Origin of the sequence: Methylobacterium sp. Leaf106 (genome assembly GCF_001422895.1) — a bacterium.
Classification (GTDB): domain Bacteria; phylum Pseudomonadota; class Alphaproteobacteria; order Rhizobiales; family Beijerinckiaceae; genus Methylobacterium; species Methylobacterium bullatum.
In genome coordinates, this window is sequence record NZ_LMNB01000012.1 from 627,691 (window position 1) to 684,748 (window position 57,058).

Annotated in this window: 53 protein-coding genes (2 of these 53 running past the window's edge); 33 read left to right on the forward strand and 20 right to left on the reverse strand. The window is 66.7% G+C overall.

Translation table 11 applies throughout. The annotated features are described in order from the left end of the window. The 5 genes from pstC to phoB form a co-directional block, all read left to right on the forward strand. A protein-coding gene (gene pstC / locus ASF34_RS10675; protein ID WP_018041938.1) for a phosphate ABC transporter permease subunit PstC crosses the window boundary here: on the forward strand, positions 1–347 show its 3' portion. The gene continues 628 nt to the left of window position 1, outside the view; the window shows 347 of its 975 coding nt (coding positions 629–975); its start codon lies off the left edge, out of view; the stop codon is at positions 345–347. A gap of 19 nt (positions 348–366) precedes the next feature. Next, positions 367–1,263, forward strand: coding sequence for a phosphate ABC transporter permease PstA (pstA, locus tag ASF34_RS10680; RefSeq protein ID WP_056161003.1), 897 nt, complete (start codon positions 367–369; stop codon positions 1,261–1,263). A 46-nt stretch (positions 1,264–1,309) separates the two neighbouring features. After that, positions 1,310–2,128, forward strand: a complete 819-nt coding sequence (pstB, locus tag ASF34_RS10685; RefSeq protein WP_018041940.1) for a phosphate ABC transporter ATP-binding protein PstB — start codon at positions 1,310–1,312, stop codon at positions 2,126–2,128. Between the two features lie 92 nt (positions 2,129–2,220). Beyond that, entirely contained in the window at positions 2,221–2,946 is a 726-nt protein-coding gene (phoU, locus tag ASF34_RS10690; RefSeq protein WP_018041941.1) for a phosphate signaling complex protein PhoU, read from the forward strand. 90 nt (positions 2,947–3,036) lie between these two features. Further along, positions 3,037–3,738, forward strand: coding sequence for a phosphate regulon transcriptional regulator PhoB (gene phoB / locus ASF34_RS10695; RefSeq protein ID WP_018041942.1), 702 nt, complete (start codon positions 3,037–3,039; stop codon positions 3,736–3,738). Between the two features lie 222 nt (positions 3,739–3,960). Here the strand turns inward: phoB and ASF34_RS10700 are convergent, their stop codons facing one another. Both ASF34_RS10700 and ASF34_RS10705 read right to left on the reverse strand, forming a co-directional pair. Further along, positions 3,961–6,885, reverse strand: a complete 2,925-nt coding sequence (locus ASF34_RS10700; RefSeq protein ID WP_082494132.1) for a calcium-binding protein — start codon at positions 6,883–6,885, stop codon at positions 3,961–3,963. Positions 6,886–7,244: 359 nt separating this feature from the next. After that, positions 7,245–7,490: a hypothetical protein gene (locus tag ASF34_RS10705; RefSeq protein ID WP_244478958.1), complete on the reverse strand. Its 246-nt coding sequence runs from the start codon at positions 7,488–7,490 to the stop codon at positions 7,245–7,247. Positions 7,491–7,695: 205 nt separating this feature from the next. Between ASF34_RS10705 and ASF34_RS23090 the strand changes: the two genes are divergently transcribed. After that, on the forward strand, positions 7,696–7,866 hold the full coding sequence (locus tag ASF34_RS23090) for a hypothetical protein (protein WP_198290806.1): 171 nt from the start codon (positions 7,696–7,698) through the stop codon (positions 7,864–7,866). A 135-nt stretch (positions 7,867–8,001) separates the two neighbouring features. Here ASF34_RS23090 and ASF34_RS10715 read toward each other — a convergent pair whose 3' ends face one another. Beyond that, positions 8,002–13,776 (reverse strand): DUF3320 domain-containing protein, encoded by a 5,775-nt coding sequence (locus tag ASF34_RS10715; RefSeq protein ID WP_056161008.1) that lies wholly within the window; start codon positions 13,774–13,776, stop codon positions 8,002–8,004. A 307-nt stretch (positions 13,777–14,083) separates the two neighbouring features. On the opposite strand from ASF34_RS10715, the gene ASF34_RS10720 reads away from it, so the two are divergent. The 4 genes from ASF34_RS10720 to ASF34_RS10735 all read left to right on the forward strand — a co-directional run bounded on the left by ASF34_RS10720 (position 14,084) and on the right by ASF34_RS10735 (position 17,624). Beyond that, positions 14,084–14,407 (forward strand): hypothetical protein, encoded by a 324-nt coding sequence (locus tag ASF34_RS10720; protein WP_018041949.1) that lies wholly within the window; start codon positions 14,084–14,086, stop codon positions 14,405–14,407. Beyond that, the gene (locus ASF34_RS10725) at positions 14,404–15,924 is read left to right on the forward strand and encodes a PepSY-associated TM helix domain-containing protein (RefSeq protein WP_056161010.1); all 1,521 of its coding nucleotides are present in this window, start codon (positions 14,404–14,406) and stop codon (positions 15,922–15,924) included. The genes ASF34_RS10720 and ASF34_RS10725 overlap by 4 nt, the downstream gene beginning before the upstream one ends. Then, positions 15,921–16,259: a DUF3325 domain-containing protein gene (locus ASF34_RS10730; RefSeq protein WP_056161012.1), complete on the forward strand. Its 339-nt coding sequence runs from the start codon at positions 15,921–15,923 to the stop codon at positions 16,257–16,259. Before ASF34_RS10725 ends, ASF34_RS10730 begins: the two co-directional genes overlap by 4 nt. Before the next feature lie 75 nt (positions 16,260–16,334). After that, positions 16,335–17,624, forward strand: a complete 1,290-nt coding sequence (locus tag ASF34_RS10735; RefSeq protein ID WP_056161014.1) for an ArgE/DapE family deacylase — start codon at positions 16,335–16,337, stop codon at positions 17,622–17,624. 73 nt (positions 17,625–17,697) lie between these two features. Here the strand turns inward: ASF34_RS10735 and ASF34_RS10740 are convergent, their stop codons facing one another. Continuing rightward, complete coding sequence (locus ASF34_RS10740) at positions 17,698–18,444, reverse strand: glucose 1-dehydrogenase (protein WP_056161016.1); 747 nt, start codon at positions 18,442–18,444, stop codon at positions 17,698–17,700. Between the two features lie 107 nt (positions 18,445–18,551). Between ASF34_RS10740 and ASF34_RS10745 the strand changes: the two genes are divergently transcribed. Then, on the forward strand, positions 18,552–18,905 hold the full coding sequence (locus tag ASF34_RS10745) for an ArsR/SmtB family transcription factor (protein ID WP_018041954.1): 354 nt from the start codon (positions 18,552–18,554) through the stop codon (positions 18,903–18,905). A gap of 407 nt (positions 18,906–19,312) precedes the next feature. Next, complete coding sequence (typA, locus tag ASF34_RS10750) at positions 19,313–21,133, forward strand: translational GTPase TypA (protein ID WP_018041955.1); 1,821 nt, start codon at positions 19,313–19,315, stop codon at positions 21,131–21,133. Between the two features lie 77 nt (positions 21,134–21,210). On the opposite strand, the gene ASF34_RS10755 is transcribed toward typA, so the two are convergent. The 8 genes from ASF34_RS10755 to ASF34_RS10780 all read right to left on the reverse strand — a co-directional run bounded on the left by ASF34_RS10755 (position 21,211) and on the right by ASF34_RS10780 (position 27,435). Further along, on the reverse strand, positions 21,211–22,866 hold the full coding sequence (locus tag ASF34_RS10755) for an acyl-CoA synthetase (protein WP_056161019.1): 1,656 nt from the start codon (positions 22,864–22,866) through the stop codon (positions 21,211–21,213). 119 nt (positions 22,867–22,985) lie between these two features. Continuing rightward, a complete protein-coding gene (locus tag ASF34_RS23095) occupies positions 22,986–23,150 on the reverse strand; it encodes a hypothetical protein (RefSeq protein WP_200913251.1) in 165 nt (54 codons plus the stop codon). Positions 23,151–23,201: 51 nt separating this feature from the next. Next, the gene (locus ASF34_RS10760) at positions 23,202–23,450 is read right to left on the reverse strand and encodes a hypothetical protein (RefSeq protein ID WP_056161021.1); all 249 of its coding nucleotides are present in this window, start codon (positions 23,448–23,450) and stop codon (positions 23,202–23,204) included. Further along, positions 23,451–23,789, reverse strand: coding sequence for a hypothetical protein (locus ASF34_RS10765; protein ID WP_056161172.1), 339 nt, complete (start codon positions 23,787–23,789; stop codon positions 23,451–23,453). A 51-nt stretch (positions 23,790–23,840) separates the two neighbouring features. Next, complete coding sequence (locus ASF34_RS10770) at positions 23,841–25,094, reverse strand: DUF2254 domain-containing protein (RefSeq protein WP_056161023.1); 1,254 nt, start codon at positions 25,092–25,094, stop codon at positions 23,841–23,843. A gap of 92 nt (positions 25,095–25,186) precedes the next feature. Beyond that, the gene (gene cysK, locus ASF34_RS10775; RefSeq protein WP_018041961.1) at positions 25,187–26,161 is read right to left on the reverse strand and encodes a cysteine synthase A; all 975 of its coding nucleotides are present in this window, start codon (positions 26,159–26,161) and stop codon (positions 25,187–25,189) included. 280 nt (positions 26,162–26,441) lie between these two features. Continuing rightward, on the reverse strand, positions 26,442–26,612 hold the full coding sequence (locus ASF34_RS23100) for a hypothetical protein (RefSeq protein WP_018041962.1): 171 nt from the start codon (positions 26,610–26,612) through the stop codon (positions 26,442–26,444). 328 nt (positions 26,613–26,940) lie between these two features. Next, on the reverse strand, positions 26,941–27,435 hold the full coding sequence (locus ASF34_RS10780) for an META domain-containing protein (protein WP_026175611.1): 495 nt from the start codon (positions 27,433–27,435) through the stop codon (positions 26,941–26,943). 313 nt (positions 27,436–27,748) lie between these two features. Here ASF34_RS10780 and ASF34_RS10785 point away from each other — a divergent pair, with 313 nt between their 5' ends. Then, entirely contained in the window at positions 27,749–28,069 is a 321-nt protein-coding gene (locus ASF34_RS10785; protein ID WP_238253774.1) for a helix-turn-helix domain-containing protein, read from the forward strand. A gap of 26 nt (positions 28,070–28,095) precedes the next feature. On the opposite strand, the gene ASF34_RS10790 is transcribed toward ASF34_RS10785, so the two are convergent. Beyond that, positions 28,096–29,331: an NAD(P)/FAD-dependent oxidoreductase gene (locus tag ASF34_RS10790; RefSeq protein WP_056161025.1), complete on the reverse strand. Its 1,236-nt coding sequence runs from the start codon at positions 29,329–29,331 to the stop codon at positions 28,096–28,098. Further along, positions 29,328–30,284 (reverse strand): LysR family transcriptional regulator, encoded by a 957-nt coding sequence (locus ASF34_RS10795; protein ID WP_018041966.1) that lies wholly within the window; start codon positions 30,282–30,284, stop codon positions 29,328–29,330. The genes ASF34_RS10790 and ASF34_RS10795 overlap by 4 nt, the downstream gene beginning before the upstream one ends. Before the next feature lie 203 nt (positions 30,285–30,487). Between ASF34_RS10795 and ASF34_RS10800 the strand changes: the two genes are divergently transcribed. The 8 genes from ASF34_RS10800 to ruvC all read left to right on the forward strand — a co-directional run bounded on the left by ASF34_RS10800 (position 30,488) and on the right by ruvC (position 39,561). Then, a complete protein-coding gene (locus tag ASF34_RS10800) occupies positions 30,488–31,549 on the forward strand; it encodes a class 1 fructose-bisphosphatase (RefSeq protein ID WP_056161027.1) in 1,062 nt (353 codons plus the stop codon). Between the two features lie 34 nt (positions 31,550–31,583). Further along, positions 31,584–32,444, forward strand: a complete 861-nt coding sequence (locus ASF34_RS10805; RefSeq protein ID WP_018041968.1) for a phosphoribulokinase — start codon at positions 31,584–31,586, stop codon at positions 32,442–32,444. A 61-nt stretch (positions 32,445–32,505) separates the two neighbouring features. Continuing rightward, positions 32,506–33,192 carry a ribulose-phosphate 3-epimerase gene (gene rpe / locus ASF34_RS10810; protein ID WP_056161028.1) on the forward strand — a complete coding sequence of 229 codons (687 nt, stop codon included), beginning with the start codon at positions 32,506–32,508 and terminating at the stop codon, positions 33,190–33,192. Next, entirely contained in the window at positions 33,186–33,932 is a 747-nt protein-coding gene (locus ASF34_RS10815) for an HAD-IA family hydrolase (protein ID WP_056161030.1), read from the forward strand. The genes rpe and ASF34_RS10815 overlap by 7 nt, the downstream gene beginning before the upstream one ends. A gap of 276 nt (positions 33,933–34,208) precedes the next feature. Then, positions 34,209–34,955 (forward strand): YebC/PmpR family DNA-binding transcriptional regulator, encoded by a 747-nt coding sequence (locus ASF34_RS10820; protein WP_018041971.1) that lies wholly within the window; start codon positions 34,209–34,211, stop codon positions 34,953–34,955. A gap of 571 nt (positions 34,956–35,526) precedes the next feature. After that, positions 35,527–38,403: a PAS domain-containing protein gene (locus tag ASF34_RS10825; RefSeq protein WP_162240035.1), complete on the forward strand. Its 2,877-nt coding sequence runs from the start codon at positions 35,527–35,529 to the stop codon at positions 38,401–38,403. Beyond that, positions 38,396–38,767, forward strand: coding sequence for a response regulator (locus ASF34_RS10830; protein ID WP_056161034.1), 372 nt, complete (start codon positions 38,396–38,398; stop codon positions 38,765–38,767). The genes ASF34_RS10825 and ASF34_RS10830 overlap by 8 nt, the downstream gene beginning before the upstream one ends. 230 nt (positions 38,768–38,997) lie before the next feature. Beyond that, entirely contained in the window at positions 38,998–39,561 is a 564-nt protein-coding gene (ruvC, locus tag ASF34_RS10835; RefSeq protein ID WP_018041974.1) for a crossover junction endodeoxyribonuclease RuvC, read from the forward strand. Positions 39,562–39,643: 82 nt separating this feature from the next. On the opposite strand, the gene ASF34_RS10840 is transcribed toward ruvC, so the two are convergent. Continuing rightward, a complete protein-coding gene (locus ASF34_RS10840) occupies positions 39,644–40,285 on the reverse strand; it encodes a YceI family protein (protein ID WP_056161037.1) in 642 nt (213 codons plus the stop codon). An 83-nt stretch (positions 40,286–40,368) separates the two neighbouring features. On the opposite strand from ASF34_RS10840, the gene ruvA reads away from it, so the two are divergent. From ruvA to bfr, 4 genes are all read left to right on the forward strand, one after another. Continuing rightward, a complete protein-coding gene (gene ruvA, locus ASF34_RS10845; protein WP_018041976.1) occupies positions 40,369–40,986 on the forward strand; it encodes a Holliday junction branch migration protein RuvA in 618 nt (205 codons plus the stop codon). 115 nt (positions 40,987–41,101) lie between these two features. Continuing rightward, on the forward strand, positions 41,102–42,091 hold the full coding sequence (locus ASF34_RS10850; protein WP_244478959.1) for a hypothetical protein: 990 nt from the start codon (positions 41,102–41,104) through the stop codon (positions 42,089–42,091). Positions 42,092–42,299: 208 nt separating this feature from the next. After that, complete coding sequence (locus ASF34_RS23440) at positions 42,300–42,581, forward strand: (2Fe-2S)-binding protein (RefSeq protein ID WP_082473248.1); 282 nt, start codon at positions 42,300–42,302, stop codon at positions 42,579–42,581. A gap of 62 nt (positions 42,582–42,643) precedes the next feature. Further along, positions 42,644–43,141, forward strand: coding sequence for a bacterioferritin (gene bfr, locus ASF34_RS10855; RefSeq protein WP_018041978.1), 498 nt, complete (start codon positions 42,644–42,646; stop codon positions 43,139–43,141). Between the two features lie 98 nt (positions 43,142–43,239). On the opposite strand, the gene ASF34_RS10860 is transcribed toward bfr, so the two are convergent. Then, positions 43,240–44,097 carry a manganese catalase family protein gene (locus ASF34_RS10860; protein ID WP_018041979.1) on the reverse strand — a complete coding sequence of 286 codons (858 nt, stop codon included), beginning with the start codon at positions 44,095–44,097 and terminating at the stop codon, positions 43,240–43,242. 745 nt (positions 44,098–44,842) lie between these two features. Between ASF34_RS10860 and ruvB the strand changes: the two genes are divergently transcribed. From ruvB to tolB, 7 genes are all read left to right on the forward strand, one after another. Further along, positions 44,843–45,886 carry a Holliday junction branch migration DNA helicase RuvB gene (gene ruvB, locus ASF34_RS10865; protein ID WP_056161041.1) on the forward strand — a complete coding sequence of 348 codons (1,044 nt, stop codon included), beginning with the start codon at positions 44,843–44,845 and terminating at the stop codon, positions 45,884–45,886. Positions 45,887–46,057: 171 nt separating this feature from the next. After that, complete coding sequence (locus tag ASF34_RS10870; RefSeq protein WP_056161043.1) at positions 46,058–46,996, forward strand: metallophosphoesterase; 939 nt, start codon at positions 46,058–46,060, stop codon at positions 46,994–46,996. After that, positions 46,993–47,406 carry a tol-pal system-associated acyl-CoA thioesterase gene (gene ybgC, locus ASF34_RS10875; protein ID WP_056161045.1) on the forward strand — a complete coding sequence of 138 codons (414 nt, stop codon included), beginning with the start codon at positions 46,993–46,995 and terminating at the stop codon, positions 47,404–47,406. The genes ASF34_RS10870 and ybgC overlap by 4 nt, the downstream gene beginning before the upstream one ends. A 249-nt stretch (positions 47,407–47,655) precedes the next feature. Beyond that, on the forward strand, positions 47,656–48,372 hold the full coding sequence (gene tolQ / locus ASF34_RS10880) for a protein TolQ (protein WP_018041984.1): 717 nt from the start codon (positions 47,656–47,658) through the stop codon (positions 48,370–48,372). A 32-nt stretch (positions 48,373–48,404) separates the two neighbouring features. Then, positions 48,405–48,848, forward strand: a complete 444-nt coding sequence (locus ASF34_RS10885; RefSeq protein ID WP_056161046.1) for an ExbD/TolR family protein — start codon at positions 48,405–48,407, stop codon at positions 48,846–48,848. A gap of 15 nt (positions 48,849–48,863) precedes the next feature. Next, a complete protein-coding gene (gene tolA, locus ASF34_RS10890; RefSeq protein WP_018041986.1) occupies positions 48,864–50,273 on the forward strand; it encodes a cell envelope integrity protein TolA in 1,410 nt (469 codons plus the stop codon). 217 nt (positions 50,274–50,490) lie between these two features. Beyond that, positions 50,491–51,822 carry a Tol-Pal system beta propeller repeat protein TolB gene (gene tolB, locus ASF34_RS10895; protein ID WP_056161049.1) on the forward strand — a complete coding sequence of 444 codons (1,332 nt, stop codon included), beginning with the start codon at positions 50,491–50,493 and terminating at the stop codon, positions 51,820–51,822. Between the two features lie 3 nt (positions 51,823–51,825). On the opposite strand, the gene ASF34_RS10900 is transcribed toward tolB, so the two are convergent. Next, positions 51,826–52,809, reverse strand: coding sequence for a GSU2403 family nucleotidyltransferase fold protein (locus ASF34_RS10900; protein WP_244478960.1), 984 nt, complete (start codon positions 52,807–52,809; stop codon positions 51,826–51,828). 230 nt (positions 52,810–53,039) lie between these two features. Further along, entirely contained in the window at positions 53,040–54,272 is a 1,233-nt protein-coding gene (locus ASF34_RS10905; RefSeq protein ID WP_056161053.1) for an MFS transporter, read from the reverse strand. Positions 54,273–54,514: 242 nt separating this feature from the next. On the opposite strand from ASF34_RS10905, the gene ASF34_RS10910 reads away from it, so the two are divergent. Next, entirely contained in the window at positions 54,515–55,615 is a 1,101-nt protein-coding gene (locus ASF34_RS10910) for a hypothetical protein (protein WP_056161055.1), read from the forward strand. A gap of 13 nt (positions 55,616–55,628) precedes the next feature. On the opposite strand, the gene ASF34_RS10915 is transcribed toward ASF34_RS10910, so the two are convergent. Both ASF34_RS10915 and ASF34_RS10920 read right to left on the reverse strand, forming a co-directional pair. Beyond that, positions 55,629–56,261 (reverse strand): redoxin domain-containing protein, encoded by a 633-nt coding sequence (locus tag ASF34_RS10915; protein WP_056161056.1) that lies wholly within the window; start codon positions 56,259–56,261, stop codon positions 55,629–55,631. Between the two features lie 5 nt (positions 56,262–56,266). Next, positions 56,267–57,058 carry the end of a protein-disulfide reductase DsbD family protein gene (locus tag ASF34_RS10920; RefSeq protein WP_056161173.1) on the reverse strand. It continues 1,386 nt past the right edge of the window, so 792 of the gene's 2,178 nt are visible here — the last part of the coding sequence; its start codon lies beyond the right edge, outside the window — the gene reads right to left on this strand; it ends in the stop codon at positions 56,267–56,269.

A 57,058-nucleotide genomic window follows, 5' to 3' on the forward strand; every position in this document is an offset into this window, starting at 1 on the left:
TGCTGCGCGAGAGCGCCTACGGCATCGGCTGCACCACCTGGGAGGTGGTCCGCCACGTGCTCGTGCCGCAGGCGTCCGTGTCGATCATCGGCGCGGTGATGCTCGGCCTCGGCCGCGCGCTCGGCGAGACCATGGCGGTGACCTTCGTCATCGGCAACGCCAACCGCCTGTCCGGCTCGATCTTCGATCCCGGCTCCACCATCGCCTCGCGCATCGCCAACGAGTTCAACGAGGCCGACGGCCTGCAGCTCAACTCGCTGATGGCGCTGGGCTGCATCCTCTTCGTCATCACCTTCGTCGTCCTGATCGTCGCACGCCTGCTCGTCCGGCGCGTGAAGGTCGCCTGAGCCCTCTGGAGCCCGAACCATGGACGCCGTGAACACCCTCACCACCAACGCAGCGCCGCCGCTCAAGGCCAGCCGCGTCCGGTCGAGCCGCCGCGTGGCGGACAAGCTGCTCATCGTCGGAAGCACCGTGGCGACGCTTATCGGCATCGTCGTGCTGGGCTCGATCCTCCTCATGCTCATCGTCGAGGGCGTGAAGGGCTTCTCGCCGCTGCTCTTCAGCGAACCGACCCCCGGCCCCGGATCGGAAGGCGGCGGCATCGCCAACGCCATCCTCGGCAGCGTGGTCCTGACCTTCATCGGCATCGTCATCGCGACGCCGGTGGGCGTCATGGCCGGCACCTATCTTGCCGAGTACGGCCGCAACTCGAAGCTCGCCGACGTGATCCGCTTCCTCAACGACATCCTGCTCTCGGCGCCCTCGATCCTGATCGGCCTGTTCGTCTACACCCTGATGGTGCGGCCGATGGGGACCTATTCGGGATGGGCCGGCGGCGTGGCGCTGGCCATCATCGCCACCCCGGTGATCGTGCGCACCACCGAGGACATGCTGCGCCTCGTGCCCTCGACGCTCCGCGAGGCCGGCGCGGCTTTGGGCGCACCGCCCTCCATCGTCATCAAGAGCATCACCTGGCGCGGTGCCAGCGCCGGCATCGTCACCGGCATCATCCTGGCGCTCGCCCGCATCGCCGGCGAGACCGCGCCGCTGCTCTTCACCGCGCTCAACAACAACAGCTGGTTCTCGCCCAACCTCATGGGCGGCATCCCGAACCTTCCGGTGATGATCTACCAGTTCGCCCTCTCGCCCTACTCGAACTGGCAGCAGCTCGCCTGGGCCGGCGCCCTCCTCATCACCGCCACGATCCTCGCCCTCTCGATCGTGGCCCGCTTCGTCATCAAGAGCGAGCGGGCGCGCTGACCCCGCGCCCCCGTCCCATCCAGCCCTCGACAAGGACACGCACCCGATGAACGCCGCTCCCGCGATCACGCAAGCTCAGCTGACCGGCCGTCACAAGGCCGACGAGCAGGCCCCCGTGCGCATCGCCGTGAAGGACCTGAACTTCTATTACGGCTCGTTCCACGGCCTGAAGTCGGTCAACCTCAACTTCCACGACCGCCAGGTCACCGCGCTGATCGGCCCGTCCGGCTGCGGGAAGTCGACCCTCCTGCGCACCTTCAACCGGATCTACAGCCTCTACCCCGAGCAGCGCGCCGAGGGGCAGATCCTCCTCGACGGCCAGAACGTCCTCGACGCCAAGGTCGATCTCAACGAGCTGCGCTCGCGCATCGGCATGGTGTTCCAGAAGCCGACGCCGTTCCCCATGTCGATCTACGACAACGTCGCCTTCGGCCTGCGCCTCTACGAGAAGCTGCCCAAGGCCGATCTCGACGTCCGCGTCGAGGAATCCCTGCGCAAGGCCGCCCTCTGGGACGAGGTTAAGGACAAGCTCAAGCAGTCCGGCATGGGCCTTTCCGGCGGCCAGCAGCAGCGCCTCTGCATCGCCCGCACCGTGGCCCAGCGTCCCGAGGTGATCCTGTTCGACGAGCCGACCTCGGCCCTCGACCCGATCTCCACGGGCCGCATCGAGGAACTGATCGAGCAGCTGCGCTCCGAGTTCACGATCGTCATCGTCACGCACAACATGCAGCAGGCGGCACGCATCTCGCAGTTCACGGCGTTCATGTATCTCGGCGAGCTTGTGGAGTTCGGCCCCACCACGCGGATCTTCATGAACCCCGAGAAGCGCCAGACCCAGGACTACATCACCGGCCGCTTCGGCTGAGCCCGCCGGGGCCGCGTTCCGCGGCACCGGACCCGATCCCGATCCTACGCGATGCAGGCCGCCCGAGGCGGCCTCGGTCGAGGAGTGCGAGCATGCCCAACCACATCGTCAGTTCCTACGATACGGAACTGGAAAACCTGCGCCGCTCGATTTCCGAGATGGGCGGGATCGCCGAGAAGATGATGACCGATTCCGGCAACGCCCTGGTGCGCCGGGACGTGCCCCTGGCCCAGGCGGTGATCGGCGCCGACAAGCGCCTCGACGCCCTCCAGCACGAGATCGAGGAGCGGGCGATCCTGCTCATCGCCAAGCGTCAGCCCCTCGCCATCGACCTGCGCGAGACGGTCTCGGCCATCCGCGTCTCGAACGATCTCGAGCGGATCGGCGACCTCTCCAAGAACGTCGCCAAGCGCGTGGTGGCCATCGCCGAGCAGATCCAGCCGCAGAAGATCGTCATCGCCGTCCAGCACATGGGCGACCTGGTGCAGGAGCAGCTGAAGGACGTCCTCGACGCCTATGCGAGCCAGGACGTGAAGGCCGCCCTCGACGTCTGGGAGCGTGACGACGCCATCGACGCACTCTACAACTCGCTCTTCCGCGAATTGCTGACCTACATGATGGAAGACCCGCGCAACATCTCGTTCTGCACGCACCTGCTGTTCTGCGCCAAGAACATCGAGCGGATCGGCGACCACACCACCAACATCGCCGAGACGATCCACTACCTCGTCACCGGCACGAACGAACTGGCCGAACAGGATCGCCCGAAGAACGACGCATCGAACTACGCCACCGTGTCGTTGCCCGCCAGCGCCTGACCGTCCCTCCGGTCGGGCCATTCCGGCACGATCGTCGCGCGGCCGTCCCGTGCGTGACGGGACGGCCGCCCTCACCCTGAAAACACCCGCATGAGTACGCGCATCCTGATCGTCGAGGACGAGGAGGCCCTCACCCTTCTCCTCCGCTACAACCTCGAGGCGGAGGGCTTCGTCGTCGACACCGCCGCCCGCGGCGACGAAGCCGATCTGCGCCTTCAGGAGCAGGTTCCCGACCTCGTCCTCCTCGACTGGATGATGCCCGGTCTCTCCGGCATCGAGTTGTGCCGCCGCATCCGCGCCCGGCGCGAGACCGAGCGGCTGCCGGTCATCATGCTGACGGCGCGCGGCGAGGAGGGCGACCGCATCCGCGGCCTCGGCACCGGCGCCGACGATTACATCGTCAAGCCGTTCTCGGTGCCGGAACTGCTCGCCCGGGTCCGCGCGCTCCTGCGCCGGGCCAAGCCGAGCCACGTGGCGGACCTGCTCATCGCCGGCAATATCGAACTCGACCGCGTCAGCCACCGCATCCGCCGCCAGGGCCGCGAGATCCATCTCGGCCCCACCGAGTTCAAGCTCCTCGAGTTCCTGATGCAGAGCCCCGGCCGGGTGTTCTCGCGCGAGCAGCTCCTCGACGGGGTCTGGGGCCACGACGTCTATATCGACGAACGCACGGTGGACGTGCATGTGGGCCGCCTGCGCAAGGCCATCAACCGCCCGCGCCAGAGCGACCCGATCCGTACCGTGCGCGGCTCCGGCTATTCCTTCGACGAGATGTTCTCGACGGACGAGTGAGAGCGGGTCCGGCTTCGCGCCGCTCCGCCTGGAACGAGCGCCCGGATCTCGACGACGGGAGGTCGCCGCGGCTGCGGGCTGCCACCGGGCAACGAGGCCGGGAGTTCGACCCCGGAACTCTTTACGGGCCGCTTCGGCATGATCTCGGGGGCACCATGGGGCCTGAACGTCCGAGCAGCCCTGGCCGAATGAGTCTCATTCGGCCAGGGCGTGTCGGGACGCTTACGCCAGCAGGAAATCGAGGTGCGTCAGCGTCGCCTTATCGTGGTTGTCGATGATGGCGAACTGGACCACCTTGGCCGTGGTGCCGCTGCCATCGGCGTCGTAGGACAGGGCACCGGTGTCGCGATTGTAGAGAATGCGGTCGTCCGCATCGATCTTCGCGCCGGTCACACCCAGGTCCTTGAACGCCGCCGCGAGGTCATCGGCCGAGAGCGCCGCGAAGATGCTCTTCGAGAGCTGGATCGTGTCGATCCCGGCCGAGAAATCGGTGATGTGGTCGATATTGGTCGCGCCGAGCTTCGTGCTGAACACGAAGGTATCCTCGCCCGCCAGACCCGTCAGCGTATCCGCCCCGAGGCCACCGTCGAGATGGTTGGCGCCGGCATTGCCCTTGAGCACGTTGAGGAGCGTGTTGCCGGTGGCGTTGAGGTTGCCGGTGCCAGTCAGCGTCAGGTTCTCCACGTGGGAACCCCCTAGCGAGAAGGACACCGACGCCTTGACGAGGTCGATGCCGGTGCCGTCGCTCCCCTCCACGGCTTTGTCGCGAATGTTGTCGACGATGTAGGTGTCGGAGCCGGCACCGCCGATCATCGTGTCCGCGCCCGTCTTACCGTCGAGGACGTTGACGCCGGCATTGCCCCTGAGGACGTTGTCGAGCGAGTTGCCGGTGGCGCTGAGATTCTCGGTGCCGGTCAGCGTCAGGTGTTCCACGTAGGAACCCCCGAGCGAGAAGGACACGGATGCCTTGACGAGGTCGGTGTCACCGCCGCCGCTCACTTCGACGGCTTTGTCGCCGATATTGTCGACGATGTAGGTGTCCGATCCCGCGCCGCCGGCCATGATGTCGGCGCCGGCCTTGCCGTCGAGGAGGTTGGCGGCGGCATTGCCGGTGAGAGTGTTGGCGAGAGCGTTGCCGGTGCCGTTGAGTGCAGCCGTGCCGACTAGCGTGAGGTTTTCGACGTTGGCCGCCAAGGTCAAGCTGATGGACGAGCGGACGGCGTCGATGCCGCGATCGGCCGCCTCGACGACAACGTCGCCGGCATTGTCGACGACATAGGTATCATTCCCCGCATACCCGGTCATCGTGTCGGCGCCGCCCTTGCCATCGAGGAGGTTGGCGCCGTTGTTGCCGACAAGCGCCTGAGCGAACTCGTTGCCGGTGAGGTTCATCGCGCCCGTGCCCGTCGCTTTCGCCGTGGCCAGGGTCTCGATCGCCTGTCCGGCGGCGAGGACGTAGCTGACGCTCGTCTTGACGGTGTCCTGCCCGGCATCCTTCGCTTCGAAGACGCGATCGCCGGATTGATCGACGACGTAGGTGTCGTTGCCGGCCTCGCCGTACATCCGGTCCGCACCGAGATGACCGTCGATGTCGTCGTTGCCGGCGCCGCCGTGGATCGTGTTGCTCATGACGTTGCCCGTGAGACGGTCGTTGAACCTGCTGCCTTCGAGGTTCTCGATGCTCAGGAGGCGATCCTTTTCCGCCCGGATCGTCGTTATGACGGGAGGGGGGGTGACGATGCCTCCGGGGCCCTCGCCGGGGTAAGGGTCCGGTTGGAACACGGTCACCTTTTCGGGGACGATCTCCTGCCAGCCCTGCAAATCGAGGGAGACGGTCACGCCAACGGTCGCCGACTTGTAGCTCGCCGTGTCGCTGCCGGCGCCGCCATCGAGACGGTCGTTGCCCGCACCACCGTCGAGCACATCGTTGCCGGTGCCGCCGAGCATGATGTCGTCGCCACCCTTGCCGTAGAGGGTATCGTGGCCGTCACCATTGGCGCCGAAGACCGTATAATCGATGTTGCCACCGCCGCCCTTGAGCGTGTCGTTGCCATCACCCCCGATAAGCGTATCGTTGCCGGCGTAACCTTCCAGCGTGTTGGGCGCCTTGTCATATGTCGGGTGATCGATCTCGATCGTCCTCCCGATCGAGTCGGCGACATCGAACTTGTGCTGGCCGCTCGTCAGCTGTCGCAGGGTATCGACGGCCTTTTCAAGGTTTGTGACCCCTTTTTGTGGGTAAAAATACTCATTCAGCCAGCTGTTTTCCTTATCGTTGAATTGTTGTTCCAATCCGCGGCTCGTAAAAAGACTTTTTATAACGTCGTAATTTGTTATATCGCGGTCATAATAGTGTCCGGGGGCGCCTGGGATTGGTACCGCGGGCGTCAAGGCAGTGTCCATGAGTTTATGGTCCGCCGATCCTTGCGCACCAATCACAATTTCCTGCTGGTATGTTCGAAGGCCGCCCGCCTCACCGTTATCGTACCAAACATCGAGGAGAACATTGCCATTGATTAAATAGACTTTGGCACCGATTTTGTCCTGATCGGAATGTTTTGCAAATTCTAAAACTTCATTCTTATACGAGGCGACTGTTTCATGCAGTGCATTGATTCCCGCATTCAGTGTCTCCTTGAAGTCACCCGATGTCGCGCCGTCTTCGATCTCGCGAATGACGTTGATCCGAGCGGCGAGCGCAGACAGGAGGGCTGGCATGACGAGCCCGGCGTCGGCACCCGGCTTCCCGGCGAACTCGATCGCCATGGAGAGCGCATCGGTCGATTTATCGATCGCCAGGGATCGATAATCAGCGTGCTTTGGATCGGAGGGGCTCGTATTCATGTATTGGTCGAGATGTGATTTCGACGCCTGAGCAAGCGACGAAATCTCCATCTTATTATCGTAATTGATACCTTCACCGAGCTGATTGATTTCCGCGAGGATTTCATCGCCTTGCCGAGAAAGCAAATCGAGCTTCTGATCCATTCCTTCAAGAAATGCCTGCGTCGGATCCTCTTCTTCGCCAAAGACCGCCTTTAACTCGCTTGGAATTTCGAGGCCGGGAATCATGCCAATCAGATTGACGGCTGTATTAGCGATTGTCAGAACATCGCCGAAATAGCCAAGCGTCTTTCCGTTGCCCATTGTAAGTTTCCCCTCGGTAAAAAATTCTAAGGGCAATTGACCATTTTTCGACCTTCCGCATAGGGGCGGACGCTATCCAGGTGACCGAAACCCTTGGCGCAGCGTCTCATCGCGTCGCGTGTCGCTACGATGTTGCTGTTTAGTCTGTCCCCGCGCCGGCGAGATGCACGAGCGTCGGCTTTGAAAACTTCCGCAATCGGATGTCTCAGGATTCTCGCGTCGGAGGCGAAACGTCGGCTTCGGGCCGAAACGTCAGGGTCCCCTCGCCACCCGGCTCTGACCCTCAGGTCGGGACCATCCGTCGGCTTCCCACGGCTGGAGGGTGCGGGGGAGGGCGGAGACTTCCCGTCGACGCCGGCTCAGCGGTCGAAGCGTCGCATCGAACGGCTGTCCCGCTCGGCGTTGCGCCGGGTCCTGTCATCCGCTCTGGCCCGGTCGCGCTGGACCGTCTCCATACGCCGGAGCGTCTCCGTCTGCTCGCGGTGCGCCCGCGACAGGTCGCTCACCGCGTTCATCGCACGCACCCGGTTCGCATCCTGTGCTCGTGCGTCGAAGGACCATGCCGCGAGCAGAAGGGCGAGGACGGCTGAGGTGGGGCGGGGCATCGGGCCGGGACCTTCGGGCAGGAGAAGGGTGGATCGGGCGTGCTGCCCGACATGCATCATAGTGCGTTAAATGCAGGGCTTCGCAGGATAGTGTGCATTCCATGCGCGGGCTGCATGAGTGGTATTTGGCGTTTGGTATACCAGCAAGGCGGGGAGGCTGTCATACATGCTGCAACGCAAACGCATCGCCCCGAGGAACACCGATATGACCGCTCTCATTCTCACCGCCGTCGCCGTCGCCGCTGCCGCCAACATCTCCCTGGTGGCCTTCGTCGCCGATCGCCTGACCCCCACGACCAGCACCTCCACCGTCACGGCCGGTGAGCTCGTCCTCGTGAACGACAACGCTCCCGAAGCCCTGAAGCTCGCAGCCTGATCCACGTCGCACGGCTTCACAATCACCGCCATCGGCCCCGCCTTACCAGGCGGGGCTTTTGTCTGTCGCGTACCGCCATAAACCCCGGCGCATGGCGGTCGAAACGGGGGTCGCGTGGCGGTCGATCCGCCTGTCTCATCCGACGGGTTTCGGGGCCGATGCTTCGCTCTCCCGCGCCAGCGAGGCGGCCTCGGCGAACCGGGCGCGGACCGCCTCGCTCATCCGGCCGAGGCCCAGCTGCGCGGCCATCCGCCCCTCGACGCCGGGTGCCGGATCGAGGTCGCGGGCGAGGCCTGCGAGCTCCTGGAGCGGGATGTCGGCGGGGGCTCGCCCCTCTCCTTCAGCCGGCCGGAACCTCACCGGCCCGGCAGGGGCGGCCTCCGGCCAGAGCACGATGCGGTCGCCCTCGCCGGTATGGGGGCAGCGGGGATCGACGGCCCCCAGGGCGCGCTGGCGCAGGCGGGCCGTGATCCGGGCAAAGCCATGGGCGCGCAGGAGGCGCTCGGCGAGAACGTCAGCGAAAACAGGACCTTCGCGCGCGACCACCACGGCCGCCATCGCCGCCAGCGTGGCCTCGTAACCCACCTCGTGGAACCGCGCGGCATCGGGAGAGAAGCCCGACAGGTCGGCGGGTTCATAGAGGCCGGGGGGCTCCACCTGCGGGATATCGGGGGCGGCCGGCGCGATCACGACCGGCTCCGGCTTCGCCCTGTCGGCGTCGAGATCGGCCCGCAACGCCGTGTCGAGCCGGTCGAGGGCGCCTTGCGGATCGTTCCACCAATCGGTGCTCCAGACCCGGTGGATGCGCCATACGAGGTCGGTGAGCACCCATTCGCGCAGACGGTCACGGTCGCGCGCGGTCGCCGCCCGGTGATAGGTCGCCCCGTCGCATTCGACGCCCGCGAGGTAGCGCCCCGGAGCGTCGGGATGGACGATGCCGAGGTCGATCCGAAAGGCGGAAACGCCCACTTGCGGCACGATTCTCCACCCCCGCGCGGCCAAGGCCGCCATCACCGCGCCCTCGAACGGCGATTCGATGTCGCCCCCCGTCGGCGCGGCCGCCGTTTCGAGGGCGCGGGCGCCGTGTTCGGCGAAGGCGAGGAAGTGCTTGAAATCACGCACGCCACGGGCGCTGCCACGGCCGAGATCCACCTGGTCGGCCCGCATCGACGCGAAGACAACGAGCTCCCGCCGGGCCCGGGTGATCGCCACGTTGAGGCGTCGGTGACCGCCCTCGCGGTTGAGCGAACTGATCTGTCCGGTGATCCGGCCCGTGGCATCCGGCCCTGCCGCCACCGAGAACAGGATCACGTCGCGCTCGTCGCCCTGCACGGTCTCGAGGTTCTTCACGAAGACCGGTTCTTTCCAGATCCGCCCGTCGAAGAACCGCTCCAGCTCCGGCCTTCCCCGCCTCTCGGCATCGAGCAGGTTCTCGATCAGGCGCTGCTGCTCGCCATTGAAGGTGACGATGCCCAGCGAGCGCTCCTCCGCCGCGAAGGCGGGGTCCGAGATGCGGGCGACCACCTCCGCCACCAGGGCGCGCGCTTCCGGCCGGTTCACCCGCGCCCCGCCGCGCTCGTAGAGCCCATCGGCCACGTGCTGGAGCCGCACCGCCCGGTCCTCGGTGACGGGGGAGGGGAAGGTGACGAGCCCGCCGCGATAATAGTGGCGGTTGGAGAAGGCGATGAGGCTCTCGTGCCGGCTTCTGTAGTGCCAGGCGAGGCGCCTTTGCGGCAGGTGCGCGGCCAGACACTCGTCGAGGATGCTCTCCTGGTCGGCGACGTCGAGACCGTCCGAGATCTCGTCGACGCCGCGATCGCCCACATTGGTGGGCGGCAATTGTTCGGGATCGCCGACGATGACCACCTGCCGGCCCCGCGCGATGGCACCGATGGCATCCCACGGCGCGATCTGCGAGGCCTCGTCGAAGATGACGATGTCGAACGGCTTCGCCTCGGCCGGCCAATATTGGGCGATGGAGAGTGGGCTCATCATCAGGCAAGGCGTCAGGCGGGTCAGCGCGTTCGGCATCCGCGCGAAGAGCTGGCGCAGGGGTATGTGCCTGGCGCGCTTGGTGATTTCCCGCGCCAGGGTGCCCCATTCGGGATCGGTGCCGGAGGCGCCGGCGAGCGGTACGCCGCCACCGATGCGGGCACGCACCGCCGCCCCGGCGAGGCCGGAGAGCCGGGAATCGGCCTCGCCGAAGCCCCGGATCGCCTCCTCGTGGCGCTGGCCCATGAAATCGCGCAGGCGGACGTCGTCGGTGACGGCATGGTCGATCCACCAGCGCGCATAGGCGCCCTCGAAGGCCGGAAGGATGGCGTCGTCCTGCAGCGTTCCCGCCTCGATCTCGGCGACCAGAGGGCCGAGGCCCGCCTTCGTCGCCTCGCTCACCGCCCTCTGCCAGCTGGCCCAGGCCTGCGCCTTGGGCAGCGCCCTGCGCCAGCGTTCCGCCACCGCGAGGGCGCCGGCCACCCAATCGCCCTCCGTCTCCACCGGGCGGTCGGGCTTGGCCCTGCCGGCCAGACGCCCGAGCGTCTCGATCGCCTTCACGGTGGCGCTTCTCCGCGTCGTGAAATCCTCCTTTGCCAAGGCCAGGCTGCCGCCAGGTTCGAGCCTGCCATCCTCGGTGTCGAGGAACGCGGCGAGCCTCGCGCGGACGATGTCCGGGCCTCCGACGAGCGGCGCCATGGTGGTGATGACCGGTGCGAGCCGCGTCGCCCAGGCCATCGGAGCGGTGAACAGGTCGGCGGGGGCCGCCGGATCCGACCACGGATGTCCGAGTTCCGCGGTGGCGCTCTCCAGAATCTCCGCCAGAGTGGGTCTTGTCGCCTGCAGGGACTTGATCTCGGCGAGGGTGACGAGGTCCGGCCCGATATCCTCCGGTACGCGCCCTTGCGCGAAGGGGGCGAGGAGGTCGCGAACTCGGCTCAGACGCCGCCCCCGCAGGAAGAAGTTCGAGGCTTTCGCCTCGCGCCACTCGGCCAGCAGGCGGTCGAAATCGCTGCCGAACACCGAGGGGGCATAGGCGACGAAGAGCCGGGTGGTTAGCCGGGCGAGCGCGTCCTGTCGGGTGCGGCGGGCCTCGATGGCCTGGCGCAAGGGCGCGCCTCCGGGGCCGAGGAAGCGCAGGCCCATCCGCGCCTCCAGCCGGAACAGGGCGGCGGCGAGGGAGGAGAGCGCGCGCAGGCCGTCATAGGTCCGGCCGAGGGGCGTCAGGCCCATCGCCTCGGCGAGACGCTGGCCGGATGTCGCGAAGTCCGGCAGGGTGCGGGCGAGTTCGGGAACAGCCTGCTCCATCTCGGCCCGCCACAGGGGCGACCATGCGATGGCACCGATGCCCCGGAGGGGATGGTTCGCGATGTCCCCGACGATGGGGCGAAGGGCGGCAAGCTCACCGCACTGGGCCCGCAGGCCATCCCGGTGGCCGGGCGCGGAGGCTGCGTCCTTCGGCCAGACGAGGCTGAGCCCGTCCCGGCCGGTTTGCCTGTCGGCGATGACCCGCGCCATGGCCGAGTGGGCGCTGAGGCCGTTCGGCCGGGTGGCGTGCAGGCTCTCCACCACACCGTTCAGGCCCTCCCGGCGGCGCTGGAGATCGGTGGCTGCGTCCTCCCAGGGGACGGGCTCGCCGCTCCTCGCGGCCCAGGCCTCGCGGAGTTGCGCGATGACGTGCGTCTTCTGGGCCTTGGCCGCATGGACTTCGAGGCAGCAGGCGCCCAGCCCCACCGCGTCGAGGCGCCGGCGCACCACCTCCAGGGCGGCGCTCTTCTGCGAGACGAACAGGACCGTGCGCCCGAGCGCCAGGCACTGCGCGATCATGTTGGCGATGGTCTGGCTCTTGCCGGTGCCGGGCGGGCCGAACAGCACGAAATCCTTGCCCGAGGCCGCCGCGAGGACTGCCGAGACCTGGGAGGAATCGGCGAGGAGCGGCGTGAAGATGCCGGAGGGCGGATGCTGCGCGTCGAGGCGCTCCGGCACGGGAAAGCCAGTGCCGTCGCCGTAGGCTTGTTTCGGCGTGTCGAGGAGGTGGCGCACCACCGGGCTGCGCTTCAGGAGGTCCGTGCGCTCGCTCAGATCCTTCCACATCAGGAACTTGGTGAAGGAGAAAGCCGAGAGCACCACCTCGGTCGTGACCTCGAACCCCTTCAGGTCGCGGATATGGGTGCGCACGATTCGCCAGACGGCCTCGACGTCGATGCCGGATTCGTCGCCCGGCAAGCCCTCGGCGAAATCCGGCATGTCGAGGTCGAAATCCTGACGCAGCATCTCGAGAAGCGTCGGGTTGAGGCGCGCCTCCTCGTCGTGGCGGACGAGGCGGAAGCCGGCGCGGACGCTGGCACGGGTCAGGGCCGCCGGCACCAGCAGCAGGGGGGCGCGGGCGGGCGGCATGCCGTTGCCCCGTGTCCAGGTGAGGAAGCCGAAGGCGAGGAACAGGACGTTAGCGCCGCCCTCCTCGAAACTGCCGCGGGCGAGCCGGAACAGGTCGGTGAGGCGGGCCTCCAGTTCTTCCGTCCCGACATCGGCGGCGATCTCGCCGCGTTCGTCGTCCAACGCGCCGAGCGGTGCCTCGGAAGGCGGACGGGCGACGAGCCTGAAGGAGCGGCCCGCCGCGAGAGCGTCCTCGAACGCGCCCGGCTCAGGACAATCGAGGGTGAGCGATCCCTTGCCCGGTTTGAAGTTGAGGAGCTTGTTCCGCAGGGTCAGGTCGAGGAGCCGCAGCTTCCAGGCTTCCAGCCGGTCGCGGGGCTCGCGACGGGGCAGATCGAGGCGGGGAGCCGGGAGATCCTCGACGAAGGACGGGGGCGCGCCGAGCGCCTGGACGAGCGCCACCGCGATCTCCGGAGCCGGCGCCTGTGCGCCGGGCTCGCCCGTATCGAGGGGGGAGATGCCGGATAGCCGGGCGCGCCGCAGATCGAGGACCATCTCCAGGGGGGATTCGGCATCCGCATCGATCAGGCGCGCGCCGGCCGCCACCGCATCCGCGAAACTCCCCGGCGGATCGGCGGTGAGAATTGTGGTCTCGATCAGGATCAGTTCCTGCAGGTCGCGGCGCTTCCGCAAGGCCTGGGCGTCGTCACCGACCCTTTCCGGCAGGGTCTCGTCCACGAGCCACAGCCCGAGGAGCGCGTGATCGCGGGTGAGGATCAGGAGCGGATTGAGCCCGGCCTGTTCACAGCAGGCGGCCCAGAGCAGGGTGAGGTCGAGGCAGGTGGCGAGCCGCCGCTCCACGATCGCGGTGGGCTCGCGGACCTTCTGTCCCAACCGTTCGAAACTCGCGGGCGGTAGGATGTAGGTGATCCGCAGGGCCGCCATCGCCGCGTGGATCGCTTCCGCCATCTCCCAGGCCCTGGCCCTCCTTCCGCTGCGATAGCCGTCGAAGGCGGTGCTCCGCCTTGCCCGTTCCAGAATCGCAGCGGCGGAGCGCAGGATGCCGTCCACGGCCGGGTCGTTGGGCCTGACGAAGGCCGCGAGCAGTTCGGGCGCCGCATCCGCGCCTCCCCAATGGGAGGGCGGCAGGAGCCGCAGGTCGAACTCCTCCCGGGCGAGCTCGCCCGCCCGATCGCTCCCCTCGGCTGGAGCCGTCAACGTCAGCGTGACGGTACAGAGCCGGCTCTCCCGCAATCCGGCGAGGACCGCTCCGTCGATCCGCAGATCCGGCGCATCGATGCGTTGGAGGCCCCCAGCCCCGATTTGCTGGATCGGCAGGGTAAGGGGGCGGAACAGCGGCGGAATCGCTGAGATGCGGAGCGTCACATCGGACAGTTCGGCCTCGCCGCCATGGGTCACGGTGATGTCCCGGATGAGGGGAATCCCGTTCTGCCAGGATGCGACGCTGGCATGATCGGCGATCGTGCAGGCGAGACCGCAACGCGTGCGAGCCCCCTCCGACGCTTCGAGCGTATCGTCCATCGCGCCCGGTTCCCCGCCATTCGGCAAGGGTTCTACAGGCGTGGCGTTCGCACCCGCAAGACTCGCCCGCCGACCGCACCGAAGCTCGTCGGGCTCACGGTTTGCCTGAACTCCCGTGGTTCGGCGTACTTGGAATCGTTCCACAACATAGTGATTGCCCGGGCAAGACGAGGCTTTGTATAGCGTTGTGTGATCGGCAACTCGGCCAAGATACTGGTCGTCGCGGCGTCGAGGCCATCCGTTTCGCTGGCGTTGCCTTGCCGAGCCCGCCTGCCGTTCGTTCCTCGCAAACCGGTGCTGCCTGCCGATGACGGATACGACCAAGCCGAATGCACGGCCATCGCAGGGCCGCTACCGTCTGATGGTGGCGGGCCGGACCCTCCTGGCGATCTTCGGAGGCTATGCCCTTGCGGCCATTGCCACGGCCTTCCTGTCTTTGACCCTGCCCCTTGATCGTTCGGAGGCCGTCGCCGCCGCCACTCTGGCGAGCTTCGCGATCATGGCGGGTGCGGTGATCTGGGTCTTTTCCGCCCGTACCCTCGCCCGCGCGGCGATAGGACTGGCGCTTCCGGCTTTGTGCCTGGGCGCCGGTCTCTGGCTCGCCCTCGGCAGCGCGGTGCAACCCGCATGAAGCAGGGGTTTCGCCAATCGATGGCGTGGCTGCACACCTGGGCGGGGCTCGTCACCGGCTGGGTGATGTTCGCCGTCTTCGTCACCGGCACCGCCACCTACTACAAGTCCGACATTTCCCTCTGGATGCGGCCCGAATTACGCGCGCAGGCGGAATACGACGTGGTCCGGGCGACCGAACTCGGGGTCGCGTATCTTAAGGTCCATGCCCCAAAGGCGATGGCTTGGTATGTGGGCGTGCCGCAGCCCGACAAGCCGTATATCGGCGCCTATTGGATGGTCACGCCGGACGGCGAGTTCGGCAAGGCGCTCCTCGATCCGGATACCGGTGCGCCGACAGAGGCCCGGGCGACACAGGGCGGTGACTTCTTCTACCGCTTCCATTTCGAATTGCAGATGCTCCCGGCCCTCGGCCGCTGGATCGTCGGCATCTGCGCGATGGTCCTGCTCGTCGCCCTCATCAGCGGCATCGTCACCCATCGCCGGATCTTCGCCGATTTCTTCACCTTCCGGCGTTCGAAATCCGCCCAGCGCGGCTGGCTCGACGCGCACAACGTCACCGGTGTTCTGGCGCTGCCGTTCCACCTGATGATCACCTATACGGGCATCGTCTCGCTCGCGCTCATGTACATGCCGTGGGGAATGGTGAGCGCCTACAAGGGCGACGAGCTGCGCTTCTACGTCGAGTCCGGCCAGATGCCGGCCTGGCGCGCCGCCGAGGGCAAGCCGGCCGAGCCGGCGCCGCTCGGTCCTCTGATCCGCCGCGCCCAGGCCGAGGTGAGCGAACCGCTCGAGATGGTCTCGATCAACAATCCCGGCGACGCCAATGCCACCGTGGTGGCGGTGTTCGAGGAGCCCCATGGGCTCGCCCATCGCCATCCGCAGATCGCCTTCCATGCGGTGACCGGGGAGGTTGTCGAACGAACCGGACCGCTGAAACCGGCGGCGCATGCCTATACGAGCTTCGTCGGCCTGCACGAGGCGCATTTCGCCGGGCCGGCCCTGCGCATCCTGTTCTTCCTGTCCGGCCTGATGGGCTGTGCTGCCATCGCCACCGGACTCGTCCTGTGGACCGTGGCGCGGGCGCCGAAAGGCGTCGTCCGTCCCGCCGCCGGCTGGCGCCTCGTTCATGCGCTCAACATCGGCACCATCCTCGGCCTACCCATCGGCATGGCGGCGCTCTTCCTCGCCAACCGCCTCGTTCCGGTAGAATGGGCCGCGAGGGAATCCTGGGAAAGCGGCGTGTTCTTCGGGATCTGGCTCCTCGCCGCACTGATCCCCCTTGCTCGCCCGCATCGCCGGGCATGGGGCGAAATGAGCTATGCCGCCGCGCTTCTCTTCCTCGCCGTTCCTCTGGTCGATTGGGTGCAGACGGGATGGCGTGCCGACTTCCTGGGCTTCGACGCCGCCATGGTGGCGCTCGCGCTGGTCTTCCTCTTCGGCGCGCGCAAGCTCGGGCGCCACGAGGGGACGCGGAGAGAAGCCGCCCGTACCACCGGAGATTTCGTCCGAGCATGACGCCCGTTGCCGTATCCCTCACCTCACTCCTGAGCTTCTCCGGTCTTGCCTGCCTCTGCCTGAGCATGGACCGGCATGGCCGGACCCTGTTCCACGGGCGCCCTTCCCGGCGGCGGGACAGAGCGTTCCGCGTGGCGGGTTGGCTTTTCATCGCCCTGGCCTTCGCCGCGGCCGTCATCACGGCGGACTGGAATTTCGGTCCGGTGCAATGGCTCGGCTCGCTCACCGGGGCCGCGCTCATCGTCGTGGCGCTGATGTCCTATCGTCCGGCCTGGATCCGCCCGGCGGCTATCGCCGCACTTCCCCTCGCCATGGCCACCGCCTTCTTCGTCTGAGCTGGCGGCGGGTTCCAGCCCGATCGGATGGGCCTATGTGAAGGGCTGTTCGACAGGCTTTCACAAGGACGATCGATGGCGCTCGACCCTGCTCTCGCGGACCGTATTGCCACCTCGGTGGAGTTGGGCTTCGCCGAGCAGGTGGCCCATATCCAGGCCCTCGTCCGGTTCGGCTCGGTCCGGGGCGCCGAGCACGCGATTCAGGACCACGTGTTCCGCTGCCTGAGGGAGCGCGGCTACGCCATGGAGCAGGTCCGTATGGACCATGCGGCCATCAGCGCGCATCCCGGCGGGGGGCGGATCACGCCGGAGCATTCCGATGCGCCCCTCGTCGTCGGCATCCACCGGCCCCGGCATGAGACCGGTCGCTCATTGATCCTGCAAGCGCATGTGGACGTCGTACCCCCCGGTCCCCTCGACCTGTGGAGCCACCCACCCTTCGATCCCGTGATACGGGGCGACTGGATGTACGGAAGGGGTGCGGCCGACATGAAGGCCGGCCACGCCGCCAACCTTTTCGCTCTCGATGCGCTGGCCCGGATCGGGCTTCAGCCGGCTGCCACCGTGACGGTCCAGTCCGTGGTCGAGGAGGAATCCACCGGCAACGGTGCTCTGATGGCCCATCTGCATGGCTACCGAGCCGATGCCGTGCTGATCCCCGAGCCCGAGGACGAGAAGCTCGTGCGCGCCAATACCGGCGTGCTGTGGTTCACGGTCGAGGTGCGGGGCACGCCTGTCCATGTCCGCGAGATGGGGGCGGGAGCCAACGCTATCGACGCGGCCTACCGGGTGATCGGGGCCCTGCGCGAACTCGAGGAATCGTGGAACGCCCGCAAGACGGGACGCCGCCATTTCGAGGGTGAAGCGCATCCGATCAACCTCAATGTCGGCCGGATCGAGGGGGGCGATTGGGCCTCGTCGGTGCCCGCCTGGTGTCGGATCGCGTGCCGGATCGCGATCTATCCAGGCGTCGGCGCGGCGGATGCGGCACGCGAGATCGAGGCGGCGGTGGCGGACTTCGCCCGGACGGACGCGTTCCTGGCGAAGACGCCGCCGGTGGTGGCCTTCAACGGCTTCTTCTCCGAAGGCTACGAGCTGGACGAAGGCTCGGAGGCCGAGGCCGTGCTCGCCACCGCGCACAGGCGGGCCACGGGGACCGACCTTCGGAGCTTCATGTCGCCGAGCTATCTCGATACCCGCGTCCATGCCCTCTACGACCGGGTTCCGGCCCTCTGCTACGGGCCGATCAGCGAGAACATCCACGGTTTCGACGAGCGCGTCAGCCTCGCTTCGGTCAAGCGGATCACCACCGCGATGGCGCTGTTCGTGGCCGAATGGTGCGGGACCGAGGCGCTCGGGCGATAGGCGCGGGCGTCGCGGCCCGTGTTCCCGGGCGTGCTCCTGGCGAGGGGGCACGCGCGGGCCGTGTTGCCTCGCGTCAGCGAATGCCGCCGCTGGCGGTGATGTTCTCGCCGGTCAACCAACGGGCATCGTCTGAAGCGAGGAAGGCGACGACCTCGGCGATATCGTCCGGCTGGCCGGCCCGGCCGAGCGGTGTCTGCGCGACGAACCCGGCTTCCATATCGGAGCCGACGATGCCGGCTGTGTGGGTGCCCTCGGTCACCACGAAGCCGGGGCTGACCACGTTCACACGGATCTTGCGTGGGGCAAGCTCGTTGGCGAGGACGTCCGAGATCGCGTTCAAGGCGCCCTTGGTGCCGGCATAGACCGCCGCGCTCGGCGTATGCACATGGGTGATCGCCGAGGAGATATTGACGACGCTGCCGCCTTCCCCAAGATGCTTGGCCGCCGCCTGAGTCGCCAGCAGGACGCCGAGCACGTTGACGTCGAAGAGACGGCGATAATGCTCTTCGGTGATTTCCTCGATCGACGCGAATTCATAGACGCCGGAATTGTTGACCAGCACGTCGAGCCGGCCGAACCGCTTCACTGCTGCCTCGACCAATTCCTGTGCCTGAGCAGCCTTGGAGACGTCCGCCTGGACTGCGATGGCTTTGCCCCCGGCCGAGGTAATGTCCGCGACCACGGTTTCGGCTCCGGCCTTGCTCGATGCGTAGTTGACCACAACGGCCGCACCCTCCTTCGCCAGGGCTTTGGCGATCGCCGCACCGATGCCCTTCGATCCGCCGGTCACGACAGCGACCTTTCCGTCAAGCTTCGACATGTGTGCTATCCTTCGTCGGGAACCGGCTGCCGACTGGCTGTCTTTATCCCATAGTTCGGAACTTCGGAACTAAACGAACGAAGATCAAGTCCCCATATGGACAAATTATGAGGCCCCTGTTTCACCCCGCGATCGAGGACGTCCAGCCGCAAGCGATCCTCCACGCCCTGTCCGATCCTCGCCGCGCGGTGATCTTCGCGCGGATCAGGAGCGCGGGCTGCGTCGAGGCTTGCTCGGCCTTGTCCGCAATGGGAGACCAGATCATCCCGAAATCCTCGCTCTCGAGCCATTTCAAGGTGCTGCGCGAGGCCGGATTGATCCACTGCGAACGTCACGGCGTGGAGATGCGGAACCGCTCGCGTTGCGCCGAGGTGGAGTCTCGCTTTCCGGGTCTGCTGGCAGCGATCATGGCCGCCTACGCATCGAGCATCGACGCGAGCGCGTGCGGGACAGGCGAGTAACCGCCAGGGCCTCGCCTCACCTCGCGTCGCGAATGCCGATTTTCTCTGACGGACGCAGGACGTTGTCCTTCGGCCTACCGGCGTTCCTCGTGTCGTCGACGCCTTTGCTTATGCCGAGCCGGAGGCGAACAGTTGCCTTAGGTCGTCTTGCTCTTGCGCGGCAGACTGAATGTGGACCGTAGGACAGTGTCACCGGCCCTCGCCGTTTTTGCGCATCAAAGCGACGGCCCCGCTGCTGCGGCACGCGGGTGCGCGTGAGATGAGTGGCAGACACGCGGTCCATGCCCCTTGCCGGAACGCCCGACACCTTATATTGCGACGCGATAGCTCGATCCCGTGACCCGGCGCTGCCGGCCGCATCCCTGCGGCCCGTCGCGTGACGGGCTCTTCTCGCTGCCGGATACCTTATGAAGCTTCGCAACATCGCCATCATCGCCCACGTCGACCACGGCAAGACGACGCTCGTCGACAAGCTCCTGTCCCAGTCTGGGTCGTTCCGAGACAACCAGCGCGTCGAAGAGCGCGCGATGGATTCGAACGACCTCGAGAAGGAGCGCGGCATCACCATCCTGGCCAAGGCGACCTCGGTCGTCTGGAAGGATACCCGCGTCAACGTCGTCGACACCCCCGGCCACGCCGATTTCGGCGGCGAGGTGGAGCGTATCCTTTCGATGGTGGACGGCGTGATCGTCCTCGTCGATGCCGCCGAGGGTCCGATGCCCCAGACCAAGTTCGTGGTCGGCAAGGCCCTCAAGATCGGTCTGAAGCCGATCGTGGCGATCAATAAGGTCGATCGTCCGGACGCCCGCATCACCGAGGTGGTGAACGAGGTGTTCGACCTCTTCGCGGCCCTCGACGCCACCGACGACCAGCTCGATTTCCCGATCCTCTACGGTTCGGGCCGTGCCGGCTGGATGGCGACGTCGCCCGACGGTTCCCAGGAAGATGGCCTCGCGCCGCTCTTCGACCTCGTGCTCTCCCACGTGCCCCAGGCCAAGGTCGAAGAGGGTCCGTTCCGGATGCTCGGCACCCTGCTCGAAGCCAACCCCTTCCTCGGCCGCATCATCACCGGCCGCATCGCGTCCGGTACCGTGAAGCCGAACCAGGCCATCAAGGTCATGGATCGCACCGGCAAGCTCGTGGAGACTGGCCGCGTCTCGAAGATCCTGGCTTTCCGCGGCCTGGAGCGCGCGCCCATCGACATCGGCGAGGCGGGCGACATCGTCTCCATCGCCGGCCTCGTGAAGGGCACCGTGGCCGACACCTTCTGCGACCCGCAGGTCGAGACCCCGATCCAGGCCCAGCCGATCGATCCGCCTACCGTCACCATGTCCTTCATCGTCAACGATTCGCCTCTGGCGGGCACCGAGGGCGACAAGGTGACGAGCCGCATGATCCGCGACCGCCTGTTCAAGGAGGCCGAGGGCAACGTCACGCTCAAGATCGAGGAAGCGGCCGACAAGGATTCGTTCTTCGTCTCCGGTCGCGGCGAGTTGCAGCTGGCCATCCTGATCGAGACCATGCGCCGTGAAGGCTTCGAGATCGCCGTGTCACGTCCTCGCGTGGTGCTCTCCAAGGACGAGAACGACAACGTCCTCGAGCCGGTCGAGGAGGTCGTGGTCGACGTGGACGAGGAATATTCGGGCGTCGTCGTGCAGAAGATGTCCGAGCGCAAGGCCGAGATGATCGAGATGCGGCCTTCAGGCGGTAGCCGCCTGCGCCTCGTCTTCCATGCGCCGACCCGTGGCCTCATCGGCTACCAGGGCGAGCTCATGACCGACACGCGCGGCACCGCGATCATGAACCGCCTGTTCAAGGCCTACGAGCCCTACAAGGGCGAGATGCCCGGCCGCCGCAACGGCGTGCTGATCTCGAACGACAAGGGCGAAGCCGTGGCCTACGCCATGTGGAACCTGGAAGATCGCGGCCCGATGATGATCGAGCCCGGCGCCAAGGTCTATCAGGGCATGATTATCGGCGAGCACAACCGCGAGAACGACCTCGAGGTGAACGTGCTCAAGGGCAAGAAGCTCACCAACATCCGCACCACCTCGAAGGACGAGGCCGTGCGCCTCACCCCTCCGATCCGCATGACCCTGGAGCGCTCGCTGGCCTGGATTCAGGACGACGAGTTGATGGAAGTCACGCCCAAGTCGATCCGCCTGCGCAAGACCTATCTCGACCCGAACGAGCGCAAGCGCTTCGAGCGCTCGGGCGGCGTCGCCTGAGGGGCGCCCACGATTTGAACCATACGAAGGCCGGGCTCATCGCCCGGCCTTTTCTTTTTTGAGCGGAGCCGGCGCCCTCACTCGGTCTTCGCCCGCTCCCGCAGCAGGTACTTCTGCACCTTGCCCGTCGAAGTCTTGGGCAACTCTCCGAACACGATGTGGCGGGGCAGCTTGTAGCCAGCCAGCCGCTCGCGGCACCAGGCGATGAGGGCGTCGGCCTCCACGCTCGCATCGGGCTTCAGCTCTACGAAGGCGACGGGAGTTTCACCCCATTTCGCGTCGGGCTTGGCCACCACGGCGGCGGCCGAGACGGCGGGATGGCGGAACAGGGCGTCCTCCACCTCGATGGACGAAATATTCTCGCCACCTGAGATGATGATGTCCTTCGAGCGGTCCTTTAACTGGACGTAGCCGTCCGGGTGCTTGACCCCGAGGTCGCCGGAGCGGAACCAGCCGCCTTTGAAGGCGGCCTGCGTGGCGGTGGGGTTCTTCAGGTAGCCACGCATCACCACGTTGCCGCGGAACATCGCCTCGCCCATGGTCTGCCCATCGGCGGGCACCGTTTCGCAGGTCTCGGGGTCGCGGATGTCGAAGCCTTCGAGAACGGGGTAGCGCACGCCCTGGCGCGCCATTTTCTCCGCACGCGCGTCCGCATCAAGGGCGTCCCAGTCCCGGTGCCAGGCATTCACGACGGCCGGGCCGTAGGTCTCGGTGAGGCCGTAGAGATGGGTGACGTCGAAGCCGGCGGCCCCCATGGCGCCGAGCACCGCCTGGGGCGGGGGCGCCGCCGCCGTCAGGAAGGCGACGCGCCGGGGCAGGGGGCGGCGCTCGGAATCGGTGGCGTTGAGCAGCAACTGCATCACGATCGGCGCGCCGCAGAGATGGGTGACGCTGTGCTCGGCAAGCGCTTGGTAGAGCGCGCCGGCCCGGACTTGGCGCAGGCAGACATGGGTGCCGGCCACCACCGACAGGGTCCAGGGGAAGCACCAGCCGTTGCAGTGGAACATCGGCAGGGTCCAGAGATAAACCGGGTGCTGCCCAAGATTTCCGGTGATGGCGTTGCCGAGAGACAGGAGCGCCGCGCCGCGGTGATGATAGACCACTCCCTTCGGGTCGCCGGTCGTGCCCGAGGTGTAGTTCAGCGAGATCGCGTCCCATTCGTCCGCTGGCATCGCCCAATCGGACGTCGGGTCGCCCCCGGCCAGCAGGGCCTCGTAGTCAACGGTGCCGATGGCGGTGCCTTCGCCGGTGAACACCGGATCGTCCACATCGATGACGAGGGGCTTTGCTTCGACCTGCTCCAGTGCGGGGCCGACGACCCGGCTGAACTCCCGATCGGTGATCAGTACCTTGGCCTCACCGTGGTCGAGGCAGAAGGCCAAGCCGGCCGCGTCGAGACGGGTGTTCAAGGTGTTGAGCACGGCGCCTGTCATCGGCACCCCGTAATGGCACTCGATCATTTCGGGGGTGTTGGCGAGCATGACAGCCACCGTGTCGCCCCGGCCAATGCCGCGCGCTTTGAGCGCCGCCGCGAGACGCCGGCTGCGCTCGTAGAGGTCGGCATAGGTTCGGCGCAGGTTCCCGTGGATCACCGCCACATGGTCGGGAAACACCCGCGCGGCCCGGTCGAGGTAACTCAGCGGTGTCAGCGGCTGGTGATTGGCCGGGTTTCGGTCGAGGTCCCGGTCGTAGATCGACGTCGCGTCTCCGGTGACCGAATCGGGGGCATTCATGGCGTCTGTCTCCCTTTGGAACACAGTACCCGCCTCACCGGTGCGCTCAATGGTCTTCGCGATTTGTGGACGAAGGGCATGTTTCGATCGAAGACCACGCCCTTCATCGTGATGACGCTTCAGCCGCCGCCGGGATCGGTCTCGTCATTAGGCGACTTGTCGCCCTGCGGCCCTTGTCCCGGTTTGCCTTCGGTCTTCTCATTGGGATCCATCACGGCATCGGGTGCCGAGTTGGCCGGCTTTCCCTGCGGTGGCTTATCGTTCTTGTCCACATCGTCCACCATGGGTGTTGCTCTCCTTATTCGAAGCGTCACGTCGTCCCCTGACGATGCGTCTCACCGCTTGCGGTCCGATTGGCCATTCGACGAACCGCCCACGGGAGTCGGGTTGCGCCCGGCCTTGTCGGCGTCCTTGTTCCAGTTCGCCTTCCGGTCGGCATCGCTGAGGCCGCTCGGATCGATGCCGGTGATGGCCGCCTGTTGCGCGGTCTGGTTTCCACCCTCCAACGCAGGCTCGCCCCGGGATCCGACATCGTTGGGCTTGCGCGTCGCGGCATCGGTGGGCTGCTTGTCAAAATCCGACATCTAGCTCTCCTCGTCCTTGCCGACGCTCGCGGTGGCGCGATCGATGGAATCCTTCGCCGCCGCGCTCTGAGGCTCGGCTTTCTGCGAAGCATCACCGATGGCCCGGATGTTCTCGGCCGGAACTTCCATCTCCGTCTGGTCGGTGGCGTCCTCACTCGGCGTCCCGGTCGCGATACGGGCAGTCTCCGCCTCTCCCGAGGGATCGCCTTTGAGATCGGCTTGTGTGCGCGACGGGATGCCGACATCACGGGCATTGTCCTGGCCGGGATTTTGGCCGTTTCGATCGGTATAGGTGTCGAAATTCTTCAGCGAAGGGCGCTGGCGCGGCTCAACCGTCATGGTGTCCTCCAATGTTGGAGGTTCAACCACTCCATGGGCCGCGAGGTTGCGTCAGCCTCGATGGCCGACGAGGGCGTGAGCGGCTCGCAGGACTTCGAGATCGTCGGGCAAGTCGAGGAGTTTCTCCGCCCGCGCGAGTGCATTGTCCGCCTCCCGGCGTGCGGCCGCCTGAAAGTCGGGGCCGCCAATGGCGTGAAGGGCGGCGAGCGCCTTTTGCAGGCGCACCCCAACCTCGGCGCAAGCGGCACCGTCGCGGCCGATGGGACGGAACGCGTCGGCGAACAGGTCCGCCACCTCGATGCCCGGCACCCGCAGGCGTGGGTAGATTTCGCCCCGTGTCGGGGCGGCCCGGCATTCGGCCCAGAGCGTCAGAACCCGTACTTGCGTCCCGATGACGTCGATCGGCGTGCCGGGATCGTTGATAGCCGCAGACAGCCCGCGCGAGGCGACTTCAGTAAGGACGATGATACCGAAGCGCGGATCATCGTCGAAGCTGCGCCTGTCGCCGATGACGAAGGCCTTGGTGATGCCGGCCAAAGTCGCGGCATCGGGATTGCCGTCGATCTCTACCAGGAGTCGGCCCCGATGGACGAAGCTGCCTGGTAGGACCGCAAGGTGCAGGACGAGGTCCGACGCCTCGCCGAGCGCCTCCAGCGCCCCGGAATCCACGTGCTGGATGTATCCCGTGCTCTGCGCTTGCACGGCGATCGCGTCCTCCGGCGCGGGGCACCAGGGCAGCCCACCGAGATAGGGTGCCTCGGCCCGCCGCCTGATCGCGGCGCAGGCCGCCTCCTCGATGGCGTCGACGGTCTCGCCGACCCGGCCGAGATGGGCCAGGGTATCGATCCAGCGTACCAGGGTGACGACCACCGAGGCGAGGACGACGAGGGTGAGGCCAAACAGGATGACCCGGCCCTGATCGCCGTAGAAATGGGTCTTGAGCGCGATCAGTCCGACCACGCTGTAGACGAAGGCGCCGATGAAGCTCGCCACCGCATTCTGCGCGCGGGTATCCTCCATCAGCAGGGTCACGGCCCGGGGCGTCACGTTGCTGGTGGCGCCGCCATAGGCCTGCACCATGATCGAGAGCGAGAATGTCGCCACCGGCAACATGCTCGTCGCGAGCACGGACAGGATCTGGTCGACGGCGTCGGCGCCGATCGATTGGGCTATCTCGATGGGGATCAGCGGCGCGCCGAAGGCCGAGGCTAGCGCGGCCGCGACGCCGGCTCCGCAGAATGCAGCCACCCGCAGCCAGGGGCGGCGGGTGGCGCGGCGGATCCGATACAGGGCAGTCGAGGACAAGGGCGGCCTTCAGAAAGGGGCTCGAAAGCCACAGGGAGAAAGCGCCGTCGTCCTGGAAAAGTCGGCCCCGTGGCAGGGCCGGCCGTCGGAGGTCAGATCCCCTCGAAGAGCGCCGAGGAAATGTAGCGCTCGGCAAACGAGCAGGCCACCGTGACGATGCGCTTGCCCTGGAACTCCGGCCGCGCCGCCAGTTTCAGAGCTGCGGCGACGTTGCCGCCGGTGGAGATGCCGCCGGGGATACCTTCGAGTTTGGCGAGAAGCCGGGCGGTGTCGAAGGCTTCCTGGTTCGAGACCGTGATCACCTCGTCGATGACCTCGCGGTCGAGGTTGCCGGGGATGAACCCGGCGCCGATGCCCTGGATCTTGTGCGGGCCGGGCTGGCCGCCGGAGATGACGGGCGAATCGGTTGGCTCCACGGCGACGACCTTGAGGTTGGGCAGGCGGGGCTTCAGCACGCTGCCGACGCCCGTGATGGTGCCGCCGGTGCCGACGCCGGCCACGAACGCGTCGAGCTGGCCCTGAGTGTCGTTCCAGATTTCCTCGGCCGTGGTCTTGCGGTGGATCTCGGGGTTGGCCGGGTTCGAGAATTGCTGCGGCATGATCGCGCCGGGAATCTCGTTGAGAAGCTCTTCGGCCTTGCTGATCGCGCCCTTCATGCCCTGCGGGCCGGGGGTGAGGGCCAGTTCTGCGCCGAGGAAAGCGAGCATCTTGCGGCGCTCCAGGGACATGGTCTCGGGCATGACGAGGATCAGGCGGTAGCCGCGCGCGGCCGCCACGAAGGCCAGGGCGATGCCGGTATTGCCGGAGGTGGGCTCCACCAGCGTGCCGCCGGGCTTCAGTTGGCCGGAGGCTTCGAGGGCGTCGATCATGTTGACGCCGATACGATCCTTCACGCTCGCGATCGGGTTGAAGAATTCGAGCTTCAGCAGGATCTCGGCATCGACGCCGCGCTCCTTGGTGATCCGGTTGAGCCGGACCAGGGGCGTGTTGCCGATCGTCTCGGTGATCGAGCCGTAGATGTGGCCGTGGCCGGGTTTGCGGGACTGCGAGGGGCTGGTGTCGGCCATGACGAGATCTCCTGATCGGCTCTTACGCATTGCGAAGGCCTCGACAGGCCCTGCGCTCGGTGTGCGCCGGGATATCGCGTCGCTCTAGGCGAGGCAATCGGCAATGGCCGCAGGTCAAAGACAAATCTTCTCTGTCTTCAACAGTCTGAATCACCAGTAGAAATATTGATTTGCTTGGTGAGGCATCGGGAGAATGTTGTTCTCGCGATGCCGCGAGCGGCCTGTCATCCCAGATCTTCCGCGCAGTCGAGTGCCGATCAATGACGGGATCGGGCGGCGTTCACGAGAACAGGACCATCGCGGACAGCACGAGCAGAGTCGCGCAAAGCGGCGTCGACAGCGCGATCCGGAAGGCTCCCGGATGCAGGCTCGGCGGGCAGGTATAGACGGCCTGTTCGCGGACGCCGCTGCGGACGACGCTCCCCGTCGCCCATTCCAGTCGCTTCACCATTTCGCTTCCCCTCGCCTCAACCGCGATTGGCAGAAGGCGACGGGGGCATTGAACGAGGGGTAAAGCCGGGCCGGAGACCTCGGATCGTCGTCAACGCGGTCTTAAAGCGAGGTCGACTTTCTCCAAGCAGTCGGCGTCAGTGCGCCCGACGAATCTACACCGAGGGGGTGGGCAGGGCGTCGGGCCGCCCCGCCTGCGCCGTCATCGCTGTCCTTCCGACCTCGGTTTCCTCGCGACCGGTCGAGTCGTCCGTCTAACGCGAACGGTCATCGTAGCGCGTCTTCGCCCCAGGGAGTGCGTCCGGTAGCCGGCCGCGTTGCAGCGAAATCTAGAGCGCGCGATCGAACTTCAGCTCGCCCTTCTGGCTCTTGATCACCAGCTGCGACCCGACGAGGTCCCACTGGGCAGCGGTGCGCAGGGCGATGAAGAAGTCCTGCTCGCTGGCGCCGGTACCCTTGTCGCAGGGCTTCTTCGTGAGAGCGAGGGGGCCGACGGCGAGGTGCTGCTCGCGCAGGGGGAAGGCCGTGGCGGCGAAGGTGTTGCAACCGCCGTAGCCGCGGGCGCGGTACTGCTTGTCGATGATGAAGCTCGGGCGGTCGGTGCCGTTGAAGGGCTTGCCGTTCAGGCTCACGGCGGTCCAGGTCGCATCGAGGGGAAACATCTTCTCCTGGGGCTTGGCGGCCGGAACGTACTGCTTCTTCTCGGGCTTCTCGCGGTTGTCCTTGCCGAAGCCGGTGACGTTGGATCCCTGCGCCATTGCGCCCGTCGCCAGCATCCCCGCCGTCGCGGCACAAGCCATCGCGGCGAACAGCATCGCTCTCATCGTCAGGCCCTCCTTCGTCATCATCATTCGAACTCGCATGGTCGCGCACCGCGTCCCGGTTGCAAGAGTTCGGGCTGCGCGTTCCATGCGAAGCTCCGTGTCGGACGAAGCTCGCGCGGACGGCGTACGGACGCCCTTCGGATAAGATTCCAGCACAAATATGGTCAAGACTGTCTATCCCAGGTTTTCCTTGTCATCCCCTTCCAAACGTCGCTCCACGCTTACTCTACGTGAACAATCCCCCTGCGAGCCTCGTTAAAGCAGCTTAGAAGCGGGCGTGCGTTGAGCGCCATTGCATGACGGAGAGCTTCCTGTGTCGGGATTGGACGAGAACGGACGCGGCGGGGCAGGGCCGAACACGATGAGCCCGGCGCAATCGCGGGCCGCTCGCGGCATGCTGGGCTGGTCGGAGGCGGATCTCGCCGCCAAGGTCGGTCTGGCCGAGCAGGACGTGAAGGCCTTCGAGAATGGCACCGGCGATCCGGCCTCGGGCCGGATCGAGGCTTTGAGAAGCGTCCTTATGACCGCCGGCATCGTCTTTCACGAAGGCAGCGAGAGCGGGGTCGGCCTGCGCGCGACGGGCGGAGACGAGGGTACGCGCCTCGGCTCGCTGACCACGGAAAACGATCACTGAGGTTACGAGGCCGTTTCTGAACCTCTTCAGGCACCGCCGCGTCCCATCGCGAGGGCCTTCAGGTCGAAGGTCGGATCGGCGACCTCGTCTTGGGTCGGCGATAGACCTCGCGCGATGATCCGGCGAGCAGCCATATGCTCGGCCGCCGAATCCACCGTCTCGATGCCAGTGAGGTGCGGACCGCGATAGCGGAACACCGCAAAGCCCCCGGCGGTGGCGCGTCGCACCGAGACGTCGCTCGGAACCGGCAATCCCACCATCTGCAGCTTGTGGCCGCCTTGATCGCTCCAGAACCAGGGGACGGCATCGTAGGGGGCGGGGCGCCCGGTGATGCGGGCGGCGAGGCAGCGGCCGTGGTCGATAGCGTTCTGGACGGATTCGACGCGCGCCGTACCATGGGCGGCGAAGCGTGTGGGAAACCGGGCGCAATCGCCGATGGCCGAGATCGACGGATCGTCGGTGAGAAGGACGGAATCGACGACGATGCCGTCCTCCACGTGAAGGCCGGCCTCGGCCGCGAGGTCCTGGTTCGGTAGGACACCGATCCCGATCAGGACCAGATCCGCCGGGCAGGTGGCGCCGTCCGACAGGACAATCGACGCGGCCCGACCGGCCCAGCCCTCTATGGCTTGCACGCCGCCGCCGAACAGGAAACGGATGCCGGCGCTCTCGTGGACCTCTCGGAAGAAGGTGGCGATCGGCTCGGACACCGCCCTCGCCATCGGGCGGTCGGCGGCCTCGATGACGGTGACGGACAGACCGCGCGCGGCGCAGATGCTGGCGAATTCGAGCCCGATGAACCCAGCGCCCACGATGGCGATGCTGCGCGCTTCGCCGATGGCCGCCTGGATCCGGTCGGCATCCGCGATCGAGCGCAGCTGATACACGCCTGCGAGCTCCGCCCCTGGCACCGGCAGAGGCCGGTTTCGCGATCCCGTGGCGAGGACGAGATGATCGTAGCCGAGGTCGCGTCCGTCGCTGAGGCGGACTCGGCGGGCCGCCCGGTCGATCGCAACGGCCTCGACCGAGGTCTCGCAGGCGATGCCGTGGTCCGCGTAGAAGCCCGGCGCACGCAGGAACAGGCCGGTGGCATCCACCTTGCCGGCGAGATAGGCTTTCGAGAGCGGCGGACGCTGATAGGGAAGGCTCGGCTCGTCGCCGATCATCGTCAGGAGGCCGCCGTAGCCCGCCTCGCGCAGGGAGGCCGCAGCCTGCAAGCCGGCCTGACCGGCACCGACGACGACGACCCCGGTCTCGCTCACGCCTCGAACTCCGCGGTGACCGAACTGACGGCCGGTGTCAGGGCCAGGCGCGGCAGCTTCCGACCGCCTTCCTTCACCGTGTAATCCCAGAACGCCGCCGCCGCCGGCCCGAGCACCTTGTCGGCGCGGCGGACCACGTACCAGTCGCGACGGATCGGCAATCCCTGCACGTCGAGCAGGATCATGCGCCCGCTCTCGACCTCGGCCGCCACAGTATGGCCGGAGATGAGGGCGATGCCGAGCCCGGCCATCACCGCCTGTTTGATCGTTTCGTTCGAACCCGAGTCGATCCCGAGTTTCGCGCGCTGGATCATGATGCCCGACATGAACTCTTCGAACACCGTGCGGGTGCCGGACCCCTCCTCGCGCACCAGGAAGGATTCCTCGGCCAGATCCGCCCGCGTGAGGTTGGTCCGCGTGCTGAGGCGATGGCTTGGCGCCGCGATGATCACCAGTGGGTGCGCGCCGAACATCTCGGCCTCGATGGCGAAGTCGCGCGGCGGACGGCCCATGATGGCGAAATCGATCTCGTAGTTGCGCAGGGCCTCGACCATGGCGCCGCGATTGCCGACGACGAGGTTGATCTCCACCGCGGGGTAACGGTCGACGAAGCCGGCGATGATCTGGGGCGTGAAATACTTGGCGGTGGACACTACCCCCATGGCGACCCGCCCGCCGCTGCCACCCTTGAGGGTCTGGAGCCGGTCGGCGCAGGTCTCCAGGACCGTGTTGATGCTGTCGATCGCCCACAGCATCTCGCGCCCGGCATCGGTGGGCTTCAGGCCCGTGGGTGTCCGGTCGAACAGCAGCAGCCCCGCCTCTTCCTCCAACTGGCGGATGCGCGCATAGAGCGCCGCCGAGGTGACGTTGAGTTCCTGGGCCGCACGGGTCATCGTTCCGAGGCGGGCGACCGCTGCGACGGCCTGGAGTTGCTTGAGCGAGAGGTTGCGCATCCGGCGTTTTTAGTTTTTTTGGAACCGCCCGCAAGTTTTTTCAGAATTCCTTCTTTGCACGGGGAATGCCCGTCTGGCGCTCTGGTTGAACCCGGCGCTATCGTGCAAAGGGCGGTGCTCCGGCCTTTCGAAGGCCCGGAACCGAGACGGAAGATGAGCGGCCGGATGGTCTCCGGCGGGTCTGTGGAAGAGGACGTGAGCCGATGTCGTTGGGGTCTCTGGAAATTGGGTCGCGGCTCGACGCGTACCTCGCCCAGGCGGTCGCCGCCGATCAGGGACTCGCCGACGTTGCGGGGGTCATCGCAGCCTGCGCCGAGGCGGCTGTCGATGTGAGCGAGGTGATCGGCCGCGGCGCTCTGGGCGGCGGCGATCTCGCCGCGCAGGGTGAGCAGAACAGCGACGGCGACGTGCAGAAGGCCCTCGACGTTCTGGCGCACCAGCGCTTCACCGAGGCCCTGCGCGGCGCACCGGTGGCGGAGGTCGCTTCCGAGGAAGCCGAGGGCGTCATGCTCCTCAACGCAGGCGCTCCCCTCGCCGTCGCCATCGATCCTCTGGACGGCTCGTCCAATATCGGCGTGAACATGGCGGTGGGATCGATCTTCGGCATCCGGCCCGTGGGCGCGACGGCGGAGAACCCCCTCGGCTCGTTCACGAGCCCAGGCACCGCCCAGCTCGCCGCCGGCTTCGTCACCTACGGCCCGGCGACCTCCCTGGTGCTAACGCTCGGCTTCGGCACACAGATCTTCACCCTGGACCGGGCCGAGCGCGTGTTCCGCCTCACCAGCCCGCGGATCGAGGTGGTGGCCGCCGCCAAGGAATACGCCATCAACGCCTCCAACGCCCGGCATTGGGACACCCCGGTGAAGGCCTATATCGAGGATTGTCTGGCCGGTTCCGAGGGACCGCTGGACAAGAACTTCAACATGCGCTGGCTCGGCTCGCTGGTTGCCGACGCGCAGCGGGTCCTCCTCCGTGGCGGTGTGTTCCTCTATCCCGGCGACAACCGGAAGGGCTACGCGCAGGGCCGCCTGCGCCTCCTTTACGAGGCCGCGCCCATCGCGATGCTGATGGAGCAGGCCGGTGCCGCGGCCACCGACGGTGCCAACCGCATCCTCGACATCTCCGCCACCGGCATCCACGAGCGCGTGCCGCTGGTGTTCGGTTCGAGCGAGGACGTGGCCTGCGTCGCCAAGTATTACGGTGGCCGCAACGCCGCCGCCGGCCGCTCACCCCTGTTCGGCCAGCGCGGGCTGATGCGCAGCTGACCGGGGACAGGCTGGAACCGGTCGGGTATCGTTCATGTCGGCGCGTCATCCCATCATCTCGGTCACCGGATCGTCGGGCGCCGGCACGACCTCCGTGCGCAACACGTTCGAGCAGATCTTTCGCCGCGAGGACGTGAGCGCGGTCTACATCGAGGGGGACGCGTTCCACGCCCTCGATCGCAACGCCATGCGCAAGGCCATGGCCGAGGAGCCGACCCTCAGCCACTTCGCGCCCCGCGCCAACCTGCTCCTGGAATTGGAGGAGGTGTTTCGCAGCTACGGCGAATCCGGCGGCGGGCGCACGCGCCACTACGTCCACGACGTCGCCGATGCGCAGGCCTACGGCGCCGAGCCGGGCACCTTCACGCCCTGGGAGGATTTTCCGCCGGGCTCCGACCTGCTGTTCTACGAAGGCCTTCACGGCTGCGTCGTCGACGACAATGTCGACATGGCCCGCTACGCCGACCTCAAGATCGGCGTCGTGCCGGTGATCAACCTCGAATGGATCCAGAAGCTGCACCGGGACCGCTCATTCCGCGGCTATTCCACCGAAGCCGTCACCGACGTGATCCTGCGGCGCATGCCGGATTACGTGCAGACGATCTGCCCGCAATTCACCTGGACGGACATCAACTTCCAGCGCGTGCCCACGGTGGACACGTCCAACCCCTTCATCGCTCGCTGGATTCCCACCGCCGACGAATCGATGGTGGTGATCCGCTTCAAGGACCCGAAGGGCATCGACTTTTCCTATCTGATATCGATGATCCAGGGCTCCTTTATGAGCCGTGCCAATTCCATCGTGATTCCGGGCGGCAAGCTCGACATCGCGATGCAGCTCATCCTGACCCCGATCATCATGCAGCTCGTGGAGCGCAAGCGCCGGCTCGCCTGAGACGACCCGATGTCCGCGCGACGGCACTTGCCGGACCGACAGAGTGAACGAGATAGACCCTATGACGACCCGCACGGCCGGCCCTATCATCTCTCCCTCCATCCTCGCAGCGGATTTTGCGGCTCTCGGCCAGGAGGTCCGTGCGGTCTCCGAGGCCGGGGCGGACTGGATCCATCTCGACGTGATGGACGGGCATTTCGTGCCCAACATCACCTTCGGCCCCGACGTGGTGAAGGCGCTCCGGCCGCACAGCGCCAAGCTGTTCGACGTCCACCTGATGATCGCCCCCGCCGACCCGTATCTCGCGGCCTTCGCCGAGGCGGGCGCGGATGCGATCTCGGTCCATGTGGAGGCCGGACCGCATATCCACCGCTCGCTACAGACCATCCGAACCCTCGGCAAGCGCGTCGGCATCGCGCTGAATCCGGGCACCCCTGCGAGCGCCATCGAGCCCCTGATCGACATGGTCGATCTCGTCCTGGTGATGACGGTGAATCCCGGCTTCGGCGGCCAGAGCTTCATCCCCTCGACCCTGGAGACCATCGCCCGGATCAAGGCCATGACCGCCGGCCGTGCCATCGACATCGAGGTGGATGGCGGCATCACCGCGGAGAATGTCGGCCTCGCCGCAGCCGCCGGAGCCAACGCGTTCGTGGCTGGCAGCGCCGTGTTCAAGGGCGGGCCGGCCGGATATGCCGAGCGCATCGCTGCGATCCGGGCGGGCGCCGGCGGCACCGTCGCATGTTGAAGGCGCTGATCTTCGACGTCGACGGGACGCTGGCCGAGACGGAGGACCTGCACCGTCAGGCTTTCAACCGCGCCTTCTCGGAACTGGGGCTCGACTGGCACTGGTCGCCGGAGCTCTATGCCGACCTCCTCACCGTCATGGGCGGCAAGGAGCGGCTCGCCCATTACGTGGCCACCGAGCACGGCGAGCCGGATGCCGAACGCCGCGCCCAGATGAGCGAGATCCACGACCGCAAGACCGGGATCTATGGCGACCTCGTCACGAAAGGAGCCCTCGAACTGCGCCCCGGCATCGCGCGGCTCGTGGGGGAAGCCAAGCGCGCAGGCCTGCTCCTCGCGGTGGCGAGCACCACGAGCCGCCCCAACGTGGACGCGCTCCTCGCCGTCAACTTTCCCGGGGGCAGCCCCTTCGACGTGGTTGCCTGCGGCGACGAGGCTGAGCGCAAGAAACCGCATCCGGACGTGTTCGTCCTGGCCCTGACGCGCCTCGGCGTGGCGCCGGGGGAGGCCATCGCCTTCGAGGATTCGGTGGCCGGCATCCGCTCGGCGCTGGATGCGGGATTGCCCGTGGTGGCCACGCGAAGCCGCTACACCGGCGGACACAGCCTGGAGGGCGCTTTCTCAGCGGTGTCGGATCTCGGTGAGCCGGGGACGCCCCATACCCACCTCTCGGGAATCCCATGGGCAGGGGGCGTCGTCACCCTCGCGGGGTTGGCGGCCTGGCACGGGCGGGCGGGCTGACCCCCTTCGCTGGCCGGGGGAACAGCGTCGCCCCGGCGAGAAGACCGAGGCCGGCAGTGAGGGCGAGGCGCCACCAGGGTCGCCCGGCCCCGTCGTCTCGGGGGGATGTCGCCATGTTCGTATCCGCCGGGGTCGGAAAAGCCCTGTCCCGCCAACGCGGCGGGCGCGCTCGCGTTGCCTCCGTGGGCGGACCCGGCCTATAACCCGGCCAAATGCCGCTGCGGCGACGCATGCGTGCCCCTCCGTTCCACCTCCGTATCGATCCAAGGTCACGCCATGGCCGGCCATTCCCAGTTCAAGAACATCATGCACCGCAAGGGCCGCGTCGACGCGGTCCGCTCCAAGATCTTCGGCAAGCTCGCCCGAGAGATCACGGTGGCGGCCAAGCTCGGCATGCCCGACCCGGCGATGAACGCGCGCCTGCGCGCCGCCATCATCGCGGCTCGGGCCGAGAACGTGCCCAAAGACAATATCGAGCGCGCCATCAAGAAGGCCTCGGGCGCCGACGCGGAGAGCTACGACGAGATCCGCTACGAGGGCTACGGCCCGGGCGGCGCCGCCCTTATCGTCGAGGCGCAGACCGACAACCGCAACCGCACCGCCTCCGACGTACGCTCGGCCTTCACCAAGTCCGGCGGCAGCCTCGCCGAGACGGGGGCCGTCTCCTTCATGTTCGACCATGTCGGCGTGGTGGAGTTCGACGCCTCGGTGGCGGATGCCGACACCATGCTGGAAGCCGCCATCGAGGCCGGTGCCGACGACGTGCGCTCCTCCGAGGACGGCCACGAGATCACCTGCGCCCAGGATTCCTACGGCGAGGTCTCGAAGGCGCTGGAGGCCCGGTTCGGCGAACCGCGCCGCACGGCCTTGGTCTGGAAGGCGCAGAACACCATCGAGGTCGACGACGAGACCGGCGAGAAGCTGATCCGCCTCGTGGAGGTCATCGAGGACCAGGACGACGTCCAGAACGTCTACGTCAACTTCGCCCTCTCCGACGCACTGGTGGCCAAGCTCGAAGGCTGAAGGGCCACCGTTACCCTTCCTCTCGATCTGAGGATTGCCCGAGACGGATCGATCCGAATTGGGTCGGGGAAGAGCGATCGTGCATGGCCTCGCCCTCGAACCGAGGAGGGAATTCACCCTCCCCGCGTGCGGGGCGAGGGGATGCACACGCCTTCGTCTCCGCGCGCGACGGCACCGACGTGAGGCATCGCCTCGCCGCCTCTCCTCGTCAGGCCGGCCCGACCGTGATCGTCGGACCGGGTAGAGGTCTGGGATCGGCCGGAAGGACTGTCATGGTGGCGTGTCGCCCGACCGCTGCGGGGAAATCGCGGACCGGAACGGGACGTCCGGCGGCAGGCGAACGTGGTTTGGTTCGTCTTCGATCGGACGGGTATGGAACGACGACATCCGCATCCATCCCTCGATCCATGCGAGCGATACTTCGCTCGTGTCTCCGCCTGGGTCGTAAATGAAGTCCGGTGATGCGGTCCGACGTTGCATGCGTCGCGTCATCCAATAGCGTCAGGCGCGAATGACCGTCGAGCACCGTAAAGAGAAGACACCGGCGGTTTTGCCCGACGTTCTTCTGGACTTGAACGAGGTCCCGATCACCGAAGCGTTGGCAGGACGTCCCACCCGCCCTCCCGACTTCGAGGCGGAAGCCCATGTCCTCTCCGAACTGGCGCTGGAACTGACCGTCAGTCCCGGCAGCATCCTGCAGCGCCTCGTCGACCTGATCGTCGAGAGGGGGATCGCCGGATCGGCCGGCATCAGCATCCTGAGATCCCACAACGGAGTGAGCGCTTTCCGATGGGATGCTGTCGCCGGGCTATGGGCGGCGCGTCTCGGCGGCATCATGCCATACGAAGCGAATCCATGCGGCATCGTGGTGACCCGTAACACCCCCCTGCTGTTCTCGCGTCCGCACACCCACGTCCCCGCCGCCGCCGAACCTTTCATCCACGAGGTTCTACTGATCCCTTTCCCTGCCCGCGACGAGCCTGTCGGTACCCTGTGGGTCAGTGCCCATGACGGGGAGCGTGCTTTCGATGGTGAGGATCTCAGGCTGCTCACGCGCCTGACGCGCTTTGCCTCCGCCGCCTACGTCATGACCGGGGCCCTCGATGAGGCGCAGGCTGCGAGGGAAGATCTGGAGCGGCGCGTCACCGACCGCACGAAGGCGTTGCGGGAAAGCGAGGAGCACCATGCGTTCCTGCTCCGCTTGAGCGACATTCTCCGACCGCTCAAGGCATCGGCCGAGATCGCAGAGGCTGCGGCCCGGCAACTCGGCGATCACCTCGATATCAGCCGCGCTTGCTACGGTGAGATCAGCGAGGGCCGCTTGACGATTGAGCGCGAGCATGGCCGCGGTGTCTCCTCCATCGTCGGCGAGTATTCCTTGGACGCTTTCCACCCCGAGTTTCTCGCGGCCTACCGTATCGGCGAAGTCGTGGCGGTGTGTGACGTCGAGACGGACGCACGTCTCGGCGCTGCCGCGAAAGCCGAACTCCAGTCACGAAGCATCGCTTCCTTCGCAGATGTCGTTCTGCTCGGGGACGGTCAGCGGACGAGCATTCTCCGCGCCCAACACGCGATCCCTCGTTCATGGACCGACGCCGAGCGGTTCCTCATCCGCAGCGTCGGCGAGCGTGTGCGGTCGGCGATCGAGCGTGCCCGTGCCGAGGTGGCGCTTCAGGAGAGCGAAGAGCGATTCCGTGCCTTCGTTACGGCGAGTTCGGACGTGATCTATCGAATGACCCCGGACTGGTCGGAGATGCGTCGGCTCGACGGACCGGGGTTCCTCGCGGACGAGGGAAGCCTGGGCCAGGGCTGGGTGAACGGCACCATCCTGCCGGAGGATCGCCCCACCATCGACGCTGCCATCGACGGAGCGATCCGTGGCAAGCAGGTCTTCGAACTGGAGCATCGTGTCCGACGGACCGACGGCAGCGTCGGCTGGACGCACTCGCGCGCCGTTCCGATCCTGGCCGGCAACGGCGAGATCGTCGAGTGGTTCGGGGCCGCCAGCGACGTGACGGCACGGAAAACCGCGGAGGCGGCGTTACGCGAGAGCGAGGAGCGTTATCTCGGTCTCTATAATGCCCTTGACCAGGGTTTTTGCACCATCAGGGTAGCGTTCGACGGCGAGGGCACCCCGACCGACTATCGGTTCGAGGAAGTCAGCCCCGCCTTCGAGGCGCAGACCGGCATCACGGATGCGGCTGGCCGGTGGATGCGTGACATCACGCCCGGCCTGGACCAGTTCTGGTTCGATGCCTACGGTCGGGTCGCCCTGACGGGAGAACCCACGCGGTTCGAGGCCGGGTCCGAGCTGCTCGGGCGGTGGTGGTCGGTCTATGCCTATCGCATCGGCGATCCGAATGCGCGCACCGTGGCGCTTCTGTTCTCAGACATCACCGAACGCAAGCGTACTGAAGCGGCCCTGCGCGAGAGCGAGGCGCGCCTCAGCCAGTTCGGCGAGGCCTCTTCCGACGTGCTCTGGATGCGCGATGCCGCGACGTTCCAATGGATGTATCTCACTCCCGCCTTCGAGACGATCTACGGCCTGGACCGAACTGCGGCCCTCTCCGGCGACAACATGGTGGGTTGGGCCGATCTCATCGTGCCGGAGGACCGCGAAGGTGCGGTCGCCAATCTTCAGCGTGTCACGATGGGAGAGCGGGTCAGCTTCGAGTACCGCATCCGGCGGCCGACCAACGATGAGATCCGCTGGCTGCGCGATACCGCCTTTCCGATGCGTGACGCGTCCGGAACGGTGCGTTGGATCGGCGGCGTCGGGAGGGACATCACCGAGGAGAAGGAGAGGGCCGAGCATATGAGCGTGCTCGTCGCCGAACTGCAGCATCGCACCCGCAACCTCATGAGTATCGTGCGCGCCACGGCTGAAAAGACCTTGCGGAACAGCGTGGATCTGGCGGACTTCAAGGCACGCTACATCGTGCGTCTGGCCGCCCTGTCCCGGGTACAGGGCCTTCTCTCCCGCCTCGCCGAGGGCGCGCGCATCACCTTCGACGAGTTGATCCGCAGCGAGGTCGCCGCCATCGACGGGGAGGGCGCGAGGATCGTTCTGAAGGGGCCGTCCGGCGTGGCTCTGCGCTCATCGACGTTGCAGACTTTCGCGCTGGCCGTGCACGAACTCGCGACCAACGCGGTCAAGTACGGCGCCCTCGCGCAACCGCAAGCGCGCCTCGAGATCAACTGGCACTTGGAGCATGCCGAACCGGAGCAGGGGCCCTGGCTGCACGTGGACTGGCGCGAGCGTGGCGTCGTCATTCCGTTGCAGACGGGCTCGCAACGGAATGGGGCGGGCCGCGAGCTCATCGAGCGGGCCTTGCCCTACCAGCTCGGTGCCAGGACAACCTACGTGATGGAACCCGATGGGGTTCACTGCACCATTGCGCTGCCCGTATCGGGACGCATGATGTCCGAGAAGATGGCCGATGCCTGAGGACACGCTCCAAGCACGACGCATTCTCGTCGCGGAGGACGAGTATTTTCTCGCGGACGAGCTGAGCAGCGCGCTGCAGGAGGTAGGAGCCGAGGTGCTCGGTCCGGTCGCCTCCGTGGAGGGCGGATTGCGCATGCTGGAACGAGGCGCCGCGCCGGACGCCGCATGCCTGGACGTGAATCTCGGCGGCGATAACGTCTACCCGCTCGCGGACGCCTTGATCGCACGCGCCGTGCCGTTCGTGTTTACCACGGGATACGACCAGGCCGACGTCCCGGACGCCTACACTCACATTCGCCGCCTGGAGAAGCCGGTCGAGGTCGCGACGGTGCTGAGAGCGCTGGAGGACCTTTTCAGATCCTGAGCAGGTTTCGCAGAAGCGGCCCCCGGTTCTGCGGCAAAAACCTCCTCAGTGGTCAGGGCCTGACGCTGGGTACCGCCGCGACATATGCCGAAGGTCGGGCTTGGAAGCCGGTGTTGCCGTGGAGCATGTCGGCGGCCGGAAGGCCGCGGTCGGCGAGGGAGGGGGCATCCGCGGCCGGCCGTCTGGCCTATGATGGCGCGCCATAGGCAGTCACCGCGATACAGGCCCCCATGACCCCCATCCGCATCCTTGGCATCGATCCCGGCCTGCGCCGTACCGGCTGGGGGCTGATCTCCGTTGTCGGGGCGAAGCTGACTTACGTCGATTGCGGCGTGGTGACCTCGGACGGCGATCTGCCGCTCGCCCTGCGCCTGCGGGAATTGCACGAGGGCATCACCCGCGTGGTGTCGGGGTTTTCGCCCGACGAGGTCGCCGTGGAGGAGACCTTCGTCAACAAGGATGCGCAGGCCACCCTGAAGCTCGGGCATGCCCGCGCCATCGCCCTGCTGGTGCCGGCCCTGGCCGGGTTGCCGGTTTCCGAATACGCCGCCAACCTGGTCAAGAAGACCGTCTGCGGCTCCGGCCACGCCGAGAAGGTGCAGATCCAGGCGATGGTGAAGTTCCTGATGCCCAAGGCCGAGTTCAAGACCGCGGACGCGGCGGATGCCCTGGCCATCGCCGTCACCCATGCCAACCATCGCGGGGCGCATGCCCTGAAGAAGCTCCACGCCCCCGTCGCCGGGGTGAGCGGACTTGCCGCTGCGCGGATCGCGGCGGCCCTGGCGAAGGGGTGAGCATTCTCCTCTCCCATCTCGCGGGAAGAGGCGGGGGCCGCACCGCCTGAAACGCCTCCCCCGCTCGGGGGGAGGCGACCGCTCACTGCGCCTTGAATTCGCCCTCGAGCCGCAGGGACACGTCGTCGCCGATCGCGGGCAGGAAGGCGTTGACGCCGAAATCCGAGCGCTTGATCACGGCCCAGCCGTCGAAGCCCACGGTGTAGCGCTTGTCGATGGGGTTGAGCCCCGCCCGGTTGAAGGTGGCGTCGAAGGCCACGGGCTTCGTCACGCCCTTCAGGGTGAGGCTGCCGGCGACGCGGGCCGTGGTCGGGCTCGTGGGCTCCACCAGGGTGGCGGTGAAGGTGGCGGTGGGAAACTTCTGGGTGTCGAAGAAGTCCGGCCCCTGGAGATGGCGGTTGAGCGTTTCGTTCAGGGCGTTGATGCTTCCCATGCCGATGGTCACGGTGAGCCGGTTCTTGCCCGGATCCTTGGGGTCGAGGTCGGCTTGTCCCGACACGTCGGTGATCTGGCCGTAATAGGTCGAGTAGCCGAGGTGGCTCACCGACCAGGTGATCTTGCCGTGGGCCGCGTCGAGCACGTAGCTGCCGGCCCGGACCTGGGTGGGGTCGGTGGTGGGGGCGGCATCCTGGGCCGGGTTCTGGGCCGGGTTCTGGGCCGGTGTCTGAGCATGGGCGTGGGCGGCGGCCATCACCATGAGGAGGGCGGCGAGGGGTGTGCGCATCGGGCGGTCACTTTCTCTCGGTGGCGTGTCGGACAGGCGGGCCTGTCCCTGGTAAAGACCCGTCCGTGATGACGGGATGACGCATGATCGGCAAGTTGAAGGGCGTGGTGGATTCCTACGGCGAGGATTTCGTGATCCTCGACGTACAGGGCGTCGGCTACGTGGTGCATTGCTCCGCCCGCACCCTGCAGCGGATGCCGGAAGCGGGCGAGGCGGCCTCGCTGGCCATCGAGACCCATGTCCGCGAGGACATGATCCGGCTCTACGGCTTCCGCTCGGATGCGGAGCGCGAGTGGTTCCGCCTGCTCCAGACCGTACAGGGGGTGGGCTCGAAGGTGGCCCTCGGCCTGCTCTCGGTGCTGGAGCCGGAGGCCCTCGCCACCGCCATCGCCATGGGGGACAAGACCTCCATCGCCCGCGCGCCGGGTGTCGGCCCGCGCCTGGCCGCCCGCCTCACCGCAGAACTGAAGGACAAGGCGCCGGCCTTCGCGCCCATCGACCCCGCCGTGCTCGCCCTGTCCGGCGCGGTGGAGGACCGCACCGCGCCGCAACCCGCCGCCGATGCGATCTCAGCCCTGGTCAATCTCGGCTACGCCCCGGTCCAGGCCTCCGCCGCCATCGCCGCCGCGATGAAGGGCGCCGGGGAGGGGGCGGAGGCCAAGACGCTGATCCGCCTCGGGCTCCGCGAACTCGCCCGCTGAGCGCGGCGCGCCCGCATCCTTCGCCGGGAGGATCGGCTTTCGTCCTTCCGACGATCCGTGAAACCGGCTACTGATCCGAGCCCCGACTGGGCGGAACCGCTCTGCCGGGGTGAACATGACGGGCTTCTGGACATCGCTGGCGGCCGCGCTGGTCTCGTGCGCGGCGCTGGCACCGGCTCTGGCGGCCGATCCTGCGGGCGCACCGTCCCCCGCTCCGGATGCACCTTCACCCTTCTTCCTCTTTTCCGATACCCAGGTGAGCTATCATTACCAGTTCCCCGCCGCCGAGCCGGGCGTGCGGGTGCGGAACGCGGACGGGTCGTTCCGCTCGCGGGGTATCCCCAAGCAGATCTTCACCCTCTCGCATGCGAATGCCTGGGCCTACGGCACCAATCTCCTCTCCCTGGACATCCTGAAATCCGGCTCGCAGGAACGCGCTGGTACGACCAACGCCCCGGGCGGGCTCTTCCTGCGCGATGATGGCGCGACGGAGGTCTACGGCCTCTACCGCGGCACCCTCAGCCTCAATGCCCTCACCGGGACCAAGGCGTTCATAGTGCCCGGCCTCGTCAAGGACGTCTCCCTCTCCTACGGGTTCGACGCCAACACGAAGGACACCGCCTTCGGCCCGCGCAAGCGCAACGTCGTCGGCGGCCTGAACTTCGCCTTCGACGTGCCGGCTGGTTTCCTCAGCGCCTCGGTCCACGCCTACAAGGAGTGGAACCGAAACGGCTTCAATCCCTATCCGAACCGGGACATCAGCTACGACACCGTTCCCGAGATCGAGATCGCCTACAGCTTTCCCCTGGCCTTCACCGGCCTGCCGCTCAGCGTCACGGGCATCAACAACATCGTCCTGCCCAAGGGGCGCGGTGTCCGCAATCCGGCAATCTTCGCCTTCAACCGCGAGACGGGGCTCGAATTCGTCTCCCGCACCAACCTCGTGCTCGACCTCGGCAAGCTCGTCTACGACCAGCCCGACCGCGTCGATGTGTTCATCGGTTTCCAGTACTGGCTGAACAAGTTCGGGAACCTTGAAACGGCGACCCTGAAGGGCACGGAAGAGAAGAGCTTCCTCGCCGGTATCGCGTTCCACGTCTTCTGAGCCCGCCTCGCCACGATCGAGCCTTCTGGCCACAGGACGCGTCCGCGCGCCTTGCGCATTCGTCCCATGGCGGTTAAGTTGTTGAGATAGCAGTAGATTTTAAAAGTTCTAAAGAGGCGCGCAAGCCAATGATCGGGGAGGGGAATTTGCCGATGACGCAATTGTCTAGTCCGCGATCGACGCTTCCTGTTTCGTTCAGCGAGCTCCCATGATCGTCTGTTCCTGTAACGTGTTGTCCGATGGTGCCGTCCGCGCTTGCCTGAAGGACGGGCCCGATTGCCCGAGAACCCCGGCACAGGTCCATGCCTGCCTCGGCTGCAGCCCGAAATGCGGCCGCTGCGCCCGGACCATCCGTTCGATCATGCAGGCGGCTCTGCAGGGTGCTCTGCAAGACGCAGTGGCGGAGGCCGGCCATGCGTGCGGAACGGGTTGCGCAAGCAGCTGTAGTTTGGTTCAATTCCAAACTGCGGGGGAGGGGATCGCCGCCTGAGGGCCTGTGCGAGGCCCCACGCTCCCCTTCGAGCTTGAAATAGCCGGACGGGAGTGAGTTTTATGAAGGGTGATGCGAAGGTCGTCGAGTACCTCAACAGAGGTCTGCGCAGCGAACTGACGGCCGTGAGCCAGTACTGGCTCCACTTCCGCATGCTGAACGACTGGGGCTACATCGACCTCGCCAAGTTCTGGCGTAAGGAATCCATCGAAGAGATGAACCATGCCGACCGGTTCATCGACAGGATCCTGTTCCTCGACGGGTTCCCGAACCTGCAGGAGCTCGATCCGCTGCGGATCGGTCAGAATATCGAAGAGATCATTGCCTCCGATCTCGCGGCCGAGACCGAGGCCCGCGCGCTCTATCTCGAAGCCGCGCAGTATTGCGATTCGATCAACGACCGCGTGTCGAAGATCCTGTTCGAGGAGCTGGCCGCCGACGAGGAGGGCCATATCGATTTCCTCGAGACCCAGCAGACCCTGATCGCTCAGATCGGCCTGGCGCTCTACGCCCAGAAGCATATCGGCGGCCTGGAAGCGATCGCTCCCGAGAAGGACTGACGCTGCGCCAGCGTCCGGGAATGCGGGCGACATCCCCGGGGCTTTCGTGGACAATGAAAGAAAGGCCTGCCCTGAGAGGGGCGGGCCTTTCCCGTGTTTCAGGACATCTGCTGTGTCTGGGCGCCGCTATCCGGGCGTGCCGGGCCGAGGACCGGCTCCTCACCCATGGGGGCATTCTTGACGACGTTGAACGTCCCCTTGCCGTCGAGCGACGGCCCGCTGGTCCAGCGTCCTTCGGGGAGGGGCGAATCGTCGGCTGTGGAGACGAAGAAGCTGTAGCTGTGCTTCTGGCTTTCCTCGCTCTGCGGGAAGCTGTTGGGGATCGGCAGGTTCGCTTCCATGCCACCCATATCCTCGATGACGGCGAGCCATTGCTGCTGGTGCATCGTGTCGCGCGCGATGAGGAAGCTCCACATGTCACGCATGCCCGGATCGTTGGTCGCGGTCATGAGGCGCACGGCGAGGGTTCGTCCGGTCGTCTCGGCAGCGACGTTGCAATACATGTCCGCTGCAAGGTTTCCGCTAGCGTAGATGTGGGACATGTCGAAGGGAACGCCATCGCAATTGGCCGGGAAGGCAGCCATGCCGGTGGAGAGAATGTGGCGGTGGAGCATGCCCTCCACTACGTGTCGTGGGTTCTCGCCATTCATCACGGCGCCGACGACCGCATCCTTCACCCCCGCTTCCTGTAACTTGGTCGGGGCGGTCTCCAAGTTGAGGGCGACGGCGGTGGCGAGCATCTCGATATGCCCCATCTCTTCCGTCGCGGTGTTGAGGAGCATGTCGCGATACTTCGTCGTCGGGCCGCGCGCGCCCCAGCCTTGGAAGAAGTACTGCATACAAACGCGGATCTCACCTTCTATGCCGCCAATGGCCTGCTGCAGCATGCGGGCATAGACCGGATCGGGAGTCTCCACGCGAACGGGATATTGCAGGCGCTTGTCGAGATAGAACATGCCGATTGGTCCTTTCGAGCGGGATAGAGCAGTCATCGGCGAACTGGCCGACGAGTGGTCGTAGAAATAGGAATTTAGTCATATATGCGACCGTAAAGTCGTTCGGCCGGCCTTGAGCCAGAGGTGAATCCGTCAGTCACGACCCTGGCCGGAGCGCTGACGGACTCCTGGCATCACGTCGCGAGCGGATGTGTCGGAGATTTCGCCGCTGCGGCTACGATCTCCAGAACTGCCATGGTTGTTGCGGACAAGACCATGTTGCCTTGTCGCCATCGCCACTGTTCTGGCTTGATAAATCTTTTTGAAACGTAGAGTTCCAGAAATCTGTCGCTGTGTCAGGCATCAGACATAGCAACAATCGGTGTTAACCTGGATCAAGAATTGAGTTTACATAAGATGATCGTTCCAAAGGTTCGGGTCCGTCATGGGTGTTGCTAGTCGTTGATGCGTGGAGCGAGGTCGGGCTGGGCCAAGGCCACTCTGCTCCGTACTTGCGGGGAGAGGGCCAGATGATTCCGATCCGTCATGCAGTCAGGTGAGTAGGGTCACCGTGGGACCCTCGGGCCACGCATCCACCTTCGTGGGGGCGGGCACCGGTTGCCGGCCGGCGAAGTAGCGCGCGCGGCGGCGTTGTGCGACATCGGGCGAAACGCCCACCCACCGGAGCAGGCCCTGTGCCGGGCCCCGACCGAGAGCCCGTGTGAGCAAGCTCCCCAGATCGCCGAAATCCCCGACCCTTCATCCGTTGCCAGAATCGCTCCTGACGCCGGAGCGGCGGCCGGACGACGTGGAGCAGTCGATCCGTCCGCTCAGCCTTCCCGAATTCATCGGGCAGCGCGCGGCGCGGGCAAACATGCAGATCTTCATCGAATCCGCGAAAAAGACCGGCTCGGCCCTCGACCACGTGCTGTTCGTGGGGCCTCCTGGTCTCGGCAAGACCACCCTGGCGCAGATCGTGGCCCGCGAACTCGGGGTGAACTTCCGCTCCACCTCCGGCCCGGTCATCGCCAAGGCCGGCGACCTCGCGGCGCAGCTCACCAACTTGGAAGAGCGCGACGTGCTCTTCATCGACGAGATCCACCGCCTCAACCCGGCGGTGGAGGAAATCCTCTATCCGGCGATGGAGGATTACCAACTCGACCTCATCATCGGCGAGGGGCCGGCGGCGCGCTCGGTGAAGATCGAGCTGCCGAAATTCACGCTGGTGGGCGCCACCACCCGCGCCGGCCTGCTCACCACCCCCCTGAGAGATCGATTCGGCATCCCGATCCGCCTCGAATTCTACGATGTCGACGAGCTCGAACTCATCGTCTCCCGTGGCGCGCGGGTGCTCGGCATCGGCATGTCGGCGGAGGGCGCAAACGAGATCGCCAAACGGGCACGGGGAACGCCCCGCATCGCCGGGCGCCTCCTGCGCCGGGTGCGCGACTTCGCCATCGTGGCGGATGCCCCCACCGTGACCCGCGCCATCGCCGACCGGGCGCTTCAGCTTCTCGACGTGGACCCGGCCGGCCTCGACGTGATGGACCGGAAATACCTGACGATGATCGCCACCTCCTTCGGCGGCGGCCCGGTGGGGATCGAGACCATTGCGGCGGCGCTCTCCGAGCCGCGCGACGCCATCGAGGACATCATCGAGCCGTTCCTGATCCAGAAGGGATTCGTCCAGCGCACCCCGCGCGGGCGCATGCTGACCCCACACGCCTACAAGCATATGGGTTTTGCCGTGCCCCGGCGCGATCCGGCCTCGCAGTTCGGGCTGTTCGGGTCGGAGGATCCCGATGGCTGAGTCGCTCGGCGGCGGCGGAGGTTTTCTCCCCGCGGAGGCGAGCCGGCGTGTACGCATCCCCTCTTCCCGCATGCAGGGAGAGCCGGGTGCTGATGTCGGTCGGAAAATCAGATCCTACGCAATAGCCCTTGCCGAAACAGGATGGGTGGTGCGCAAGTCGACATCCGTCCTATGAGCTCCGCATCCTCCCCGGTCCGGATCACCCGCCGCACCGTCGTGCTCGGCCTCGGCGCCGTGGCGCTCGCGGGCAGCGGTACGGCCGCCTACGGAATCGGTATCGAGCCGATGCGTCTCGCCATCACGCGCTACCGGATCACCCCGATGGCGCCGTGGCCAGCGGGACTGACCCTGCGGATCGTGGCCGTCTCCGACGTCCATGCCTGCGATCCGTTCATGACGCCTCAACACATCCGGCGGATCGTCGAGGCGGCCAACGGCCTCGGCGGCGACGTGATCGTGCTGCTCGGCGATTATGTGAGGGGCATGCATCGATTCACCGGCATCGTGGACTCCGCCGATTGGGCGCCCGTCCTCGGGGCTTTGAAGGCTCCCCTCGGAACCTATGCCATCCTCGGCAATCACGATTGGTGGGCCGATCGCGCCGCCTGCGAGCGCGGGCACGGCCCGACCTTCGCCGGGGAGGCCCTGACCCGCGCCGGCATCCGCCTCCTCGAGAACGAGGCCCTGCCCCTGCGGGTGAGGGGACACGAGGTCTGGCTCGCCGGGCTCGGCGATCAGTTGAGCTTCCAGGGCACATGGTGGCGCTACGGTCTCCCCCGGAAGGGAAGCGACGACCTGCCGGCCACCCTCGCGGCGATCCCCGACGGCGCGCCCTCCATCCTTCTCGCCCATGAGCCGGACATCTTCCCGCAGGTGCCCGCCCATGTGGCGCTGACCCTTTCGGGCCATACCCATGGCGGACAGGTCCGGCTCCTTGGCTACGCCCCCGTCGTCCCCTCCCGGTATGGGCGGCGCTACGCCTATGGCCATGTGCGCGAGCAGACCGACCTCGTGGTTTCCGGTGGACTAGGCATGAGCGGCCTGCCGGTGCGCTTCGGGGTTCCCCCCGAGATCGTCGTGGTCGACCTATCCTCGGAAGCCATCGCATGACCTCTCATCGCATCGACATCCGCGTCTATTACGAAGACACCGATTTCTCAGGTTTCGTCTATCACGCCAATTACTTGCGCTACATGGAGCGCGGCCGCACGGAGCTGCTTCGGGCCCTCGCCATGGAGCAGGTCGATCTGCAGCGCGATGCCGGACTGATCTTCGTCGTTCGGCGCATGGTGCTCGACTTTCTGAAGCCGGCGCGGATGGACGACATGCTCGCCATCATGACCACCGTCGTCGAACTGCGCGGCGCTTCGATGCCGATGATCCAGGAAGTGCGGCGCGGCGACGAGGTCCTGCTGAAGGCCGAGGTCACCGTGGCGGCGGTGCGGGATGGCCGCGCCGTGCGACTTCCGGACAGCCTCCGCCGGGCCATGGCGCAGCGTTTCGCGACTCCGTCGCTTTAGGCTCCGGCAGGGCCGGCCCGGCTTTCGGTCGGCAAAGCGATGTGCCCAGGACAGCGAGACGTCCGGCGAGAGAGAATCCGGCACTTCCTCATGGTTCATTAACCTTGACGGCCGAGGAAGGTGCGGCGTGCATTTTGCGATGCACCCCATACTTTCGACAGATTCACCAGCGATCTGGGGAACATACCGCCCGGGTCAGGTGGAGCGCGGGAGTCGACCGCCCGGTCGACCCGGGACGAGGACGAACGCATGAATCCCGCCGATGCCATGCAGGCGCTGCCGCCGCCGGACATGAGCCTGTTCAACCTGTTCTGGCACGCCCATTTCGTGGTGAAGCTGGTGATGGTGGGCCTGCTCGGCTGCTCCGTCTGGTGCTGGGCCATCATCGTCGACAAGACCCTGCTGTTCCGCCGCACCAAGACCGAGATGGATGCGTTCGAGGAGGCGTTCTGGTCCGGCCGTTCCCTGGAGGAGCTCTACCGCTCGTTCAACGACCGGCCCGCCACCAATCTTGGCGCCCTGTTCGTGGCCGCCATGCGCGAATGGAAGCGATCGTTCGAGGGCTCCGGCCGGCAGATCCAGAGCCTGTCCCAGCGCATCGACAAAGTGCTCGACGTGACGATCCAGCGCGAGGTCGAGCGTCTCGAGTCGCGCCTGCTGTTCCTCGCCTCCATCGGTTCGGCCGGCCCCTATGTCGGCCTGTTCGGCACGGTCTGGGGCATCATGACCTCCTTCACCGCCATCGCGGCGTCGAAGAACACGTCCCTGGCCGTGGTCGCACCCGGCATCGCCGAGGCCCTGTTCGCCACCGCCATCGGCCTGTTCGCGGCCATCCCCGCGGTGCTCGCCTACAACAAGCTGCAGTCGAACGTGTCGAAGGCCCAGTCGCGGCTCGAGGGCTTCGCCGACGAGTTCTCCGCCATCCTCTCGCGTCAGATCGACGAGCGCCTGTCGCTCGCCGCCTGATCCCGCATTCTTAGAAGCATCGAGGCACGATCATGGGCATGGCCCACGGAGCGGCGCAGGGTGGCAGCAGGCGGCGTCGCGCGCGGCGCGGCGGTGCCATCAACGAGATCAACATGACGCCGTTCATCGACGTCGTGCTCGTGCTGCTGATCGTGTTCATGGTGGCCGCGCCGATGATGACGGTGGGCGTGCCCCTCGACCTGCCGCAATCCAAGGCGAGCCCGCTCAACTCCGATTCGACGCCGGTGACCCTGTCTATCCGCCAGTCCGGCCAGGTCTTCCTCGGCGAGGCCGAGCTCACCGACGACACCATCGTGCCGAAGCTCGTGGAGACCTCCAAGTCCGGCTTCGAGGAGCGCGTCTTCGTGCGCGGCGACAAGCGGGTGGATTACGGCCGCGTGGCCCAGGTGATGGCGATCGTGACCGGAGGCGGCTTCAAGAAGGTCGCCCTCGTCACCGAGCCGGACCAGAAGTAACGGGCGCGGCGGATCGTGAAGCTTCCCTCCAAATTCCGGGAACCGGGCGTCTGGGTGTCGAGCGGCGTGCATGTCGCCGTGCTCACCGTGGCGCTGATGTCCGTCGCCGCTCCCGCCCTGCCCGACGCCCAGGAAGGCGTGCCGGTGGAGGTGATGACCGAGCAGCAATTCTCGGAACTGACCAAGGGCGAGAAGAACGCCGACAAGCCGATGCCCGATGCCAAGCCCCGCGCCGACAAGGTCGCGGAGAAGGTCGAGGAGCGCGAGCCCGAGAACGCGAAGGTCGATGCGCCCGCGCCCCCGAAACGCCCGGCCGACATGAAGGTCGCCAGCGCCGAGGAGATGCCCCTGCGCATGCCCGACCACGAATCCGAGAAGGAAGCGGCGGAGGCTGCCGCCAAGGCCGAAGCGGCGAAGCTCGCCAAGGAGGCTGCCAAAGCCGAGGCCGCGAAAGCGGCGGAAGCCAAGGCTGCGGCCGAGGCCAAGGCAGAGGCCAAGGCCGCCGCCAAGGCTGAGGCGGCCAAGGCCGAAGCAAAGGCCGAGGCGGTGAAGGCCGCCAAGGTCGAGGCCGAGAAGCGCGAGAAACTCGCCGAGCTCATCGAGCGCCAGGAGGCCGAGGCCATCGCCAAGGCGGAGGCCGCCAAGGCCGAGAAGGCCAAGGCCCTGGCGGAAGCCAAGGCCCAGGCCGAAGCCAAAGCTCTGGCGGAAGCGAAGGCGCGGGCCGATGCGAAGGCCAAGGCCGAAGCACTCGCCAAAGCGGAGAAGGCCGAAGCCGAGGCGGAAGCCAAGGCCGAAGCGAAGGCGAAGGCCGAGGCCGAACGTCAGCAGGCCGTCGCTGAAGCCAAAGCCGCTGCGGATGCCAAGGCCCAGGCCGAGGCGAAGGCCAGGGCCGATGCCGCCGCGAAGGCCAAGGCGAAAGCCATGGCGGATGCGCGCGCCAAGGCCGATGCCGAGGCCAAGGCGAAGAAGCAGGCCGAGCTCGCCGACAAGTTCAGTTCCGGTGACATCAAGCAGCTGCTCGCCTCGCGGGCACCCTCGCAATCCACCGGCGCGACTGGCCACGAGGTCCAGCGCACGGCCTCGCTGGGAGCCGCCAGCGGTACCTCGCAGCGCCTCTCGCCCTCCATGCGCGATTCGCTGATCGGGATGCTGACCCAGCAGATCGAGCGCTGCTACTCGGCGCCCCCCGGCGCGTCGCAGGGCGTGGTGCTGCCGATGCTCGATATCCGCCTTTCGGCCAACGGTTCGCTGAGCACCGAGCCGCGGATCATGCGCGGCGGCGCGAACGCCGTGGACCGTTCCCTCGCCGAGGCCGCGCTCCGTGCGGTGAAGCGCTGTGCGCCCTACAAGATCCCGCCCCAGTTCGCGCCGTACTATGACGACTGGAAGGCGATCAACGCGGAATTCGAGTTCTCGCGGGTGTGATACAGGTCGGTGATCCTTCCTTCGGATTCGTCCAATCCTTCTCCCTCATCCTGAGGTGCCGAAGCGTGAGCGAAGGCCTCGAAGGAGGCATCCAGGGCCCTCGTGCTGTCTGGAAGTCTCCTTCGAGGCCCGCTGACGCGGGCACCTCAGGATGAGGTCGAGGATAGGAAGAACCGACGCTCCCAGAATCCCTGTTCAAGGTTTTCGGAATCTCTTCATGACCGACATTCTCCACCGGCGGCTCGCCTCGCCCCTGGCGTCGCTCCTCGCGGTGCTGGCCCTCGTGCTCGCCTTCGCCGTGCCCGCACAGGCGCAGCTGAACCTGCGGATCGGCGGCGGCTCGTTCCAGCCGATGCCCATCGCTGTGGCCGATTTCTCCGGCGATCCGAGCCTCGGCCTGCTGGTGTCGAGCGTGGTGACCAACAATCTGCGCCGGTCCGGTTATTTCGTGCCCCTGGAGAAAGGGAAGTTCCCTGAGAATCCCGGCTTCGATGCGGTGCCGGGCTTCGACAAGTGGCGTGCCGCCGGCGCCCAGGCCCTCATCACCGGCCGGGTCGGGCGTGATCCTTCGGGCAAGCTCAAGGTCGAGTTCCGGCTCTGGGACGTCACCTCCGGCCAGCAACTCACCGGTCAGCAGTATGGCGCCGACGTCGCCAACGCGCGCCGCACCGGGCACCTCATCTCCGATGTTGTCTATACCAAGATCACCGGTCTCGGCGGCTGGTTCGACAGCCGCATCGCCTTCGTCGACGAATCGGGATCGAAGGAGAACCGCCGCAAGCGCCTGATGGTGATGGACCAGGACGGCGCCAATGTCCGCGCGCTGACCAACGGCGAATCCGCCGTGGTGGCCCCGCGCTACTCGCCCTCGACTCAGGACATCGCATTCATGACCCAGGCCACCGGCCAGCAGCCGCGTGTCCAGGTGATCAACCTGGAGACCGGCGCGCGTCAGGCCATCGGCCGGATGGATTCCATGAGCACCAGCCCGCGCTTCGCGCCGGACGGTCACCACCTCGTCATGAGCGTGCAGCAGGGCGGCAACGCCGACATCGTCAAGATGGATCTCGGCTCGAAGGCGCAGACGCCGATCACTAACGGCAACGCCATCGACACCTCGCCGACCTATTCTCCCGACGGCGGCAAGATCGTGTTCGAATCCGATCGCGGCGGCTCGCAGCAGATCTATGTGATGGGGGCCGACGGCTCGAACCCGACCCGAATCTCTTTCGGCGAGGGCTCGGCCTCGCAGCCGGCCTGGTCGCCGAAGGGCGACCTCATCGCCTTCACCCGGCAGCGCAAGGGCGGCTTCGCCATCTGCGTGATGAAGCCCGACGGTTCGGGCGAGCGCGTGCTCACGGAAGGCTTCCACAACGAAGGGCCGACCTTCGCGCCCAACGGCCAGTACGTGCTGTTCTTCCGCGATCCCGGCGGCCAGGGCGGCGGCAAGCTCTACATGGTCGATATCACCGGCAAGGTGGAACAGCCCGTCCCGACGCCGTCCTACGCCTCCGACCCGACCTGGTCACCGCTATTGGCTGGGAAGTAGGGGCTACCAATCGGGTTCGAGGCGAGACGGACCGGAGCCCGTATCCCGTCCTGCCTCGGTCAGAAGAGCCGACTGTTTGCGCAGGGCGTGCGGCAGTGCGGCCAGAGCCGGATCGTCGAAGCGTAGATGCGGTAGGCGGCTCGTCACGAGGGACGCAACGAGGTGGGCCTGAGCTCGGTCGCGTTCGCGCTTAAGTGGATCACGGTCCTGGCGTCCAGCGAGCCAGAGCTTGTGCAGAGCGAAGGCGCGCGGGTCTGGGACGATCATCGTGAGCGGATATCCGCGGGCATCGATGACCGTGGCTGTCGCTTTGGGGCTGTTGACGAGCCAGGCCAGCCCCTCGATCTCGACGGCTTCTAGGTCCGTCGCCTCCGCGCCGATCCGGCTCCGTCCCCGCTTGACCATGAGGTCTTTCGGTGCCGGCGTGATCAGGTCGACCATGTAGCCATCGCGGTTGATGGCGCGGAAACCGCCCTGTCCCATGACTTCGAAGGAATGGTCGACCCTGCGCAGGAGTCCCGCCACGCCCGTGAGTGACACCTCCGGGGCCATCAATCGGAGGGAGCGGCGTGCGTCGAACAGCAGGTCGACATCGGCCGTTGCGAGGTGTGCTCCGGCGATCTGGACCCCGGCAAAGCGCTCATAGGCGAACAGGGCATTCGTCCCCACCACCTCGATACCTGAGCCGATCAGGTTCGCCCTGCCCAAGGCACGCAGGATGCGCGCTGCGATAAGGGGCAGACGCCCGAGGTTGAGGGCTCGATTGACCGGGGCCATGGCGTCGAGACGTGCGGCAAGACCGGCCATCCTCTCCTGCAGTCTCGTGCGGCCATCATGAAACTGAAGGGCGATCGCCTCCGTCTCCGCTCCGCGCGGCCCCAGGGATTTCCATGCGTCGCGTCGCTTGCGGTAGAGATAGTCCCGTCCGCCCACCGTCTTCCACGACATCGAGCCTGAGAACCGCCGGTCCAACTCTCCCTGCGTCATCGCGTATCCGGAGAAGACCTGTTCGACATCGATAGTCTGTCGTGCCTGATCACCGCTTAAATCTCTGAAAAACATGAGATTATCCCTCAAGCGTCCGATTTCGGTCTTCGGAGGGATAATGCGCCGATGGCGCTGGAGAAGCCATTGGTCCGACTGCGTTTATTCATTCCGCGACGAACATTCGTCCGGCAAGGAATCATCGCTCACGCTCCGTTGCATCGTGTCTCTCATCACTCCGCCGGCAGCAGCCGGTCCCGCGCCTTGAGGGCCGGGAACAGGCGGCCCCACAGCACCGCCACGAGGATCGTCGCGAGCCCGCCCGCCACCACGGCCGGCACCGCGCCCACGAGGGCGGCGAGCGTGCCGGATTCGAACTCGCCGAGTTCGTTGGAGGCGCCGATGAACACCGTGTTCACCGCCGAGACCCGTCCGCGCATGGCATCGGGCGTCTCGCCCTGGACGAAGGTCTGGCGCACGTAGACGCTGATCATGTCGGCCGCCCCCGTGACGAACAGGCAGGCCATCGAGAGCGGCAGCGAGGTGGACAGGCCGAACGCCGTGATGGCGAGGCCGAAGACCGCCACCGCCTGGAGCATCCGCTGGCCGGCATGGCGTTCGAGGGGGCGATAGGCCAGCAGGATGGCGGTGACCACTGCGCCTGCCGCGGGCATGCTACGCAGGGCGCCGAGCCCGAGGGGGCCGACATGGAGGATCTCGGCGGCGAAGATCGGCAACAGGGCGGTGGCGCCTCCCAGCAGCACGGCCACGAGATCGAGGCTGATGGCGCCGAGCACCACCGGCTGCGACCGGATGTAGGACAGGCCGGCCGAGAGGGTGACCCAGGTGACGGGTGGGCGCTCCGTCACGGCAGCGGGGCGGAAGCGGATCGCAACCACGAGGGCGCTCGCCAGGGCGAAGCTCGCCGCCGCCGCCCCGAACACGGCGGCGGGCCCCAGCATATAGAGAAATCCGCCGGCGGCCGGGCCGAGGATCGATGCGCTCTGCCAGAGCGAGGCGTTCCACGCGATGGCCGATCCGAACAGGGGGCGCGGCACCAGGGTCGGAAGAAGCGCCTGGAGCGCTGGGTTGGCGAAGGCGCGCGACGTGCCGATGACGACGACGAGGGCATAGATGGGCCAGATCGAACCGGTGCCGGACAAGGCGATGGCGACGAGACCGAGATCGGCCGCGGCCAGGGTCGCATAGGCGATCGCCGTCACCAGACGCCGGTCGTAGGTATCGGCCACGTGCCCGGTGATCAGGGCGGAGAGCATTGCCGGAAGGAAGCTCGCGAGCCCCACGAGGCCGAGGGCGAGAGCCGAGCGGGTCAGGTCGTAGACGAACCATCCCACCGCCACGGCCTGCATCTGGTAGGCAAGGCCAGTGAGGAACCGCGCGGCGCCGTAAAGACGGAAATCGCCGTTGCGGAAGACCGACCAGCGGGGCGCGGCGGGTTCTGTCATGAGGGATGGGCCAAGGGCGTGAAGGGAGAGCCGCACCGCATCGTCTCGACAAGGCCGAGGGTGCGACAGTGATGCCGCGACTACGCCGCATGCGAAGTGCTGCCTTGTCGAATTGCTAATCTATCGGCCGAATAATTGCTGGTCGGGACGGAGCGTCATCGGGTTGTGCCAGCATGAACCAAACTAGCCTTGGGCTGAACCCGGAAGGCCAAGCTCAGCTTCCTGCTGACGTTCAAAATATCGTGGCTTCGTCTTCACGCGGCTCGATCCGTGCGTTCCAAAGGAGCGACATTCCGCAGGTCTGCCAGTTGTTCTCGCAGACATTCCGCCTGGGCAGGAGCTATCGAGCGGCCAAGCTCGCCGCTTGCCTGGAGGCGACGTATTTCGATCCTCCTGGTTATACCGAAGGTACCGGCTCCATCGTCCACCTGGACCGGAACGGGGTATTGGATGGCTTCATGGGCGTCATCGCCATGACCATGGTCGTCGGGGAGCGGACCCTGCGCGCCGGCATCCTCAGCGCCTACATGGCCGCCGATCCCGACAACAACCCCGGCATCGGCGTCAGCCTCATCCGGGGCGTCACCGCCCGCGATTTCGACCTCCTCTTCACCGACACCGCCAACCGCACGTCCCTCGATATCGCCCGTGCCACCCGCTTCGTGATCCTGCCGGCACAGAGCCTCGAATGGGTGAAGATCCACCGGCCTGCGGGGACGGCGGCGTATTTCCTCGGCAAGCGTCTGCCCCGGCTCGCGCGTTGGATCGTTCCGATGGCCCGCGCGGCGGATAGCGTACTCCGGCGATTCCTGCCCTCCGGCTTCCCACGCCCCGACGGGATCGTCTCGCGTCCCATCGCCGCCGCCGACTTCGCGGAGGCCGCCCGTCCCTTCCTCGCTCACTACGATCTCAAGCCGGACCCGACCGAACTCGGCTGGTTCGTCGAACAGGCCGGTCTCCAGACCAAGTATGGCCCTCTCCAGATCCGCGAGGTGGTGGACCGGACCTCCCGCCGGATCGGGTTGTATCTCCTCTACGCCCGCCGGGACGGCGTCGCCTATGCGCTCCAGCTATTGGCCCTGCCCAACCGTGAGGAACTCGTCGTCGGCCAGATGTTCGCCGACGCGGCTGAATTCGGGGCCGTGGCCGTGCGCGGGGCGACCTCACCCGACCTGATGAAGGGGCTCTTCCGCCAGAAGGGGCTCTTCTATCACCACGTCATGGGAACGATCGCCTGGACGCGCGATCCGGAGGTGGCGGCGACACTTCGCGGCGGCAACGTGTTTCTCGGCGGGATCGCCGGCGAGACCTGGGCCCGGATCGTCACCGAGGATTTCTCGTAACGGGGCGGATTCCTCAGGAGGCGTATTTCACCGTGCAGCCATAGGGCTTCGCGGTTCTCACGCTCACCGCTTTGCCGGCGGCGATCTCGGTGAGGGCGAGATCCACGTAATTCTTCGCGGTCTTGAGGTCGTCGAGATTGGCGGAAGGCTTGTCGTCGATGCCGCCCTGGTAGAGCAGGGTGCCGTCACCCGAGACGATGAACATGTGCGGCGTCGTTTTGGCGTCGTAGGCGCGGCCGATCGTGCCGGCGGGGTCGAGGATCACGGCGGTAGGGGCGGCCCCCCGGGTCTGGGTCAGGCGGTTGGCGGCCTGACCGTCCACCGCGCCCTGCTCGCCGGGGGCGGAGGAGATGACCGACAGCCAGACGATGCCGGCCTCGGTCCACTTCTTCTGCAGGGCCTGCATCGCCTGTCCGCCGTAATGCTTCATCACGAAGGGGCAATCGTGGTTGGTCCATTCGAGGACGACGGTCTTGCCCCTGTAATCCTCCAGCCGGACGGTGCGGCCATCGGCATCCGTGCCGGTGAAGAGCGGAGCGGGCTTGCCCACCTGCGGCCCCGCCGCCATCGCCTGGCCGATGGGCAAGAGCCCCACGAGCACGGCGGCGAACGCGGTCGCGAGAATCATCCGGCGGGGCAGGGCCATGGCTCTCACCTTTTCGTGGTCTCGAGGGTGGCGCGCCGGTCGGCGGCATTCGCCGGGATCTTGGACAGCTCGTCGAGGACGATGCCCGATGTCAGGATCTGCGGCAGCACGATGGGCTCGCCCGTGCCGGTATAGAGCAGGTAGAGCGGCACGCCGCTGCGGCCATGATTCTCCAGAAGGGTGGTGATCTCGGGGTTCTGGTTGGTCCAGTCGCCCTTGAGATAGGTCACGTCACGCGCCTTGAACGCGGCCTTGACGCTTTGGGTGCCGAGCGCCGTGCGTTCGTTGACCTGACAGGTGATGCACCAGGCCGCCGTCATGTTGACGAAGACCGGCTTGCCCTCGGCCACGAGGGAATCGAGGCGGGCCTGCGTGAAGGGGGTGATGCCCTCGGCCGTTGCATTCCTCATATCCGCCGAGGCCCGGTCCTGGTCGAGGCCGAAGGTCAGCGCGAGGGTCGCCGCCAGGGCCGCAACGGAGGTCAGGCGGGCGAGCCCGGCGCCGATGCCACCCGCGTGGCGGGCCCGCTCCCAGGCCCAGGCGGCGAGGCCTACGAGGACGAGGCCGATGAGAGCGGCCAGGAGGCCGGCCGATCCGACCTGCTGCGACAGCACCCAGACGAGCCAGGCCACGGTGGCGTAGATCGGGAAGGCGAGCGCCCCCTTCAGCGTTTCCATCCAGGCCCCCGGCCGTGGCAGGCGGCGGACTGCCGCCGGCCATGTGGTGAGGACGAGGAAGGGCAAAGCGAGGCCGAGGCCGAGGCTCGCGAACACAGTGAGGCTCACCAGCGGTGCCTG

Coding starts and splice junctions, on each gene's coding strand:
- pstA (WP_056161003.1), top strand. CDS start 367: ATGGACGCCGTGAACACCCTCACCACCAACGCAGCGCCGCCGCTCAAG.
- pstB (WP_018041940.1), top strand. CDS start 1,310: ATGAACGCCGCTCCCGCGATCACGCAAGCTCAGCTGACCGGCCGTCAC.
- phoU (WP_018041941.1), top strand. CDS start 2,221: ATGCCCAACCACATCGTCAGTTCCTACGATACGGAACTGGAAAACCTG.
- phoB (WP_018041942.1), top strand. CDS start 3,037: ATGAGTACGCGCATCCTGATCGTCGAGGACGAGGAGGCCCTCACCCTT.
- ASF34_RS10700 (WP_082494132.1), bottom strand. CDS start 6,885: ATGGGCAACGGAAAGACGCTTGGCTATTTCGGCGATGTTCTGACAATC.
- ASF34_RS10705 (WP_244478958.1), bottom strand. CDS start 7,490: ATGCCCCGCCCCACCTCAGCCGTCCTCGCCCTTCTGCTCGCGGCATGG.
- ASF34_RS23090 (WP_198290806.1), top strand. CDS start 7,696: ATGACCGCTCTCATTCTCACCGCCGTCGCCGTCGCCGCTGCCGCCAAC.
- ASF34_RS10715 (WP_056161008.1), bottom strand. CDS start 13,776: ATGGACGATACGCTCGAAGCGTCGGAGGGGGCTCGCACGCGTTGCGGT.
- ASF34_RS10720 (WP_018041949.1), top strand. CDS start 14,084: ATGACGGATACGACCAAGCCGAATGCACGGCCATCGCAGGGCCGCTAC.
- ASF34_RS10725 (WP_056161010.1), top strand. CDS start 14,404: ATGAAGCAGGGGTTTCGCCAATCGATGGCGTGGCTGCACACCTGGGCG.
- ASF34_RS10730 (WP_056161012.1), top strand. CDS start 15,921: ATGACGCCCGTTGCCGTATCCCTCACCTCACTCCTGAGCTTCTCCGGT.
- ASF34_RS10735 (WP_056161014.1), top strand. CDS start 16,335: ATGGCGCTCGACCCTGCTCTCGCGGACCGTATTGCCACCTCGGTGGAG.
- ASF34_RS10740 (WP_056161016.1), bottom strand. CDS start 18,444: ATGTCGAAGCTTGACGGAAAGGTCGCTGTCGTGACCGGCGGATCGAAG.
- ASF34_RS10745 (WP_018041954.1), top strand. CDS start 18,552: ATGAGGCCCCTGTTTCACCCCGCGATCGAGGACGTCCAGCCGCAAGCG.
- typA (WP_018041955.1), top strand. CDS start 19,313: ATGAAGCTTCGCAACATCGCCATCATCGCCCACGTCGACCACGGCAAG.
- ASF34_RS10755 (WP_056161019.1), bottom strand. CDS start 22,866: ATGAATGCCCCCGATTCGGTCACCGGAGACGCGACGTCGATCTACGAC.
- ASF34_RS23095 (WP_200913251.1), bottom strand. CDS start 23,150: ATGGTGGACGATGTGGACAAGAACGATAAGCCACCGCAGGGAAAGCCG.
- ASF34_RS10760 (WP_056161021.1), bottom strand. CDS start 23,450: ATGTCGGATTTTGACAAGCAGCCCACCGATGCCGCGACGCGCAAGCCC.
- ASF34_RS10765 (WP_056161172.1), bottom strand. CDS start 23,789: ATGACGGTTGAGCCGCGCCAGCGCCCTTCGCTGAAGAATTTCGACACC.
- cysK (WP_018041961.1), bottom strand. CDS start 26,161: ATGGCCGACACCAGCCCCTCGCAGTCCCGCAAACCCGGCCACGGCCAC.
- ASF34_RS23100 (WP_018041962.1), bottom strand. CDS start 26,612: ATGGTGAAGCGACTGGAATGGGCGACGGGGAGCGTCGTCCGCAGCGGC.
- ASF34_RS10780 (WP_026175611.1), bottom strand. CDS start 27,435: ATGAGAGCGATGCTGTTCGCCGCGATGGCTTGTGCCGCGACGGCGGGG.
- ASF34_RS10795 (WP_018041966.1), bottom strand. CDS start 30,284: ATGCGCAACCTCTCGCTCAAGCAACTCCAGGCCGTCGCAGCGGTCGCC.
- ASF34_RS10800 (WP_056161027.1), top strand. CDS start 30,488: ATGTCGTTGGGGTCTCTGGAAATTGGGTCGCGGCTCGACGCGTACCTC.
- ASF34_RS10805 (WP_018041968.1), top strand. CDS start 31,584: ATGTCGGCGCGTCATCCCATCATCTCGGTCACCGGATCGTCGGGCGCC.
- rpe (WP_056161028.1), top strand. CDS start 32,506: ATGACGACCCGCACGGCCGGCCCTATCATCTCTCCCTCCATCCTCGCA.
- ASF34_RS10815 (WP_056161030.1), top strand. CDS start 33,186: ATGTTGAAGGCGCTGATCTTCGACGTCGACGGGACGCTGGCCGAGACG.
- ASF34_RS10820 (WP_018041971.1), top strand. CDS start 34,209: ATGGCCGGCCATTCCCAGTTCAAGAACATCATGCACCGCAAGGGCCGC.
- ASF34_RS10830 (WP_056161034.1), top strand. CDS start 38,396: ATGCCTGAGGACACGCTCCAAGCACGACGCATTCTCGTCGCGGAGGAC.
- ruvC (WP_018041974.1), top strand. CDS start 38,998: ATGACCCCCATCCGCATCCTTGGCATCGATCCCGGCCTGCGCCGTACC.
- ASF34_RS10840 (WP_056161037.1), bottom strand. CDS start 40,285: ATGCGCACACCCCTCGCCGCCCTCCTCATGGTGATGGCCGCCGCCCAC.
- ruvA (WP_018041976.1), top strand. CDS start 40,369: ATGATCGGCAAGTTGAAGGGCGTGGTGGATTCCTACGGCGAGGATTTC.
- ASF34_RS10850 (WP_244478959.1), top strand. CDS start 41,102: ATGACGGGCTTCTGGACATCGCTGGCGGCCGCGCTGGTCTCGTGCGCG.
- ASF34_RS23440 (WP_082473248.1), top strand. CDS start 42,300: ATGATCGTCTGTTCCTGTAACGTGTTGTCCGATGGTGCCGTCCGCGCT.
- bfr (WP_018041978.1), top strand. CDS start 42,644: ATGAAGGGTGATGCGAAGGTCGTCGAGTACCTCAACAGAGGTCTGCGC.
- ASF34_RS10860 (WP_018041979.1), bottom strand. CDS start 44,097: ATGTTCTATCTCGACAAGCGCCTGCAATATCCCGTTCGCGTGGAGACT.
- ASF34_RS10870 (WP_056161043.1), top strand. CDS start 46,058: ATGAGCTCCGCATCCTCCCCGGTCCGGATCACCCGCCGCACCGTCGTG.
- ybgC (WP_056161045.1), top strand. CDS start 46,993: ATGACCTCTCATCGCATCGACATCCGCGTCTATTACGAAGACACCGAT.
- tolQ (WP_018041984.1), top strand. CDS start 47,656: ATGAATCCCGCCGATGCCATGCAGGCGCTGCCGCCGCCGGACATGAGC.
- ASF34_RS10885 (WP_056161046.1), top strand. CDS start 48,405: ATGGGCATGGCCCACGGAGCGGCGCAGGGTGGCAGCAGGCGGCGTCGC.
- tolB (WP_056161049.1), top strand. CDS start 50,491: ATGACCGACATTCTCCACCGGCGGCTCGCCTCGCCCCTGGCGTCGCTC.
- ASF34_RS10900 (WP_244478960.1), bottom strand. CDS start 52,809: ATGACGCAGGGAGAGTTGGACCGGCGGTTCTCAGGCTCGATGTCGTGG.
- ASF34_RS10905 (WP_056161053.1), bottom strand. CDS start 54,272: ATGACAGAACCCGCCGCGCCCCGCTGGTCGGTCTTCCGCAACGGCGAT.
- ASF34_RS10915 (WP_056161056.1), bottom strand. CDS start 56,261: ATGGCCCTGCCCCGCCGGATGATTCTCGCGACCGCGTTCGCCGCCGTG.